Below are 50,138 nucleotides of genomic sequence, written 5' to 3'. Positions count from 1 at the left end.
TTGGAAAATAATTGATTAACCGGAGAGATTTAATTAGTCCACATCTTTGGTTCAAATGACTTCTTTATAAATGGTACTGTCTTATCGAAAAATTAACTTCGGTTAACAAAAGGGAAATATTCTAAGCATATGTTAACGTTTTTTTAAGATATTACAGTTAAAATACGGCGCACGAGAGTGCGGGCGGGGAAAATAGAGTGAAAGTTTTTAAGCGCAATATCGCGGTGATGAGTGCCATGATTTTTATGGCCCTGGGGATATCTCATGTCGTAGCTGCAGAAAGACTTGAAATCCTCTCTGTTCATTATCCGCCATTTATCATAGAAAATTCGCAAGATGGTCGTCTTGGCTATGATGTTGAAGTAACAGAACTTGCTTTGCGTGAAGCTGGGTATGATCCAGTTTTTGTCTTTCAGGATTGGGAAACTATTCAAAATCGGGTGAAAGATGGGAGTGCAACGGCTATTCAAAGCTGTACACATACTCAAAAACGAGAAGAATGGATAGAATTTTCAAATCCGTTGAGTTATTCAACAAGGGGATTCTTTGCCCTGAAAAGAAATATCAGACTAATTGAGCCCGTTATGTTGGATGCGCTTGACAAATACTCGGTAACGGCTGTGAAAGATTATGGGACTGCTTTTGAATTGGAAAATGCAGGATTATCTTTGGGTGAGAAGCCACTTACAGACAAGGATGCATTTTTTCAGCTGGAGGATGGTGGTGTTGATTTATTCTATTCCACGGGTGAATTCGGAAAGTGGTATGCGCAAAAAGAACTAGGTTTTGATGATAGTTTACGGTTTTATAAACGTAAGGGGCGTCCATACTATCTTTGCGTAAGTAAGAACTGGCCTAATTATAAAACTGTTATTAGTAAATTCAACAACGCCTTAGCAAGAATTCGCCAAGATGGGCGATATGATAAAATTCATGCAAGATATGGTAACTAGTTTATAGTGGATGGCTGCTTTCTGCGCCTTTTTTCTGCCGTATTTCGGCAATATTAATTATAGTTTCTTTAAAGATAAAATTAGTGAGGCTATTCGTCTGGTCAAAAGCTTTTCTATATTCTATAGAGCTTAGACGTTAGAACATTCCTTCCCATTAAAGTTTAAGATCGATCTTTTCATGAATATATTCTCTCCTTTACGCCGTCTATATGACTGGACTATGGATTTAGCGGCTCATCCCTATGCGATTTGGTGGTTGGCATTAGTGGCCTTTGCAGAAAGCTCCTTTTTTCCAATCCCACAAGATGTGATGATGATCCCGATGATTTTGGCGGCCAGAGAAAAAGCATTTAAGATTGCTTTGGTTGCAACAATCGCAAGTGTCCTTGGCGGTGGCGCCGGATATATGATTGGCGCGGGGCTATATGATGTGGTTGGTCGTCCAATTATTGATTTTTATGGATATGGCGAAAAGTTTGGCACCTTCCAGGGTTGGTATGAGCAATGGGGCGAATGGATTGTCGCGGCTGGCGCCTTTACGCCTATCCCTTATAAAGTGATTACAATTGCAAGTGGCGTGGCTGAGATGGATCTGGCAAGCTTTATGTCCGTTTCTGTTGTTGGGCGTGGTGCACGTTTCTTTGCGTTAGCGGCCTTGCTTTGGTTCTTTGGAGAGCCGATCCGTCGATTAATTGAAGAAAGATTTGGTCTGATGACAACGCTTTTCTTTGTTCTGGTAATTGGCGGGTTTGTGTCCTTGAAATTTATTGTATAACGAAAAATAGAAATATCTTGCTATGTGACTGGATAGAAGATGCCAAAGATTGAGTTATTTGCAGCGCGCACGGCGGCTTGGGTCCTTTTGATAAGTGCCGTTCTGGTACTAGGGGCAGCCCATATATTTGAATATGGGTTTGGGTATGAGCCGTGTAAACTTTGTTTGTATCAACGCTTGCCATGGTGGTTGGCAATTGGGCTTGGATCATTGGCGGTTAATTTCCGTCGTAAAGTCCATCTGATGGTAATTTTTACCGTTATGGGTGGCTTGGCATTGTTAGTCGGAGCGGGAATTGCCGGATATCACACTGGGGTGGAATATAAGTTTTGGGAAGGGCCAAGCGGCTGTAGCGGTACAGTTGGTTCTGCAGATATGTCACTAGATGAACTAAAAGCGGCTATTATGAGCGCAGCGCCAGTGCGCTGTGATGAGATTCCATGGAGTTTGTTTGGTATTTCTATGGCTGGATATAATTTCCTACTTTCTTTAGGGTTTGGTCTGTTCATTATCTATGCTGCGTGGTTTAATAAGCGCAAATCTGTGATTGGTTAATTTGTACAAGGTCTTGAATGATGACTGAAACAAAAAAGAAACTCGGTCCGAAATATCTTCCTGGCGATTTATCTCCCGATAAAGCATTGGAACGTATTATTCGTGTAGATCAAGCGGGAGAATACGGCGCGAAACGTATTTACCAAGGTCAGATCGATGTATTGGGAGACACAGAAATTGGTCCAACCTTGCGCCATATGCAGGATCAAGAACAAGAACATCTTGATTATTTTAATGATCAATTGGTGAAGCGCCAAATTAGACCCACAGCCTTAACACCATTTTGGCATGTTGCGGGATGGGCCGTTGGTGCCGGCACGGCAATGATGAGCAAGGAAGCTGCAATGGCCTGCACGGTTGCAGTTGAAGAAGCTATTGATGAGCATTATGCCGAACAACGGGATCGTCTGATCGCCGAAGATCGCGAACATGAAATGGTTGAAACAATTGAAAGATTCCGTCAGGAAGAACTAGAACATCGCGATATTGGACTTGATAACGACGCGGAACAAGCTGCGGCTTATCCGTTGCTATATCAAGCCATTAGCAAAGGGTCTAAATTCGCCATCTGGTTGGCTGGGCGTATCTAGTGCAACCATTTAAGGACATATTTTCCAAGTAAGGGGTAAAGATTAATGGAAGATCAATTAACAATTTTGCAAGAGTTTTTACTGATTATTCAAGACTCCGTGGTCGGGTATGGTCCCGATATTCTTGGCGCGATGATCACCTTGATTGTCGGATGGATTCTAGCAGGTTTCTTCAAAGGTTTGGTCACGCGGGCGTTGCATCGCGTTCCTAATATGGATGAAACGCTGGTGCCAATGTTATCCAGCATGGTGAAATATGCTGTTCTGATTGTCACATTCGTTGCTGTATTATCCCAGTTTGGTGTTGAAACCACCAGTATTATTGCTGTTCTTGGTGCTGCTGGTCTTGCAATTGGCCTGGCGTTGCAAGGCACCCTACAGAATATCGCAGCTGGTATTATGTTGTTGATGTTGCGTCCCTTTAGGAAGGGCGATTTCATTGATGCAAGCGGCATTATGGGAACTGTAGAAGCGATTAATCTATTTACGACTGATATGAAAACCGTTGACGGTGTCTATATGGCTGTGCCGAATTCATCTCTTTGGAATTCAAATATCACAAATTATTCCCGTAATCCAACACGTCGTATTCAACAGGTTATGGGCATTTCTTATGGTGATGATGTTGCAAAAGCACGCGGTGTTTTACTTGAGCTTATGGAAAAAGATGAGCGTGTTTTATCCGATCCAGCACCCCAAACAGTGGTTTCAACTTTAAATTCCTCTTCTGTTGATATTACTATGCGTTGTTGGGTAAAGACGGACGATTTCTGGGACGCGCATTTCGATATTTTGGAAAAATCCAAAGCAGTGATCGAAGGTGCCGGTATGTCTATTCCTTTCCCGCAACAAGATGTGCATATGCATCAAGTTGAGGGCAAATAATTAGCAGGTTTGTTATGCCTCGTCCTTCTTCAGAAAAATATCCTTTAGGTGGTCGCAAGCATTTCCGTGTTTGCGACCATCCTGATTGTACTCTGGAGGGAGAGCATCGCGCCCCGAAATCAAGTAACAATTTACAAGATTATTTCTGGTTCTGTCTGGATCATGTGCGGGAATATAATGCCAATTGGAATTTCTGCGAAGGCATGGATCAGTCTGATATTGATACCATGATCAAAACAGATGTTTGTTGGGGACGTCCCACATGGCCATTGGGTAATAATGGGGGGCATGCGCACCCCAAATCTAAAGCACGAGATGCTTCTGGGAAACGACCAAATTTCAAAGGAAAAATATATGACCCATTTGAAATTTATGAAGAAGCGACAGCTCATTCAGCGAAAGCAAAAAAAGCCAAGCAAGATGCATTTAGATCACATCCTGAGATGGAAGCTTATATGATTTTGGGATTTGATTATCCCGCAGATGAATTGGAAGTGAAGGCACGCTACAAAGAATTGGCAAAAGATTTACATCCAGACCTGAACCAAGATAACCCCAAAGCCGTAGAAAGATTGAAATCCGTTAATCAGGCTTATTCGCGATTGAAAAAGTCTTTTTCCTGACATTTCTGTACGATTTAGAGTGCAAAAGTTGATAAGCGGGTTTAAAGGTATTTCAACACGCTAGGTTTAGGGTGAGTCGGTTGACTTAATCTGCCCCATACCTTTCATTAAAAATTAAGGATCAATTGGTGACGCTATGACAAATATGAGCGATGCAAATTCTTTGGATACAGAAATCGTAGATACAGACAGCCTTGTTGCGCCGGATATTGAAGTATCTGTAAGCGAAACATTTGGTATCGATTCTGATATGAAAGTGCCTGCTTTCTCCAAACGTTCAAATCATGTCCCAGAAGTTGATCCAACCTACCAGTTTGATCATGACACAACTATGGCTATTCTTGCTGGATTTGCCTTTGATCGACGTGTGATGGTACAAGGTTATCATGGCACTGGTAAATCCACCCATATTGAACAAGTTGCCGCACGTTTGAACTGGCCTTGTATCCGTATTAACCTTGATAGCCATATCAGCCGTATTGATTTGGTGGGTAAAGATGCAATTGTTTTACGTGATGGAAAACAAGTAACAGAATTCCAGGAAGGTATCCTTCCTTGGGCATTGCAACGTCCTGTGGCTATTTGTTTTGATGAATATGATGCAGGTCGTCCGGACGTGATGTTTGTGATCCAGCGTGTATTGGAAAAAGCTGGTAAGTTGACCTTGCTTGACCAAAGTCGCGTGATTCATCCAAATGCGAACTTCCGTCTATTTGCGACGGCCAACACCATTGGTTTAGGCGATACAAGCGGTTTATATCATGGTACACAACAAATTAACCAAGGTCAGATGGACCGTTGGTCCGTTGTGACAACCTTGAACTATCTGCCACATGATGATGAAGTTGATATTTTGTTGGCGAAATTGCCGGAATATGACAGCGAGGAAGGCCGTGCACGCATCAATGCGATGGTGCAGATGGCTGACCTAACACGTGCCGGCTTTATCAATGGGGATATTTCAACTGTGATGAGCCCACGTACCGTGATTACCTGGGCAGAAAATACAGCTATCTTTAATGATCTGGCTTTTGCCTTCCGTGTGACCTTCTTAAACAAATGTGATGAAACAGAACGTTCAATCGTGTCTGAATATTATCAGCGTTGTTTCGGTGAAGAATTAAAAACAGATACTCGCGTGCAAATCGGTTAAGGCCTGATTTCGATATTCTGTTTGGATTTATTGGTGTTGCATGAGCAAGGATAAGCAAGAAGCGATAGAGGATTTCAAGCAACGAAATGCAGCGGCGTTTCGGGCGATTACAGGTATCTCTGATATCGAAGTGTCATATGGCAGCGAACCTGCACATATGGCGGGTAGCCGTGCGCGTTTACCTTATCCAAATCGTGAAATCAATGACGAGGCAATTGCACGTTCTCGCGGTGAAGCAGATTTACTTGCCATGCGTCTTTCCGGTCATGATGCCGCAAAACATCAACGTAATCGCCCAAAAGGGGATATGGCACCTTTAATCTTTGATATGTTGGAAGAAGCGCGTATCGAAGCATCCGGTAGCCGTTTTATGGAAGGGGCACGTGGCAATATCGCGGAAGCCTTGGAACAACGTTATATGCGTCTTGGCTATCATCGTATGAAGGAAAAGGCTGATACAACTTTGCCAGAAGTTGTACGTCTTTTGGCCCGTGAACATATGACGGGCCAAGAAGTCCCACCATCGGCCAAAGAAATTGTCGATTTATGGCGCCCGGATTTGGAAGAAAAACTGGAAGAAGCGCTGGATGACCTTAAACCATTAATGACTGATCAGTCTGCATATGCGAAGGCTGCCCGTGACCTTATCCGTCAAATGGATGTGGATATGGGGATGGAAGAGCCGCAAGATTCTGAAAGTGACAGTGAGGATACTGAAGAATCTGAAGAGCAAATGCAGGATAATCAAACGCAAGGTCAGGATCAGAACGAAGACGGTGGTGAGCAAGAAGCCGAAGGCGAGGAAATGCAAGCAGAAGCGGGTGAGGGATCCGAAGATGCAGAAGGCATGACCGATGATGAAATCCAAGACATGATGATGGATGATATGCTGCCGTCACCGGGGGACGAACAATCGTCTGATGCATCAAAAGGCTGGCGTCCGGAAAATGATCTGAGCAATCTGCCAAAAGAAGATTTCTATTCGATTTTCACCAAAGGGTTTGATGAAGTTATTCGCGCAGAAGATTTATGTGATCCAGAGGAACTAGATCGTCTGCGCAGTATGCTAGATCAACAATTGGTTCACTTGCAAGGTATCATTGGCAAGCTGGCTAATCGTTTACAACGTCGTTTGATGGCGCAACAAACCCGCAGCTGGGACTTTGATCTGGAAGAAGGTATTCTTGATTCCGGTCGCTTAAGTCGTGTTGTAACCAACCCAACCCATGCGCTTTCCTTTAAATGGGAACAGGATACTGATTTCAAAGACACGGTTGTGACTTTGTTATTGGATAATTCTGGTTCTATGCGTGGCCGTCCGATTACCATTGCCTCTATGTCAGCGGATATTTTGGCGCGTACGTTAGAGCGGTGCGGTGTGAAAGTTGAAATTCTGGGCTTCACGACCAAGGCTTGGAAGGGCGGTCAATCCCGTGAACAATGGATTGAGGATGGCAAACCGGGTAATCCGGGACGATTAAATGATCTGCGCCATATCATTTATAAAGCTGCAGATGAACCTTATCGCCGTGGTAAGAAGAATTTAGGCTTGATGTTACGTGAAGGCTTGTTGAAAGAAAATATCGACGGCGAAGCTTTGCTTTGGGCGCATGACCGTTTACTAGCGCGTCAGGAAGATCGCCGTATTTTGATGGTAATTTCCGACGGAGCCCCTGTGGATGACAGTACCCTATCTGTGAATAGTGGTAATTATTTGGAACGTCATTTACGTGATACAATTGATTTTATTGAAAATAAGTCACCTGTAGAGTTATGTGCTATTGGTATTGGTCATGATGTGACCCGTTACTATGAACGTGCGGTTACGATTGTCGATGTGGAACAATTGGGCGGCACAATGATGGAACAATTGGCTGATTTATTTGATCTAAAAGCTTCTGTTTCCGGTGGAAAATCGCAACGTAAAAGTTACGTTTCTTAAGCGGTAGAGATTTTTATCTAAAATCGCCTTTACTAAATAGTTAATAACTTCAATACTATATCTACCAATTTAGTTGTGAGGTTATCATGTTGTCGTCTCTGTCCAAGATTGCCTATACATTCAGTTTTATTGTTTTAAGTCTGTTTTCGGTTCAGGCTTCTGAAATTACTTGTCCCAAAAATATAGCTGTGATTGAAGGCGATCCATTAGGGGAGCTCGCGGCAAAGACGCTTATATCTACCTATAAAAATTTAGGTTGTGAGGTCACGACGATTGCGAGGCCCGGTTTACGTGGTATCGCAGATTTTAATAAAGGTCTGGTAGACGGGGAGTTGTTTCGTCTTGAATTGGTTGAGAATGCCTATGAACGAGAATTTGTCAGATCAGCAGTGCCGCTACTTTCTTTGAAGAATTCTTTGTGGCTTCATAGAGAGGCCGACGGGTTTGGTTCAAATACTGTGATCGGATATGTGCCAGGGATCAATTGGCATAAAAAAGTCGTTTTAGAAAATGCCTTAGAAGGATATAGCTATGTGCCTTTCCACACGGAAACCGAACTGCATAAAGCGTTTGAATATCGAAAGATTATTGGTTTTTTAAGCGAGAAACAGACAATTGATATTTTGATTGCACAAGAGAGATTTAAGGTTAATCCAGTCGAAGAACATAGCTTCGGTGAGCGCCCACTCTATCATTATCTGGGACTTGAGTTTATAGAATTTATGGATGTGTTTTCAGACTATTTGAAAAAAGAAAAACCCTATCAGCATTTAAACTGATAGGGCGATAAAAACTATCTTTGAATAGCGATTAATCGCTTTCACCGTCATAAACCGCATCATCGCTGTCGCTTAGATCAATGGGTACACCAAAGCTTCGTTTCGATGCGTGGATACCTTGCGCAGAGCGCACATGAGCAACATTTTCTTCTTCAGTGAGTTCTTCGGTAAGGAATTTATTGTAGCTTTCCATGTCACGGGCAACGATCTTTAACAAGAAATCGGTTTCACCTTGTAACATGTGGCATTCGCGTACTAAGGGCCATCCGTTTACTTTATCTTCAAAATTGACAAGGTCTGTTTTTGCCTGACTTTTCAAACCAACAAAAGCGAAAACAGTAACACCATAACCAAGGAATTTTTCGTCAACTTCCGCATGGTATCCTTTGATGTAACCGGATTCCTCAAGGGCGCGAACACGACGCAAACATGGCGGTGCTGAGATACCTGCACGTTGAGCCAGCTCAACATTGGTCATACGACCATTATCTTGCAGATCGCTCAGGATTTGACGATCAATTCTGTCCAATTTAGTACGGCGCATTATTTTACCCTTTCAAATTTTGGGCTTCTTTTAAAACATTCTTACGGTATAGCGCAAGAATATTATTGCGACTACGAACGAAAAAATATGAAAATATTAGTTTAGGAAGGGAAAGTAGGGGTGCAAGATCGGTTGCATTTACTTTCGGTGCTCGGCATAGTCCTTTCTGAACCAGCTTACAAGTGAAAATTAAGGGATAGGCGCGAAATAATGCGAATTTGTTGGGTTGTCAGCGAAGATAAGGCCGGAATGATTGCTCAAGCGCGCGGATTGGCGGAATCCCTGCAGGAAAAACTAGAAGCAGATAATCAAGACTTGGAAATCCAGTATCGTCTTATAAAGGGCAAAGCGCCTTGGAAATACCTTCCTAACAAGTTTTGGCCCACAGGTGTTTTTGGCGTGGATTTGGTCGATGGTCGTCATTTTCATGAACCTTGGCCCGATATTGTGATTTCTTGTGCGAGAAAGGCGGCATGTCCTAATGCGGAAATCCGTCGAAGAGCTAAGAAAGCAGGTAAGGATATTTTCACAATCCATATTCAAAATCCCGGGATTGATCCGCAGAAATTTGATTTGGTCACCACCCCGATCCATGATGGGTTAACGGGCAAGAACCTTGTTGAAACCTATGGGTCACTTGGTCGGGTAAACCGGAAGATGTTAGATGACGCCGCGAATATATGGCGGGAGAAATTGGAACATTTACCCAAGCCCCTAATTGCGGTGTCTGTTGGTGGGGATAATAAAGTATACAAATATGGCGCTTCTGACATGAAGGAATTGGCGCGAGGGCTGACGAAAATTGTGGGTCAAACTGGTGGTGGATTGATGGTTACATCGTCTCGTCGCACCAGTCCTGAAAATACAAACCTTTTGAAATCTGCACTTAAAGATTTGCCGCATGTCTATTGGGATGGAACGGGTGAGAACCCCTATTTCGGCTATTTAGGTTTGGCCGATTATGTAGTGGTCACCTGTGACTCTGCCAATATGGTGTCTGAGGCTTGTGCGACAGGTAAGCCTGTTTTTGTTTTTCATGTGAACCCTATGCGTAAGACAAAGTTTGAAATCTTCCACGATCATTTTGAGACGCAAGGGATGACACGTTCATTCATGGGCCAAATTTCGAACTGGTCTTATCCCGCATTGAATGAAACCGCAGAAATTGCGGATTTGGTACTGGACAAATTGGACTGGTTGACTAAATAAGGCCTTCCTTTCAATCATCAAACGGTCGTTTTGATGAATAGACATCCAATAAAATCGCCCCTATAAGTAATATCACAGACATTTAATGTATCTGCATGGTCTGTATATGCGGGGGCAAAAATTTATAAAAACCATCGGGAGAGCAGAAATGCCAATGGATTGGGATAAATTGCGTATTTTTCACGCAGTTGCAGAAGCAGGCAGCTTCACCCATGCCGCAGAGAAATTGAACTTGTCGCAATCTGCGATCAGTCGTCAGGTTAGTGCGCTGGAAGAAAGTGTGAAAACACCTCTTTTCCATCGTCATGCGCGCGGTCTTATTCTGACTGAACAAGGGGATATGTTATATAAAACTGTTCAGGAAGTTTTTCACAAACTGACAATGGCGCAAAATCGCCTGACAGATTCTAAAGAATTACCAAGTGGTCCATTGAGAGTCACTGCAACATTGGGCTTGGGAAATACTTGGTTAACTCCGCTTATTAAAGAATTTATCGAACTTTATCCAGAAGTTGAACTGCATCTTATCTTATCAGATACGGAAGTAGACTTATCTATGCGTCAGGCGGATGTGGCCATTCGTATGTCTGCACCTCGTCAGCCGGATTTGATTCAACGTCCACTGATGACCGTACGTCATAAAGTCTACGCAGCGGATGAATATATTGAGAAATATGGTGAGCCGAAAGATGGTAAAGATTTGGATAATCACCGTATTATTACTTTTGGTGATGATACACCGCAGCCTGTTTCCACCATTAACTGGTTGATCCATACAGATGAAAGTCTTGATAATCCCCGTGTGCCGATCGTGATGGTAAATAATATCTATGGTATTTATCGGGCGGCTAGAAGCGGTCTTGGGATTGCATCAATCCCAGAATATATGATACCGGAAGAAAGTAACTTACAACATATTTTGCCTGAACTTGAAGGGCCACCTATTCCGGCATATTTCGTTTACCCAGAAGAGATGCGCCACTCTAAACGCATCACTGTTTTCCGCGACTTCTTGTTGCGTAAAGTGGCTGAGGCAGATTTCTAACTTTATCCATAAGAGGATTACATAATGGCAAAATGGCAATGGTTGAAAGCGGCTTCAATAGCGGCTGTATTGGTCATGGGAAGTCAGGTGAGTATAGCGCAAGCGCAACAGGCACCAAAGGTTATTGCCACTGTGGCTGGGCAGGAAATTACAGATCGTGATTTTGAACAAGCTTATGACAGTTTACCAGCTCAGCTACGCCAAAGTCGTAGCAAGGAAGAACTTTATCCTCATGTCTTAGAGTTATTAGTTCAACAAATTGCTGTGGTTAGTTCTGGACGTGCTGCAGGTATCGCTGATAGTCCTTATGTGCAACAGCAACTAAAGGCGCTTGAGAACCGTTTAGTACATGATATATACGTGCGTGAAGCTGTCCGTCGTCTTATTACTGACGAAATGCTTCGTGAGGAATATAATCGCTACATTACCACGGCACAATTTGGCGAAGAAGTTAAAGCGAGACATATTCTGTTAAATACAAAAGCAGAAGCAGAAAATATAATTACATTAATGGGACAGGGGAATGATTTTGCGTCATTAGCCCAACAGTATTCTGTGGGCAGTTCCGCGCCGTCAGGTGGTGATTTAGGTTATTTCCCACGTGGTCAGATGGTGAAAGAGTTTGAGGATGTGGCTTTTGGAATGCAGCCCAATACCTATACATCAAACCCGATACAAACCAAATTCGGCTGGCATGTGATTTTGGTTGAAGATAAACGCCAAGGACAACCACCTAGTTTTGAACAAATGTTACCGCGACTTCAACAAGTTGTCGGTGAGGCTTTAGCGTTTCAGGTTGTACAAGATGCCATCAAAAAAAATCAGGTGCAACGTTATGATTTACAAGGAAATCCAATTGATGCGCCGGCATCTGATATTCCTGAGTTGAGAAGCCTTTTATCCCAGTAGAAATTCTGTATATACTTATATTTCAAGTATGAGATCCTAAGAACACCAAGATTATTTGAGGGTATGCCATGTCTGATATTTCTCCTTTAGCGCCAGAACATTTTCCAAAAATCCCGGTTATCAAAGGGGTCAAATTAGGCGCAGCGGAAGCCGGTGTAAAATATGAAGGCCGTACGGACCTTTTCTTGGCTGAACTGGCAGAAGGGTCTACCGTTGCAGGTGTATTAACTCAATCTTTGACCCGTTCTGCACCTGTTGACTGGTGCCGGAAGGTTTTACCGAATGGCGAAGCTCGTGCCATTGTTGTGAATTCTGGCAATGCGAATGCATTTACTGGTAAATCTGGTGTTGTGACAACGGAAGCAATGGTTAGCGCTACTGCAAGGACTATTGGTTGCGAGCCTGAAGAAGTCTTGGTGGCATCTACAGGCGTAATTGGGGAACGCTTACCTGTAGAAAAAATCGAAGCAGCTTTACCGGGGTTGAAAAAAAGTTTGAAAGCCGGGAATTGGGAAACCGCCGCTGAAGCCATTATGACCACGGATACTTTTCCAAAAGCGTCCTATCGCTCCGCAAAAATTGGGGGTGTTGAAGTTCAAATCGGTGGTATCGCAAAAGGGTCTGGTATGATTGCTCCTGATATGGCCACCATGCTTTCGTTTGTTTTTACCGATGCAAATATTCCAGCCTCTGTTTTGCGGCTGATTTTAAAAAGAGCAGCGGATAAATCCTTTAACTGTATGACTGTAGATGGCGATACCTCAACAAGTGATACATTGATTATGGCTGCAACAGCCAAAGCAGATCATCCAATCCCGTCCACAGCAGATGATTTGATTTTAGAAGAATTTACTAAAGCAGTAGATGAAGTGATGATCGATCTTGCGCAACAAATTGCAAAAGATGGTGAAGGCGCAAGCAAATTTATCACCATTGATGTAACAGGCGCTGATAGTGATCGGGCTGCGAAAACTGTGGCGCTTTCTATTGCTAACTCCCCATTGGTGAAAACTGCGATTGCCGGCGAAGATGCCAATTGGGGTCGGGTTGTGATGGCTGTTGGTAAGGCGGGCGAACGCGCCGATCGTGATACGTTAACAGTATCAATGGGTGGTGTTGTCATTGCTGAAAAAGGCGAAGGTGTTGATGGGTATGATGAGGCACCTGTTGCAAACCATTTGCAAGGCGATCATGTAAATATTGCTGTTGATTTAGGAATAGGGGATGGTCAGGCACGGGTTTGGACATGTGATCTGACACATGGTTATATTTCTATCAATGCGGATTATCGCTCTTAAGTTAAAGTCTGGAAAAAGTTATGGAAAGTGGATGCTGGCAAGCGGGGGAGCGTGCTGAACAAGCAGCGAATCCAAAGAAGATCATATTGGTCGTCGCGGTTGCGATGGTTGACCCTGATGGGCGTGTGTTGATTGCGAAACGTCCAGAAGGAAAATCCATGGCGGGTCTTTGGGAATTTCCGGGGGGTAAGGTGGATGAAGGTGAAACCCCTGAAGCTGCTTTGATACGTGAACTTCAAGAAGAGCTTGGTATTGATACCCGTGAAAGCTGTTTAGCTCCTGTTACTTTTGCATCTCATGAATATGATGATTTCCACCTACTTATGCCTCTCTATGTATGTCGTATGTGGGAAGGAGAACCCCAATCCAAGGAGGGGCAAGAACTGGCATGGGTTCGCCCTGTAAAACTACGTGATTATCCGATGCCACCCGCTGATATTCCGCTGATTGCGATGCTGCGAGACTTACTTTAACAAGCGGCATTTAAATCAAATGCAAGATGATGTTTCTTGCTAGATACAGGTCTGTTCGATAATTAAATTATACATTCGTAAAAAATAATGAAAGCGGATGGGCGGGTATTAGTGGATTAAATTGTTTTGTTTAAGATTTTATATTGCCTGAAATGTTCTGCGGAACTTAAGGAAGGCTGGAAAGTTTGTGGAAAATGTGGTGAGCCGATTCCAGATGGATTGGAAATGAATGGTGATGCCCAATCGAAAAAATTTAAAATCAGAGATCCGCGAAGCTTAGATCGTTCCAAAACGCCTGGTAAGACAAAAGTAGCAGTTGTTTTATTCGTGTTTTTGCCTATTGCAGCCCTACTTTATTTTGCTAATAATTTTTATCAAACGTCACTTGAACAAGATGATCAGACACGAATTTTGATGTTGAAACAGCATCTTTCAAAGTTGAATGAAAATGAACATCGTGCGCGCCTAGAAGTATACAGACGATTGATGAATCTTGATGGTGAAAATAAGGACTACATGATCAAGTTTGATTATCACAGGTCCCAAATCAAGAAGGTTGAAGCGAGAAATACTAAGAAAAAAAAGGAAAAGTTTCGCCCAAGTCTGCGAGGCTTTGGCACTCTGGCGCAAGAGATTGATGGCGCAAAAAATATTTTTGGATGTAAGCAGACTAAGGATCAGTATCTAAAGGTAGGGCCTGAAGAAGAAAAGCGGACCCGATTTAGCTGCCCTTATGAAGATAATCATTTGGTTGTTTGGTATGTGAATGAGGCCAAGAAAAACGGCAAAACTGAAAGCAGCCAATTGGTGTGGTCTGGTCAGGAAGTGAATCAAGACACAATTAAAGGCGTCATTCAGCCAAAAGATGAGGTGGAAGAAGCTTTAAAAGCTTTTGTGGATCATTATGCGCCTGAAAATATATTAACCTTGGAACAGGCCTTTAGAGAAACCAATAAAGGCCGGGTTGTTAGTCGCCATTATATCTTCGATTACGAATTCAAACTCTCAGAAGAAAAAGAGTTTGAACGCACAATTACAGTGATTCCAAGACAATAAATTATTCAGGGCTTTGGATCCTAAACTTTTGATAGGCCATGGATAGGGCTGAAACCCCTATTGCGATACCAAAATAGTTAAAACTATGTTGGATCAAATGTAGGAAAAGTTGCACGACTAAGCTCTCAGTTGGAATATTGATGGCAACGAGAATTGTAAATAAAACCATCTGAATAATGATTTGAATAAAGGCCAGGGGGATTGGTGGTAAGATAGCCAAAATACCCAAGCGCCAGCCATTACCATTTGTTAAATTCCAACAGTCTTTTAGATCTAAGCTATCATCCACGGCAGCTGCTGGAAAAAGCAAACTTAAGCGTGCGAATGTCAGGGTAAGAACTGCAAAGGCGAGAATTGTACCAAAGGGGCTAATCATAAAACCGCCAGTTCCCGGAAGTAACGAGATAAGTAAATTCAAACCAATCATAATACCAAAGGAAATGCCCGCAATTTGAATGAGGCGAACAAGAAACTTTGTCTTTCGTGTGTCCCATTTTAAGGCGGAATAGATGGTGATATCCGCTTCGCCGACCAGCCATTTACGATGCCACGCAACAGCGAACATTACATACAATAATGTGTTTACAATCAAAATCGGAATGAAAGACATATTTACGCTTGGCACTTGTGTCTCTGGATCAATAACTAGCAAAGGCTCCGGGTATAGATGAGTTAAGACTGTCCCAAGTATACTTAATCCAATGATAGGCAACGCCGCCATTGCGATGAAGTTTTTCCGCTCGCCAGTCACATAAAAGAAGGCGTCTTTAAGCATACCAATAGCTGGAAGATAATATTTGTCACTCATTTGATGCTTATCCTTCTTGAGTATCAGTCAGGAAATCTGCCAAGCTCGTTTGGCCACTTCCCGGTTTTGCAGGTTGTTGTTGGCTTGGGTCTGGTGCCCAACCATGCATATAGATGATGACAAAACTAGCCGGAATACGGCCTTCATCATTTGTGTGTTTTTCAGCATAAATTTCTGCGGCACGCATAAATAACTGGCGAGATGAAAAACTCTTTACCCGTTCATGAACCGCATTGGTTTCACCCATATTGCGTAAATCCTGTGCCAGTTTAAATAAGTTTTCATAGGTAACATCAATGACTTCGCTATCCAGAACTGGAAGGTTGAAACCCGCCCGCTGCATCAAGCTACCTGCATCACGGATATCCGCAAATGGTGAAACCCGTGGGCTAATGCCACCTGAAAGCTCAATCTCTGCTTCCATAATGGCAGAGCGCATTTCAAATAAACTTTCACCACCCATCATACTGCCCATAAACAAACCGTCTGGTTTTAAGCTTTGGCGGATTTGGGCAAAAGCACCGGGCAGGTCATTCACCCAATGAAGAGATAGATTGCTGATCACCAGATCAAGGCTTTCCGGCTTAACGGGTAAGAGGTCTTCATTGGCGACGAAGCTAGCCGCGCGTGCATTGGCTGTTTTTGCATAGGCCTCTGCCATATCGCATTGGATAAGATGTTTTACCTTCTCAGGGCAGTTTTGAAGCCAATGATGAACTTCGCCGCTATGACATCCGATATCTAATGCCAAATCAAAATTTCGACTAACATCCAGTAAGCGATCTACCAGACGATCTGCAACTTCCATAAACAGGAAATTAGCATCACCAAATTCCTTCTCGGCGGTGATTTTTGCTGCACGTGTGCGACGCATACGTACGACATTACGGTCAAAAATATTCACCGCATCGGAAGAGGGTGTGAAAGATGTATCAGTCATAAGCCGCACTATGTCTATCTAGGCGAAAAAGGCAAGCCTGAAAACGCGGCTATAAATGGGACTTGGGTGTTATCTGTCAGTGATGATGGTCTTAGTAAGATATTATTTAAGAATTTTGTTTAATTTCTTTATTACGGTATCTCGGATATTTCGCTTTTTAAATGAGGTGGGGATATGTAGTAGGAAAAAAGTCCAATTATATGCGTAGATGTCTCTATCATGCGAAGCGATGTAATCTCTTAGTTCGATTGTTGAATCCCGATTATAGGCCCATAGTATTTTATCTTTGACTTGAATGGAATAAAAGGCATCCGCAGGCCAATTTAAAAAATGGCGCCGCCTTGTGCAGCAATTGCTACAAGAAACGGCACCAAATTGACTGCTTTTGTTTGAAAGATAAGATGATTCATGATTCCAGTCTTCTGGTGTGTATCCATCAGGCAACTCATGAATTGCCTGAGTAGAGTTACCATGTAAGTTGGCACAATAAATTGCGCCATGCCATGAATGGCCCGAATCATTTTTGAATAAACGATATTCAAAAAGATCATTTTGTTTAAAAAAAGAAATGTCTTTCTTAAGTAAGATTTTCACTATCGCACCATGTTCGAATAAAGCACGTTTACCGCATGAGGGGCATTTGATATCCAGTTTGTTTGGAATCTGGTGAAAATCGTATAAGTATGACATCTTGATTTTAATTTAGCAGCTTAACTTTTCCAAAAAGTTTATCGTTACTTCGATAGAGAGGCAAGAAGCTAAATGAATGTTATCAATCCGTTAAATAGAAGGTGATGGTGGTGACAATGCGTATATCTTTCTCAATTTTTGCTGTGTCGCCATATTCTTCACCCGCATCGCGAACGATAAAGCCACCTTGTCGTGCATTTCGAATGCGCCCCACATTTGCACCGGCATTTGACGCAAATTCATTTGCGGCGATACGTGCGTTTTGTGTCGCTTCTTTTAGCATCTCTGGCTTAATTTCATTTAATTTGGTGAAATAATATCTTGGGGCATAATTCTCGATATCAATGCCTTGCGTGATCAGTTTGTTGATGCTGGATCTTACAGTTGAAACCAAGTCTACTTTATCAGTCTCAACATCAATAGAGCCTGTCAGTTGATGTCTTTCATCTACTAAGTTTTGATTGTCATCCCGATATTCCATATAGGAATAATCAATCACACCGAGTTTGATTTCACTTTCATCAAAGCCATTTTGTTTAAGCAGGTTGATGATTGTTTTTTGGTTTTCTTCGGATTTTTTATAAAGCGCAGGAATATCTTCGCTTTTATATCCCGCATTCCTAAAAATTATGGTCCAGTTGGCACGATCCGCTTTCACGCGTTTTTCTGCTAAACCTTTTGCCTCTGCCGTGTTGAGGGCAACTTTGGCGTTATACATGGTTTGCCCGATGAAATAGCCACCAAGGGTTATTCCTAAAGCTAGAAATAAACCTAAAAATATAAACCCTGTCTGATTTGGTTTTGACATATCCTCTCCTGACTATCGTGATTATCACGATAAAGATTAATTTCCTGAAAGGTAGACTCTCAGGTATTAATCAGGCGGAAATATGTCAGGAATTTAACGATCTATAGACAGGGTTTTTAGTAATCCTCAGTTTTTACTTCTTCCAGACATTGTTCAAGTGCTTGTTTGAAATAGGAGGCTTCTTGCGCGCCGGAAATCAAATATTTATTATCTAAAACAACAGCAGGAACACCCTGAATGCCTAGGGAAAGCCATCGACGCTGATTTTCGCGAACGGCTTCCACGTAACGACCATCTTCCAACACAGATTTTGCGTCGTTTTTATCTAGGCCGATGGCGCCCACGACATCTAAAAGTGTTTCACTCTCAGAAATGTTTTTCTGGTGGGTGAAATAAGCATCAAATAAGGCAAGTTTGAGGTCCGTTTGTTTACCTTGTTTCAATGCCCAATGTAAAAGTTGATGTGCCGTGAAGGTATTATAGATACGCATGTCATCAAAAAAGTTGAACTGGAACCCTAAATCCAAACCATATTGTATAAGTGTTTCACGAATATTAGCGCTTTGTTCAGGGGAAGAGTTATATTTTCTGATGATATGATCGCGAAGGTTCTCACCTTCCATCTCCATATCAGGATTAAGTTCAAACGGGTGCCACTGAATTTGATAATCTATCCGACCCTGCATTTCTTCAAGCGCAGAAAGTAAGCGTTTATAGCCAACAACACACCACGGACAAACCACGTCTGAAATGATATCTATGTGAATAAAAGGTTTCATGATCTGTCCTCTTAAATCTTTTGCACAAATTTATGCTGACATTCCCCGTCAGGATGCATTATGTAGGAACTATCTTTTCTTATTAAACCCTATATAGACTAAGAACAAATAAATAGCTGTATGTGTGATATATAGGGTGCGGGGTGTGATTATGGCTGTCGGTTTGCAAGTAGATGCAACAACACGTGAAACGAATAATCTAATAGCAATTGTCTATCTTATGATTGGTATGGCTTTGTTAAGTGCTATGGATGCCGTTGCAAAGACAATGGTCGAGGCTCAATATCCGGTGGCACAAACACTGGCTGTCCGAAGCTGGATTATCGTACCTATTTTGCTTATATGGGCCTTGGGACAGCGTAATAATCTCAAGAATATCAAAACTCAGAGATGGAAAGCTCATATCTTCCGTGCTGCGATTGGATTTTGTGCGCCATTCTTTTTCTTTACGGCTTTAGGTGAGATGCCGCTGGCAGATGTCACAGTCCTGTTTTTTGCCTCACCATTTATTATGACAGCTTTATCCGTGCCGCTTTTTAAAGAGAAAGTAGGTTTTCAGCGCTGGATTTCTATTATTGTGGGCTTTGTTGGTGTGATCATTATCGTACAGCCCGGTAGCACAACATTCCAATCAGCGGCAATTTGGGCTTTGGTGGGTTGTTCGGCTTATTCTATTATCGGACTGATGGTGCGTTGGATGAGTGACACGGAATCTTCTTTCTGTCTGGTTTTCTATTTTAATTTGGGCATTTTAGTTATTGCGTCAGCCTTTATGCCATTTCAATGGGTGCCTATCCCGTTAGAGGATTTATGGATGTTTGTTGCGATGGCCTTATTGGCGATGGTGGGGCATATATTTTTAACCAAAGCTTTTGCAATAGGTGAAATGGCGACGGTAACGCCATTTGAATATTCCACATTGATATGGGCTGTCCTTTTTGGTTTTGTTTTCTGGGGGGATTTACCAGAAATGCATGTTTGGTGGGGCGCTGCCATTATTGTTTCTTGTGGCATGTATATTTTGTATCGTGAAAAGAAAAAGGCTAAGACAATTACGCCACCTGTGACAGATTTGCCTTAATTAAGTGAAATATGAAAAATCTTTCACTTTAAAGGCTTTTTTACCGCTATTTCTGCTTTCTTGCGCATTGTTTTCCATGAAGGCTTGGTGTAATAGGAGGGTAGAAATATATGAAAAAGTCGGAGCAGTATCTTGAGCGAAGATAATCTTACCCACCGGAATAGCTTTTCCTATGACGATTTAATCGATTGTGGTCATGGCAAATTGTTTGGTCCTGGTAACGCATTGTTGCCTTTGCCAAATATGTTAATGATGGACCGTATCACAAGCATCACCAAAGATGGTGGTGAACATGGAAAAGGCCATATTTTGGCTGAATTGGATATTAAACCTGATCTTTGGTTCTTTGATTGCCATTTCCGTGGTGACCCCGTCATGCCAGGTTGTTTAGGCTTAGATGCAATGTGGCAATTGACTGGCTTCTTCCTTGGCTGGATGGGTGGCAAAGGTAAAGGTCGCGCATTAGGTGTCGGTGAAGTTAAATTGTCTGATATGGTGCTACCCACAGCCAAAAAAGTAACTTATGAAATCACCATGAAGCGCGTGATTATGCGTAAATTAATCATGGGCGTCGCTGATGGCATCATGAAAGTTGATGGTAAAACAGCTTGTGAAGTTACTGATATGAAGGTTGGCCTCTTTATTCCTCAAGAAGCTTAACTATATAAAGAATTATGAAAGCTTGTCTGTTATATTCATGGGCAAGCTTTCACTTTATAATCTGATCGAGAATGTTAAATTTTCATTGATCATTGTGAAATAAAATAAATGTAGCAAATTTCCTCTATATTTATGAATGCAATTTGGTACATTTTGTTAAATATACAATTAGCATAGAAAAGGGGCTTCCCCATGCGTCGCGTCGTTGTTACCGGTATCGGTATCGTTTCCAGCATCGGAAATAATCAAGAAGAAGTTCTGGCATCTTTGAAAGAAGGTAAGTCAGGTATTGTTCATTGTGAAGATTATGCAGAACGTGGTTTCCGTAGTCATGTCCATGGTGCCGTTAATCTTGACCCGACAGAGCATATTGATAAGAAATTGATGCGTTTCATGGGCGATGGTGCAGCTTGGAACTATATTGCCATGGAACAGGCAATCGACGATGCGGGCCTCGAAGAAAATGACGTGTCGAATGAGCGTACGGGTTTGATCATGGGCTCTGGTGGTCCATCTACTAAAAATATGCTTTGGTCATGGGATACAGCGCGTGAGAAATCTGCGAAACGTGTGGGTCCATTCATGGTGCCACGTATTATGTCTTCCACAAACTCTGCGACATTGGCGACCCCGTTTAAGATTAAAGGTGTGAACTATTCGATCAGTTCTGCTTGCTCTACATCTGCACATTGCATTGGTAGCGGTATGGAGCAAATCCAATGGGGCAAACAAGATATTGTCTTTGCTGGTGGTGGCGAAGAATTAGACTGGACATTGACCGTTGTGTTTGATGCGATGGGCGCCCTAAGTTCTAAATACAACGATAACCCATCTAAAGCGTCTCGCGCTTATGATGCGGCACGTGATGGTTTTGTTATCGCCGGTGGTGCGGCGGTTCTGGTTCTTGAAGAATTGGAACATGCGAAAGCACGTGGTGCGAAAATCTACGCTGAATTAGTTGGTTATGGCGCAACATCTGATGGTTACGATATGGTGGCACCATCTGGTGAAGGTGCGGTTCGTTGTATGAACCAAGCCCTTTCCACAGTGAATGGCACAGTTTCCTATATCAATGCACATGGTACATCCACACCAGTTGGTGATACCAAAGAATTAGGCGCGGTTCGCGAAGTATTCGGGGACGCTGAAACAATGCCAGTGATTGGATCTACCAAATCCTTAACAGGCCATTCTTTGGGCGCGACAGGTGCACAAGAAGCAATCTATTCCTTATTGATGATGAAAGAACGTTTCATTGCTGAATCTATTAACATTGAAAATCTTGATCCGGAAGCAGAAGGCATGAACATTGCCACATCCCGTATCGATGATGTTGATATCGACGTTGCGCTTTCCAACAGCTTCGGCTTTGGCGGGACAAATTGCACATTAGCAATGCAACGTTACACAGACTAAGCTTTTAAGGGGAAAAGAATATGTCTGAAAATAAAGGTGTTATGAGCGGTAAACGCGGCGTGATTATGGGGGTGGCGAATGACCATTCCATCGCTTGGGGTATCGCAAAACTCTGTGCTGAACATGGCGCAGAACTCGCATTCACATATCAGGGCGATAGCATGGAAAAACGTGTGCGCCCATTGGCAGAATCTGTTGGTTCTGATTTCTGTATTCCATGTGATGTGGAAAATGATGACGATATCCAGCGTGCCTTCACTTCCATTGGTGAAAAATGGGACAGCATTGATTTTGTTGTTCATGCGATTGCTTATTCTGACAAGAATGAGTTGAAAGGCCGTTATGTGGAAACAACACGTGCCAATTTTGCGCAAACAATGGATATTTCTTGCTACAGCTTCACGGCAGTTGCCGCTGCAGCTGAACCATTGATGAAAAATGGTGGTAGCTTGGTGACCTTGTCTTATTCCGGTGCGGAACGTGTGATGCCTTCTTATAACGTGATGGGTGTGGCGAAAGCAGCGCTTGAAGCATCTGTTCGCTACTTGGCACAAGATTTAGGTCAAAATGGTATCCGTGTGAATGCGATTTCCGCAGGGCCAATGCGTACCTTGGCTGGATCTGCGATTTCCGGCGCACGTTTTGTTTATAACTGGCAAGCAGATAACGCACCAATGCGTCGCAACATTACATTGGAAGATGTTGGTGGTGCTGCAGTTTATCTGATGTCTGACCTAGGTGCCGGTGTCACAGGTGAGGTTCACCATGTGGATAGCGGTTACCACGTAATCGGTATGGCTGTGCCACAGTAAACCAATACTCTATATTGATTCATTAAGCAGCCGTTTAAGAATTTAGACGGCTGTTTTTTTATGCAGTCGAAGACATGATGCGTAGATATGTGGAGCCTCTATGACAACAGGATTCAAGACCACTCCTAAAAGGAGTTGTATTTGTGCTGCAAATTTTAATTTTAGGGCGGTATTACCCATAGGATCCCGGCTTTAGCCGAGGGTATCTATTGGTAAACGTGCATTTATCTGGAAATCTGTCGTTTTCATGCTTGACCAAAAGCCACAGAAACAGGCAAAAGGAAGGCTATTTTAAAGAATAAAAACGCCTTTTGGATAAGGACGGGATCCATGCATCTTTTAGCAGCCACACCAGGTGCCGTAGACGACGGTTCAGAAGCAATCGACCTAGGTCAAACGCCGAGTGATATCGTTATTTTGACTGCCGCTGATACGGAAGTATCCTGCTTTGCTAAAGCACAAGCTATTCGTCTTCAAGAAGATGAAAATACGCCTTCCGTTCGCGTTGCCAATCTGCTTCATCTTGGCCATAACTATTCCGTTGATCTTTATGCTGAAGAAATCATTTCGAATGCGAAATTGGTTGTTGGGCGTTTGCTTGGCGGGCGAGGTTATTGGGAATATGGGGTTGAACAATTAACCGCCATTTGTCGTGCCAAAAATATCCCCCTTGCATGGTTACCAGGGGATGATAATCCCGATGCAGAATTGGCTGGTTTATCGTCCTTAGGGAAAGAAGAAAGTCATCGTTTATGGCAATATTGTGTGCAAGGTGGCGTGGAAAACGCAACTAACTTCTTGCGCTACGCTTCTAGTTTATTGGGAAATGAAGCTGAATGGATCGAGCCTGCGCCGTTATTACGTGCTGGTATTTATTGGCCTGAATTAACACAACCAAACATTTCCGATCTTCCGTGGAAAGAGGGGCGTCCTGTTGCGGCGATCACTTTCTATCGCGCACTTTATCAGGCGGCTAATACACGTATGCTGGATCAGTTGATTGCGTCTTTGGATGCTGCTGGTGTGAATGCATTACCCCTTTATGCCGCGAGCTTAAAAGATCCAGTATGTGCAGCTCTGTTAACGGAATTAATGGAAGAAGCCAATACGGGTATTGTGTTAAACGCCACATCCTTTGCACTAAGTTCCCCGGGGGCGGCACGAACAGCAACACCTTTTGATAGCTTGGATTGTCCCGTTTTGCAGGTGATTTTCTCTGGCGGGAATGAGGAAATTTGGCGAGAAAATACGAATGGTTTATCGGCACGTGATATCGCCATGAATGTGGCTTTGCCAGAAGTTGATGGTCGTTTGCTAAGTCGTGCGGTTTCTTTCAAAGGGCTTGCGCAACGTGATGAAATTATTCAGGCGGATCTAGTTGAATATCAACCTGTGAAAGATCGTTGCGATTTCGTTGCAAATTTGGCGTCGAATTGGTTATCTCTTCGTCATACAGAGGCAAAAGATAGAAATATTGCTTTAATTTTCGCCAATTATCCAAACCGTGATGGGCGTTTGGGAAATGGTGTTGGTCTGGATACCCCAAATGGCGCGATGGAAGTTTTGAAATCCTTAGAAGGCGAAGGTTATGATATATCTGTGCCTTTTGTTGACGGGAATGCGCTTTTAAGCCATCTGTCCGCTGGGCCGACAAATGCAGGTAATGATGGTCGTGAAATTCGCGAAACACTGGGTTTAAATGCGTATAATCGATTTTTTGATACGCTACCGAAATCAATAAAAGAAGCTGTTTTAGAACGCTGGGGTGCGCCAGAAACGGATCCTTTCTATCTGTCTGCTGGGGATCATGCAGGTGAATTTGCGCTTTCCATCTTTAAACTTGGTAAAATCGTCGTAGGTCTACAACCTGCCCGTGGGTATAACATCAATCCTGTTGAAACGTATCACAGCCCTGATCTTGTACCGCCTCATGGCTATATCGCTTTTTATGCTTGGTTGCGCGAAAGTTATAAGGCCCATGCGGTGATCCATATGGGGAAACATGGAAATATGGAATGGTTGCCGGGCAAGTCTGTGGCACTAAGTGAAGAATGTTACCCTGAAGCTGTTTTCGGTCCATTGCCACATCTTTATCCATTTATTGTCAATGATCCGGGTGAAGGCACCCAAGCAAAACGTCGTGCCCAAGGCGTTATCATTGATCATCTTACGCCACCGCTGACCCGTGCGGAAAGTTATGGTCCATTAAAGGATCTGGAGCTGTTGGTGGATGAGTATTTTGAGGCTGCAGGTGTTGATCCACGTCGCTTGAAAGTATTGAAACGTGAGATTTTAGAACTGACCCGTGTTACAGGCCTGGATAAAGATGCCGGCATTGAAAAATCTGATAATGAAGATGATGCTTTGGCCCAGTTAGATAACTATTTATGCGAATTGAAAGAAATGCAAATTCGTGACGGTTTACATATCTTTGGCCTGTCACCAACTGGCGATCAATTGACCGATTTATTGGTGGCCTTGGTACGTGTTCAGCGTAATCAAGGGGAAGGGGGCGATGCCTCTTTATTACGGGCATTGGCAAAAGATTGGGATTTCCCAATTGAGTTTGATGCGCTTGATTGTGATATGCGCGCTGACTGGACGGGACCAAAACCTGAAGTCTTGACTGATATTATCGACGATAATTGGCGCAGTAATGGTGATACTATTGAACGTATGGAAGAATTCAGTCGCAAGCTGGTTCTGGGCGAAGTAGAAGCTGCGGGTGAACATAGTGAGGCTGTGATTTCTGAAATTCGTGATGTGTTGCGTCCGATGTTGGAATCCTGTGGTGAGGCGGAAATTCAAGGTTTGCTAGACGGGCTTGATGGTCGTTTCGTACAGCCGGGCAGCAGTGGTGCGCCAACACGTGGTCGTCCCGATGTGTTACCAACTGGTCGTAATTTTTATTCTGTTGATACGCGTACCGTTCCAACACCGGCAGCTTGGACCTTGGGTTGGAAATCTGCACAAATGTTGGTGGAGTGTTATGCCCAGGATCATGGGTCTTATCCAAAACGATTGGCATTATCGGCTTGGGGCACATCCAATATGCGTACAGGTGGTGATGATATTGCTCAAGCCTTGGCGTTAATGGGTGTGCGTCCGACATGGGACAGTGCTTCGCGTCGTGTAACTGGTTTTGAAATCATGCCATTGGATTTGTTGGATCGTCCACGTGTGGATGTGACTTTACGAATTTCCGGTTTCTTCCGGGATGCATTCCCAGGATTAATAGATTTGGTGGATAGTGCATCCCGTGCTGTGGCAAAGCTTGATGAATCTGAAATTGATAATCCGCTAGCTGCAAATCTCATTCGAGAGAAAGCTGAATTGTCAGCTCAAGGTATGGATGAAACTCTTGCAGAGAAACAGGCAGGTGCGCGGGTATTTGGTTCGAAGCCGGGTGCTTATGGTGCTGGTCTTCAAGCGCTGATTGATGAAAAAGGCTGGGAAAGTGAAGATGATCTGGCCCGGGCTTATGTGGCATGGGGTGGATATGCTTATGGGGCAGGGGCGGAAGGTCGCGCAGCTCATAATTTGTTTGAGCGTCGATTAAGTCAAGTGGAAGCTGTTCTTCATAATCAGGATAATCGTGAACATGATTTGTTGGATTCTGATGATTATTATCAATTTGAAGGCGGGATGACGGCAGCTGTGCGTATGTTGTCAGGTGACCAACCAACTGTTTATCATAATGATCATAGCCGCCCGGAAAGTCCGAAAATACGTACGCTTCAAGACGAAATTGGTCGTGTAGTGCGGGCACGTGTTGTGAATCCGAAATGGATTGAAGGCGTTATGCGTCATGGATATAAAGGTGCCTTTGAAATGGCAGCAACAGTGGACTATATGTTTGCGTTTGCAGCGACTGCCAAATGTGTAGAAAATCATCATTTTGATGCAGTTGTGGATGCATATCTTAAAGATGAAAAGGTTTTGGATTTCTTGAAGAAGCATAATCCACAAGCGCTAAAGGAAATGTTGGAGCGTCTTCAAGAAGCGCTCGACAGAGGTTTATGGCAAACACGTCGTAATGATGTATTTGGTTTGTTAGAAGAATTGATCGTAAAAGAAACAACTGTTTCGTAAAAAACTTCTATCCGGGGTATAGCCGATCTAATAATCTTGTTATAGTATTTCTATGCAGAGAGTTTACTAGGCGTGACGGAGTTGGCATATGAACAATGTAGTGGTGATGGATGATACAAGTATCATTGCTCGCCTTGTGTCTGAATTCCTGAAAGAAGTAGAAGGTGTTAATCCGATCATCTTCACCAATCCTTTAGAAGGATTGGATTATTGTATTAATGAACCTAGTGTCGATATGGTCTTAGTTGATTATCAAATGCCAGAGCTTGATGGTCTTGATGTTATCGAAAAACTTCGCGAACACAAAACTTCTGATGATTTACCAGTTATTATGGTAACCAGTAGCGAGGAAAAGCATTTCTTGCGCGATGCATTTGAGGTAGGGGCTAATGATTTCTTACGAAAACCTGTGGACCCCACAGAGTTGATGGTCCGGGTTAAGAACCTGCTTGCCATGAAAGAAATGACAGCGAAACTTCATGCACTTGCTAATACGGATGTTTTGACCAATGTGATGACACGTCGGGCCTTTTTAGAGGCGTCTGAAAGTGAAGTACATCGGTCACAACGTTACGATCACCCTATGTCTGTTATCATGTTAGACGCAGATCATTTTAAAAATGTAAACGATACTTATGGTCATGCGGGTGGCGATGATGTTTTACGTTTTCTATCAGCACAATGTATGGAAATTGTCCGTGATGAAGATCATGTAGGGCGCTTGGGCGGCGAAGAATTTTGTATTTCTTTACCTGAAACCGATTTAGATGGGGCGGCGCTTGTTGCAGATCGATTACGTCAATCTATAGCAGATAGTGATATAAAATTGTCGGACGGGCAGGTTATTAATGTAACAGTTTCGGTTGGTGTTGCTGCATTACAGAAAAATGAAAATTTGGACGATGTTATGCGCCGCTCTGATGAAGCGTTATATGAGGCCAAAGAAAATGGCCGCAATCGGGTGATGAAAGCGGCCTGATTTTTTTGTCATATCTGAGTTAAGAGCTTAGAGACTCCAAAGCTTTTTGGAAACGACCAGCGTGATTTTTTTCAGCTTTTGCTAAAGACTCAAACAGATCGGCAATCTCATTAAAGCCTTCCTTACGAGCAGCTTCTGCCATCTTGGGATACATTTCTGTATATTCGTATGTTTCCCCAGTGATAGAGGATTTCAAATTGTCCTCAGTTGTGCCAATTGGTTCATTGGTTACAGGGTCGCCATTCTTCTCGAGCGCTTCTAAGATTGTGTGAGCATGGGCTGTTTCAACTTCTGCTGTAGAACGGAATACAGCGGCAATATCATTATAGCCTTCGATATCTGCCTTTTGAGCGAAGTATAAATAACGGCGGTTTGCCTGTGCTTCGATGGAAAATGATTTTATAAGATTTTCTAGTGTTTTAGAACCTTTAAGCGACATGAATGTCTCCTGATCCTTAGGTAGTAAATAACGCGTGATAAGATGGATATGTAAAATCCGTGCAGGGGACTATATCAGTTTAAACCGATAGGGCTAGCCCTGAAATGACAGGAACAGGATTCTTGTCATTTATTCAATCTAAACGAACAATATATCAGATTGGAAAAGTATATTTATCTGGTTTTGTTTAGGCGTTTTGATTCACGCGAATAACCACATCAACTGATGCAATGGAAAGATCATCTGGCAAATTAGGGAGTTTGCTAACTTCGATTTGATCAACTGGAATATCGGTAATCTCGCCAGTTGCTTCATTATACATGTGATGATGTGGTGATGGATTTGTACAAAAATAAGAATGACTTGATTCCAGAACCACTTCACGTACAAGTCCTGCGTCACTAAATTGATTCAGTGTATTATAGACAGTTGCCAAAGAAATTTTCAGACGCGCATCATGTGCATCCTTGTGCAACTGCTCTGCAGTTACATGATCAAAAGGACGTTCAAATAAAAGACGTGCTAAACCCAACCGCTGCTTGGTTGGGCGAAGACCCACCGCGTTAAGTTTTTCTAGGCATTTTGAATATGTACGTTGTTTTTGCATGGGTTTTTTATAGGGCGAAGTAATCTGATTGGGAAGCCCATTAGTTCGTTGATTAGCAACTATTGATCTATATCAAGGAAGAGCATTTAACTTTAGTCAATTTCTAAACAATACCAAGGCTTGGCGATGTGGCCGACTCTGCGTATATCTATGCTATGGCAAATACACAAAACCCCAAAAATAAAAAAATAAAATCAAAAAAAGCAACGAAGAAAGTTGCAGCCAAAAAAGCTGCAAAATCAGATGCTAAAGATAAGTTTCGTTCTAGGGAAAGTAGCTTAGTTCAGACGAAAACGTCACGTCCTTTGTGGAAATGGTTAAAATGGATTTTAACATTCGGGATTTGGGGTGGTGTGGCTTTTGCAGGAATTTTACTGTGGTTTGCTTGGGATCTTCCCAATCCGGAAACGGCAACAAAAGCTATCACTCGTAATCCTTCTATGACAGTTTTAGCCGCAGATGGTTCTGTATTAGCACGGCAAGGTGGGACGCATGGTCGGCCAATCACATTGGATGAATTACCCCCTTCTGTAATTCAGGCCTTTATCGCCACAGAAGACCGCAGATTCTATGATCATTTTGGTATCGATATATTTGGTCTTGGGCGTGCAATATTTGTGAATTTAACCAGTGGTGGTTATCGTCAAGGTGGGTCAAGTTTGACGCAGCAATTGGCGAAAAACCTGTTTCTGACGCGAGAAAAAACAATTCGTAGAAAAGTACAAGAGTTGCTTCTTGCCTTCTGGTTGGAAAAATCGTTTAGCAAAGATGAGATTTTAACGATTTATTTAAATCGTGTATATTTGGGGTCTGGTGTTTACGGGGTGGATGCCGCTGCACGTAAATATTTTGGTAAATCTGCTTCTAATTTATCTCTATATGAGAGTGCTGTCTTAGCAGGCCTACCTAAGGCACCAAGTGCATATAATCCTCGTGCAAATGCAGAAAGAAGTGCCAAACGGGCAAATTTGGTTCTTGATCTCATGGTAAATGCTGAGTTCTTACAACAAGCCACGGCCGATACTCATAAACGTAAGAAAGTTAAGATCGTTGGCGCGCGCGCAGGACAGAATAACCGGTACTTTGCTGACTGGGTAATGGGACGTGTATCACATCTTATTGGTCCCATAGATGATGATTTAATAATTCAGACAACGTTTGAACCAAGTCATCAAAGAGCTTTGGAAAGTCAAATTTGGAAAATTTTAAATCAAGCAGTTAAAGCAAATGCTGAACAGATCGCTGCAGTGATCATGCGAGAGGATGGCGCAGTAACAGCGATGTTAGGTGGGAAGAACTGGTCAATCTCACCTTTTAATCGTGCCGTTCATGCAAAACGTCAAACCGGGTCTGTATTTAAACCAATCGCATATTTAGCAGGCCTTGAAAGTGGTTTGGAGCCTGACGATCAGATTGATATTTCTAATATTGTGATTGATGGTTGGAGTCCGAGGGATCAATCTTTGTTGAATAATCCTGATAATGGCTATCAAGAAAAAGTTTCCTTAGAGAATGGGTTGCGTCTCTCACTTAATAAAGCCGCTGTAGCCATAGCTGAAAAAGTAGGAAGAGGTGAGGTAATACAAATGGCACGGCGATTGGGAATTACGGCACCCATGCAAGAACATCCATCCCTTCCTTTAGGGGTGCAAGAGATATCTTTAATGGAAATGACAGGTGCATATGCGGTGATTGCAAATAATGGCCTTGCGGCGATACCGCATGGGATCAAGGAGATCAGGGCCGGAAATGGCGAAGTGCTCTTTACTCATTTTGAAGATGATAGTGAAATACTGGACGAAGACATTGCAGAAAATATGACTGAGATGCTGCATAGTGTTGTGTTGGATGGGACTGGCAAGCGAGCGCAATTGGAAAAAAGTTATGTTTCCGGTAAGACTGGAACAACACAGTTAAACAAAGATGCATGGTTTATTGGTTTTGCAAAAGACAATTTAACGGCAAGAAAAGCTCTGGCCATGGGGGTTTGGATTGGAAATGATAAAGCCACCCCGATGGATAACATATCCGGAGGTGGCTATCCTGCTATTTATTGGCAGCGGGTGATGTCGCGTCTTGAAGATGAAATCAGATAAGTAAGTGACCGGCTGTTTATTGATAGCCTAGATTTATCAATTCACTTTCCATGCGCGTATTTCGGCTATTACGCGCATAATCTAAGACGCCGCGGCCTGTGTAATCCTTTAGGGAGGGGTCTGCACCGTAGTCGATCAGAATTTGGAATATTTCAATATCACCGGTACGCGCAGCCCAATGTAGTGGAGTTTCCCCCTGTGTATTCCTCATATTTGGGTCCGCTTGGTTATTTAATATAATTTCCATGCTGTCGTAATCTTGACGTTCAGCCGCGTAAAAAATGGCTGAATTTCCAAGACTATCAGGATGGTTGGCAAAGGCACCAAATTCAAAAGTCAACTCAACGATGTCTGGGTAACCTCTTTGGGCGGCTGCAATAAGCGCAGTAATATTACGACTGCCTGTCATATTAGCATCAACCCCCTTAAGAAGCTGAGAACGAACAGCCGTATAGTCACCATTTAAAGCTCCTTTGATCATTGGGTGATCGACAAAGAGCTCGGTTTGCGCAGCACTGATATTAATAAAGCTAAATATAGCCAGAAAAGAGATTGCAGCAGATTTGAAAAATGATTTAATCATAATGTAAATTCTTCTTTCAGGCGGATAATCATTCGATCTAATGATGCGATCACTGGTCCGGGTTGAACCGTTGGTCGATTAATCATTAAAACTTGAATTCCAAGGTTACGACAGGCTTCTAGTTTCGCTTTTGTCGCCTGTGCGCCACTATTCTTCGTGACCAATATGTCTATTTTTTGGCTAGAAAACAATGCCTCTTCATCATTTAGATGAAAGGGAGGGCGCGCATAAATGATATTGCAATCTTTTGGGAGATTTTCTTCAGGTGCTTTTTCAATCATACGTGCGGTTAGTTTCAACCCTGTCACCTCCCTAAACGAAGCTAAATCACGTGATCCCAAAGCAAGGAAAGCATGTGTCCCTAACTGAGTTAATAACATGGCTGCGTGATCTAGATTATCAGCGTATATCCATTGATCTCCTGTTTTCTCAGACCATTCTGGTCGCAGATATCTAACCAGTTTACATTGAGTGATCTTTGCAGCTTCATATGCATGTTTGGGCATAGCTTTGGCGAAGGGGTGGGTTGCATCGATAATAAGTGCAACATTATGGGCGGTTATATAGTTGCATAAACCTTCAACCCCACCAAATCCACCGATACGTATTTGACCAGCTTCTATCTTTGGGGATTTCGTTATGCCTGAGAAGCTTGTTACGATATCGTATTTACTTGCAATGGCATCGGGTATCGCAGGGGGAAGTAAGCGGGCTTCTGTTGTGCCCCCAAGAATTAAAATCTGCGACTTCATTCTAAAATACTCGTTTCCGCGCCTTCATGAGCAAGGATTGTTCCAACACGATCAACTACAACAATATCAACTTTGGTTTGGCCGGATAAGGTAGCAAGAGCAGTTTCTCGTGCTTGTTTTGCAACGGTTTTTGCCAATGGTAAGTCAGGGCAGGCGTCCAAGACTTGTTTGGCTGTATTGGCCGATCGGGTGAGATCAATTTGAGCTTGATCTCCCCCCAATTTCGAAACCATATCTGCGAGTTTTTCGAAATTCACTTGGGATCGGGATGAATGTAAGTCCATATTACCTTGCGCCAGTTTTAACATCTTGGCAAAGCCACCAGAGATGGTGACGCGTTCAACTGGATGTCGACGAATATATTTAAGCATGCCGCCAGCGAAATCACCCATATCCAGATAAGCCTCATCCGGAAGGTCAATATTTTCACGCAAAGCGTTTTCGGACATATTACCCGTGGTGCCTGCCACATGATTGAATCCATTTGCACGGGCAACATCGACGCCTCGATGAATGGAATGTATCCAAGCGGAACATGAAAAAGGTGTCACAATGCCCGTTGTTCCAAGAACAGAAAGCCCACCGACAATACCAAGGCGAGGATTCCATGTTTTTTGTGCGAGTTCTTCACCATTTTCGATTGATATTGTAACATTTAATCGAAGAGACTCATCATGTTGGTCGGCAACTTCTTGCAGATTGCTTTCTATTATTTCTCTTGGTTTTGGATTGATGGCAGGTTCACCGACCGGAAGCGGAAGGCCGGGTAGGGTCACTGTGCCAACGCCTTTTCCGGCGTGAAACCTAAGGCCGTTATTTTCGGCCTTGGTGATTGTGGCGCTAATAATGGCTTCATGTGTGATATCGGGATCGTCGCCCGCATCTTTCTGGATGGATACGGTGATAGAATCACTGGATTTAACGGGGTTGAGTGTTTTAAAGCGTGGTAACTCTCCACGTGGAAGACGAATTTCAACTTCATCAGGCACTATACCTGTAAGCAGTCCAATATAAGCCGCTTTTGAGGCTGCGGCGGCACAACTGCCCGTTGTCCAACCTTTACGTAAAGGTTGGTCAGGTTTGCGACCAGCTTTGGTTTGTATATTTTTATTCGACTCATTCATGAAGATGCAGTTTAATCTGAACTGTGGAAAACGACCATCGCAAAAGAGGCCAACTTTTCTATTTTTTGCGCAAAGTTGTTAGTTCTAGTCGCTAGGATTTGTTGCAAAACTTTCTGATTTGAGTATGGTGCCCGCCATGAGTTTGACAATGAATATTACCCCGCCAGCTGACCTGCCAGAATTTCTGCCCGGTTGGGTCTGGCTCGTTGGTGCAGGTCCGGGCGATCCGGGGCTGTTAACCCTTCATGGTGTGAATGCGTTGGCCCAAGCGGATGTCATTGTTTATGACGCCTTGGTTGATGAACGTATTTTGTCTATGGCAAAACCAGAAGCAGAACGTATTTATGCGGGGAAACGTGGTGGTAAGCCAAGCCCAAAGCAACAAGATATTTCTGATCGTCTGGTGGAACTAGCGAATGACGGAAAACGTGTGTTGCGTCTAAAGGGTGGTGATCCTTTTGTATTTGGACGTGGTGGGGAAGAAGCGTTAACCCTTGTTAATGCCGAAATTCCATTTCGTATCGTTCCCGGAATAACAGCGGGTATCGGCGGTATGGCCTATGCTGGCATTCCTGCCACGCATCGTGATTGTAATTCTGCGGTGACTTTCGTGACAGGTCATTCCATGACGGGTGAAGTGCCTGATAATATGGATTGGAAAGCATTAGCCAATGGTGCACCGGTCTTGATTTTCTATATGGCGATTAAGCATATCGGACGAATTGTCGAAAAATTAATGGAGGCAGGACGCCCGGCAGATGAACCGGTTGGCTTTATTATGGCAGCAACCACCGAAAACCAAAAAGTCGTCACCTGTACCCTAGAAACAGCTGTTGAAACAGCGGAGCAAATTAAACCACCTGCAATTGTATGTGTGGGTCCTGTTGTTGATTTGCGTGAACAGCTGAACTGGATGAGCAAGGTTGCAGAATTATCTGCTTCTGAAGCTGCGGAATAATGACTGAATTTTCCAATAGTCGTGGATTGATTATTGCCGCCCCTAAATCGGGTAGTGGTAAGACCTTAATTACTCTTGCTTTGCTACGTGCAATAAGAAACCGTGATATTAAGGTGGCGTCTGCCAAGATCGGTCCGGACTATATTGATCCTGCTTTTCACCGGGCAGCGAGTGGTCATAACTGTTTGAATATTGACCCTTGGGCGATGCGTCCAGAAACGCGTCAGAATATCTTGGATCAATTAGCTGAAAATAATCCGCAAATTATTATCACCGAAGGGGTGATGGGATTATTTGATGGTGCAAAAGACGGTACTGGTTCAACAGCGGATTTTGCAGCCGAAATCGGCCTGCCTGTTTTACTGGTCGTGGATGTAAAGGGCCAATCTGCCTCTGCAATTGCGACTATTAAAGGATTTATAGACCTCAGAGATGATGTGCAGATTGGTGGGGTGTTGTTCAACAACCTCGGTAGTTTATCCCATAAAGATTTGATCCAGCAAGCCATGGATAAATATTTACCGGATTTACCGATACTAGGATATTTACCACGCCATCCGGATTTGGAAATGCCGGAACGTCATTTGGGATTGGTGCAGGCTGGCGAACATTCTGATCTGGAAGGTTTCCTGCAAATAGCAGCCAACTGGATATCTGAGTATTGTGATATCGATAAATTAATATCGATTTCTTCATCATTGCAAAGTCGTAATGAAAAAGGCGCGACGGATTATATCCCACCCATTGGTAGGCATATAGCAGTTGCACGTGATCTTGCTTATGCCTTTTGCTATGAAGGTATGTTAACTCATTGGCGTAAAATGGGGGCGGAAATTTCTTTCTTTTCACCCCTATTGAATGAGGCTCCAGATGAGGAGGCGGATGCCATTTATCTACCTGGTGGCTATCCTGAATTACATGCAGCCAAAATTGCCGCAAATGAGAATTTTTTGAACGGCCTCCGTAAAGCGGCAGAACAAGAAAAATTTATCTTTGGTGAATGCGGTGGCTATATGACACTGGGTCGTCAAATTGTTGATAAAGAAGGTGTTGCCCATGACATGTTAGGTCTTCTTCCAGTGATTACCAATTTCCAGAAACGCAAACTTCATTTGGGTTATCGCAAAGCTGAATTACAGCATGATTGTCCGTTGGGTAAAGCAGGTGATGTGTATTTGGCACATGAATTTCACTATGCATCTACCGATGAAATTGATATGAGTGCAGAGGCTCTCTTTGCAACCAAGGATGCAACCAATACGCCGATGGGCACCGTTGGTTTGCGTGTTGGGTCTGTAATGGGGTCTTTTATTCACTTGATTGATCGGATGAAACCGTGAGCCAATCAGAACCACTTCCTTTTTGGGAAACCAAGTCTCTTTATGAGATGACCCAGACAGAATGGGAATCACTTTGTGATGGTTGTGGCCAATGTTGTCTTCATAAAATGGAAGATATTGATACGGGTGAGATTGCGGTTACCAATGTGGCGTGTAAGTTATTGGATTTGAATAGTTGCCAATGTAAACATTACCCCAACCGTTTGGATCATGTGCCAGATTGTGTGCAACTGACCCCCAAAGATGCTGAAACATTAACTTGGTTACCGAAAACTTGTGCTTACAAACTTATTGCGGATGGGGACGATTTACCCACCTGGCATCCTTTGATTTCCGGTGATCCTAATACAGTCCATGAAGCAGGCATTTCCGTGCAAGATGAAGTGGTTGGTGAAGAAGAAGTCGAAGATTTGGAAGAGCATGTGATGCATTGGTTAGAAGCAGGTAATATGCCATTTAATTTTCAAGATCGTGATCCGGATTTCGAAGATTAAGACTTATTGTTTCTTTCGCGGCATTTTACTTCGCCAAAAAGAAGACTTCAGAATTTCATCAAAGCAGCCTACACTCCCTCAATGCTTGAATTATTACGCTCTTCATCCAAGAAATCTATGGAAACAGATCGGCTTGCCCTGAAAAACGGGCAGGAAGTCATAATACGTTTCAAGGTAAATGCGCGCGCGAAACGCTTGATCTTAAAATATGACACAGCAAAGCGGGAAATTGTGGTGACTTTACCAAAAGGGGTTTCACAACGTCAGGCTTGGCGATTTGTTGATCAGCATCATGATTGGATTGAGGCGCAAATTTCTAAACAAGAAATATTGATTGAAGTTCAAAATGGCGTTTTGCTTCATGTTGAAGGGATCGAATATAAGATTACGCATGATCCGAAACTAGGGAGATCTTGTCGATTAACCGAAGAAAGTTTGCTGATGGTCGGAGGTCCCGAAGAACATATGCCCCGCCGTGTCATGGATTTCCTTAAGAAGAAAGCAAAAGAAAGATTTAAGGAAAGAGTTGATTATTATACGGATCAACTTGGTGTCCAACATCGACGTATTAGTATTCGCGATACAAAAAGCCGTTGGGGAAGTTGTGCGTCAGATGGAAGTTTAAACTTTTCTTGGCGTCTCATTATGGCGCCAAGATATGTTTTGGATTATGTGGCCGCACATGAAGTTGCGCATATCCGTGAACATAATCATTCAAGTGCCTTTTGGGCGATTGTTGAAGAATTAGACCCGGAATGGAGAAAATCCCGGGATTGGCTGCATCAACATGGCGGAAAATTACACGCTGTGACGTTCAACTGAGATAATTATGAATATTTCGAAACAGGATTATATCAAAGCTGATCCCGATCATACGCCATCGGTTTGGTATAGTATCCTATTGACTGCCTTAACATCTATGGGTGTTTTGTCAGTGACTTTATATGTGCCAGCTATGCTGGGCATTGCGGATGACTTTCAGGTGGATAAGGTCTCTGTGCAGGTTACTTTATCTTTATTTTTATTTGGGTTCGCTTTTGGTCAGCTTGTTTACGGGCCATTAAGTGATCAGTTTGGCCGCCGTCCTGTTCTCTTGTCAGGTATAGCTTTTTATGTAGCTTCCAGTTTTATCTGTGCTTTGGCGCAAGATATTGAAGCTTTGCAATTTGCCCGTCTTTTTCAAGGGATTGGCGCCTGTTGTGGGGCTGTGATTTCGCGTGCTGTCGTTCGGGATTTATACCATCAAGATCAAGCGATCCGGGTTTTTGCTTTTGTGGCGACGGCTTTGTCTTTAACACCTGCAATTGCCCCCATTATTGGCGGGCAATTAACCGTATGGTTCAACTGGCAGGCTTGCTTTTACTTCTTGGCCGTTGTTGGAAGTGTAATGTTTATCTGGTCTTTCTTTCATTTAAAGGAAAGTAATACGGAGAAATTATCAGGGGCGATTAACCCAATTCGCTTGGCAAAAATCTATTGGCAAGTGATCAGCAATTTAAGATTTGTGGCGCTGGTGATGATTAGTAGCCTGCTATTTGGCGGCTTGATGAGTTATACCACATTAAGCCCATTTTTGATGTTGGAAGAATTGCAACTTACACCGGATCAATATGGATTGCTTATCATGTTTACGGCGGCAGCTTATGGTTTTGGTAGTTATATGTCAGGCCGCTTGGTAAAAGTGATTGGGCATCAAGCGATTATGATCGGTGGGCCGATTATATCTATTGGCGGGGCTTTATTAATGTTGGCATTAAGTTTTGAACTGTCGATTATCTATCTGGTTCTGCCGGCCTCAATTTATCTAATCGGCAATGGATTTGTAGCCCCCACCACGATGGCAGCAGCCATGCAACCTTTCCCTAGAATTGCAGGGAGTGCATCGGCCATGATGGGGGGCTTTCAAATGGGCGTTGCCGGAATTGTGAGTGTTCTGGTGAATAAAGTATATGATGCAACAGCCTTACCTTTGTCCCAAGTTATGCTGGGTTTGGCTTTTGCTTCGCTTGCATGTGCATTTTACGTCATATTTACAGATCGACAGATTGCGGCTAAACAGCCTGTCTGATTATTACACTAATGGAGCTATAGAATGGGGTTGAAGCCGACACATATCGTGGTCACAATTCTGATTACGATGTTGACAGCATTGGGGCCGTTAAGCACAGATTTGTATTTGCCTGCCTTGCCGAATATTCAAAATAGTTTTGATACAGATGTGCCAACAGTGCAGTTGACGCTTAGTGTTTATATGGTTGCTTTTGCCGTTTGCCAGCTCTTTGTGGGTGCAATGAGTGATCAGTTTGGGCGCCGTAAGGTACTTCTAGGAAGCACTTTTATCTATTTCCTAGCGTCAATCTTATGTTATTTCGCAGGCAGTATTGAAGAATTGATTGCTGGACGGCTTTTACAAGCAATTGGTGCTTGTGGGGGCATTGTGATTGCTCGTGCTGTTATACGCGATGTGTATCAACCCGTTGATGCGGCAAAGTTAATGTCACATATGGGCACTGTTATGGCGATTGCCCCAGCTGCAGGTCCGATCTTGGGTGGGGTTGTGACGGTTTATTTTGGCTGGCAAGGTAACTTCGTGATGCTTTCAGCCTTCGGAGGGTTATGTTTACTGGGAATTTATGGACTTCTTGAAGAGACCAATACGAATCCTGATCCGCATGCCATTAAACCACGCCGAATGATGCGAAACTTTAGGTTTATGTTATCTCATCGCGCATTTGTGGGATTTATGTTGGCATGTCTGTTTACTTATTCTGGGCTATTTGCCTGGATATCAGGTTCCGCTTTCGTATTTATCGAAGTTATTGGGTTGCGGCCCGATCAATATGGTTATGTATTCGCGGGTATGGTCGTTGGGTATATGATTGGTACGCAATTTGGTGGGCGTACTGTTAAAACACTGGGGATGCGTAACTTAATTTTGTTTGGTGCTTGTCTTGAGATATTCGGTGGGGGCGTGATGCTCATGATGGTCTTAAGCGAATATGTGACTGTCTATAGTATTTTATTGCCGATGGTTTTTTATGCGGCTGGTATGGGTATGGTCTTGCCAAATTCTATGGCATCTGCGGTTGGGGCGTTTCCAAAAATGGCTGGCGCCGCAAGTAGCCTAATGGGCTGTATGCAATATTCGGGTGCTGCTTTTGTTGGGCTGGCGGTTGGTCATAGTTTTAATATGACGGCTTTCCCGATGGCGTTTGCGATTGCTGTCATGGGCGGTTTGACTATAGCTTCATATGCCTTTGTTATTCGCGGGTCAGCAGAGTTAAAAGATGCTGGTACTCCGGATGAACCTGCAAGTAAGATTATTGAGGACGCAGTGTAAATCAACAATCAGTGATCATTATCACAGGGCTTGAAATTTAATTCTGTTATCTTATATGTCCATCTAGATAGTTTAGTTTGAATTACCCCTCCCCCTGTTTAACTGTGAAAACTGGCTATTGGATAAGACGTTTATAAGAAAAGGGCTGGAAAATATTCCAGCCCTTTTTGTATGTCTTTCACGAATTTGAAATTTATTACGGTCTCAAAACATGTGTGTGATCGATGTGATAAAGATGACTATCATCAAAATCTTCATTTTCAAAAACACGGCCGACCAAAATTAAGGCAGTACGTGTCAACTTTGCTTCTTTTACCTTTTTACGAATATCAGATAGATTTCCGCGGATGATTTCCTGGTCTGGCCATGTGGCACGATAGACTACAACAACGGGACAATCCTCGCCATATAAAGGTGTAAGGTCACGCACAACTTTTGCCAAATTGGTGATGGACAGATGGACCGCCAATGTGGCGCCACTTTTACCCAAAGTTACCAAATCTTCACCTTCAGGCATCTCTGACGAGCGTGTAGATGTCCGTGTCAGAATGATTGTTTGGCTGACACCCGCAAGGGTCAATTCAGACTCAACCAAAGCTGCACTTGCCGCAAAGGCAGGAACACCCGGGCAAATATCATACGGGATGCCTAATGTCTTTAAACGACGGATTTGTTCACCAATCGCACCATAGATAGATGGATCTCCAGAATGGACACGGGCAACATCTTCGCCGCGTTCATGGGCTTTTACGATCTCATCAATGATTTGATCCAGATGCATAGGGGCTGTATCCATGACCAATGCGCCCTCTGGTGCTTCAGATACGATGGCTTCTGGAACCAGTGACCCCGCAAAAAGGCAGGTTTTACATTTTTGGATAAGTTTCAGGCCACGAACGGTGATCAGGTCTTCTGCACCCGGTCCGGCACCAATGAAATGTACAGTCATTTGTCTTATCCTTCTTCGTCAGTCATTTTCTTTGCATAGCCGCGCGGCGTATAGACAAATACCTTGCCACCACGTTCTACAAAGCGGGTTTCGGAATTACCAATCATAACCAAAGTCAACATATCTACTTCTTCTGGATTAAACTCTGAAAGTGTAACCACACGTACGGTTTCATCTGGACGACCCAAGTTGCGTGCAATGACTACGGGTGTTGTGTCTGGACGATGCTTTAACAAAATTTCTTTTGCTTCTGGCAGTAATGTACGGCGACGTAGGCTTTGCGGGTTATAGAAGGAAATCACAAAATCGCCTTCACCTGCCGCATTCAAACGTTTTAAGATATGTTCACGTGGTGTCAGAAGATCGGATAAGCTGATGGTGCAGAAATCATGGTTGATCGGTGCGCCAATGCGTGCAGCCGCAGCTTGGAATGCAGAAATACCGGGTGCAACTGTAACATCGACACCATTCCACGCACGATCATCTGCGCGATCGATTAATTCAAATACCAAAGTTGCCAGAGCATAGATGCCGGGGTCACCAGAACAAACCAATGCAATCTTTTTACCTTCTGCGGCTAATTCCAATGCACGGCGGGCACGGGCTTCTTCTTCACCCAATTCGGAATTATGAGTTGGTTTGCCTGCGATCAAGTCATCACATAAATCCAGATAAAGCTGGTAACCAACGATTTCTTCGGCATCTTGCAATAAATGAACGGCTTCAGCCGTACGCCAGTTTTCTGTACCCGGGCCGATGCCGACGACATATAGTTTTCCAGCCTCGCGACCTTTATCCATGAAATTAATTCCTTTGTTATTTCTGGCAATTGCCATTGTGTGTTTTGGATCTTTTTGTTTGGGAAGGATCAATTCACCACCATCCCCTGCAAGGGAAAGGGCCGAACCTTCCGCAACGCCATAACATCCTGTTTCTTTGAACACGATTTCAGACGGGTTTTGGAGTTGATCCTTATATTTGTTGAGGGCCGATGCCTCAAAAACGCGAAAGGGAATATCTAATTCTTTTGCTAAGCCAATCATGGCCGCTTCATCAACTTTAATATCAATGCTGCCCATAGCAGCAATACTTTGTGCAGATAAATTTTCGTCATCCAACTGTTTTTTTACATGGGAGATTAATCCTGATGCTGGCGCATTTCTCTCACAGCCAACACCAAGAGTGAGAACAGGTGGATGAATGACTAAATTTGTATCACTCGCACGATCAGATTTATCTGTTACATAAACGCAATATTCACCAGATGAGGAAAAGGCAGTTGAAGGCGGCCAGCTTTCATCCCCGGCTTCATGCACAAGTTGTACTTTCTCACCCGCTAAAAGAGCTGCGGTGATCGGTTTCATCATTTCGGGGTTTTCAAGCTTATATCCGATAGGCGGTTCATCCAAAGAAAAGCCTAGTTTTAAATCACCCGCAGTTGTAACGGCAGCGTGAATGTTAAGATGGCTCGCTAGATCCCGTGCCATTTGGTTGGCACCATGATGACCGCCAAGTAGGGGAACAATAAATCGTCCGTCTTCAGACAAAGAGAGAAGTGCAGGTTCCTCACGCTTATCGCTCAAAGTTGGCGCCACAGCACGAATTAAAATCCCAGACGCACATATCCCAATAATGGATTGGCCCGATTTATATAGTTTTTGAATATGAGAAATGGTTTCTGTAAAATAGGTATCACAGCCTTCTTGAATTCTCTTCTTAAAACCATGAATTTCCGCCTGTCCAAGCGCAGATTTCACCTTTTCTGCCAAAGGCAGGGCGCTATCTGTCAAAATCAGGATGGCAGTTGGTTTCAGAGGCATAAGATTATTCTTCTTTCCAAGCTTCACCGCGTTTATGAATTAAAATCATGGAGAAATATGGGGCTGTTTCCAGCTCAACCTCCGCTAATGGGGCTACAATTTGCTTGTCCATTGTCGCATGACTGATATAGCGGGCTTGGTCTGTAAGGCCTAATTCTTCGATAACGCGGCGGATTTTGGGAAGATGGCGCCCAACTTTCATAATGGCTGCTGCTTCGGCACGATCCAGTCGACGTTTCATAATATCTTCTTCAACAGGTCCGGGAATGACTGTCATTACATCATTACGGCTTGCGAGTGGCGCGCCGACCGCTGCTGCGGTTGCCATCAAAGAGGAGACACCCGGAATGACTTGGATAGGAAATTCATCCGCCAAGCGACCAAACAGATACATAAAAGAGCCATAGAAAAAAGGATCACCTTCACATAAAACAGCGACATCTTTACCTGCGTTTAACTGTTCTGCAATTTCAATTGCTGCTTTGTCATAAACATTTTGCGCAGGAAAACGAGCCACTTCCATCGGCATACGAATAGGGATTTCGTGATGATGTCCATCTAGATGAGGTTCAGCAATTGTGCGTGCCAAGCTGTCCCCTTCTAACAGGGCTGGCCAAGCCAAAACATCAACCTCACGGATCACGCGTAATGCCTTAAGGGTGATGAGTTCAGGGTCACCTGGACCAACGCCCACGCCGAAAAGTGTACCCGTATTTTTAATCACTTCTGTCATATTCTTATTCTTCTTAACTTTAAGACTTGGTTACAGCATATTGTGTAACTTGCATGAAAGGTTTCCAGCCATGATGTGGGCCTACTTTGGTTAAGCGGGATACAGATTGACGCGACATTTCACCGCCCCAGTTTTCCCACATTTCCATAAGTTTTGTTTCCCCTTGTAAAGTCACGGCATTGGCTACCAGACGTCCACCTTTGGGCAATGCATCCCAACAGGCTTCAACCAAACCTTCAGATGTTAACCCGCCACCAATGAAGATCGCATCTGGGGTTGCAAGACCATCAAGTCTCTCTGGCGCACGGCCTTGGATGATTTTCAAAGTTGGTGTGCCAAGGCTCAGGGCATTATCTGCCATTAAGCCAAGACGTTTGTCGTTGTCTTCAATGGCAATGGCTTTGCCATCTGCACGCATCCACTCAATTGCGATGGAACCGCAACCTGCACCGACATCCCAAAGTAACTCACCCGGTTTGGGTGCAAGTAAAGCCAAGGTCGCTGCCCGTACTTCGCGTTTAGTCATTTTGCCATCATGAGAGAAGGCATCGTCAGGTAAGCCTGCGATACGCGATAAGGATGCCGCTTGATCATCAGCTACGCATTCGATGCAAATGACGTTGAGATCAGCTGTTTTTTCGTCACTCCACTCTTTTGCAATATTAGATATACGGGCTTCATCTCTTCCACCCATATGGGATAAAACTGTGATCTGGCTTTCCGAAAACCCTTTGAGACATAGGAGTTCCGCTGCTTGCGCAGGGGTTTCTCCATTTGCGGAAAGTGCAATTAGTTTGACGCCATTTCGAAGGTGTAATGATAAATTTTCAAGCGGTCTACCATGTAGAGTTAAGCATTCAGTGAAGGGATCTGTTAAAGCCCATCCCATTTTCGCGGAAGCAAGCGCAAATGCGCCAACAGCTGGAACAATATCCAGTTGGTCATACCCAAAATGCTTACCTAAAGTCACGCCAATCCCATAAGACATAGGATCACCTGTCGCAAGCACAACCACTTGTTTGCCCTTTAGTTTCTCTATATCAGCCAGAGTATCTTTTAAAGGGGAGCGCCATGTCATTTGGTCGGCGTTGGTCGCGCCTATCATAGTCAGATGACGATCGCCGCCGATGACCACATCGGCTTGATCAATCAAAATACGGCTGCTGGCGGAAAGGCCATTCATGCCATCTTCGCCAATGCCGATAACTTTGATCCATCTTTGGCTCATTCTTCATTCTCCGCACAAAGCGCATTTACGGCTGCTGCAGCCATTGCACTGCCGCCTAAACGACCACGTAAAGTGACGAAGGGAATGTCACCAGCATGGGTGATCAAAGCTTCTTTGGATTCTGCCGCGCCAATGAAACCCACAGGAAAACCTAAAATCGCAGCGGGTTTCGGTCCACCAGCTGCAATTTTCTCCAAAAGATAGAATAGGGTGGTTGGCGCGTTTCCAATAGCAACGACAGCTCCTTCCAGCCAAGGCTCCCAAAGTTCCACGGCCGCCGCAGATCGTGTATTTCCAATCTGCTTGGCAAGGTTGGGAGTGCTATCCATATTTAATGTACAGATCACATCGTTTTCTGCAGGCAATCGGCGGCGGATGATACCATGTGATACCATTTCAGCATCACACAGAATGGGCGCACCTTGTTTTAAGGCGTCGGTTGCTTTGGCAATATCTCCACCCCATGCGATATTCTCGACAACATCCGGGTTTCCTGCTGCATGGACCACACGTAAGGTAATCGCATGTAGAGAGGTTGGGATATTTGTTAGGTCAGTTTCTTCGCGGATAGCTTTAAAACTGGCCGCATAGATTGCCATGGGATCACGAATGTAATCAAACATTACTTTAGCCTTTATAACCGTTTTCTAGCGTCTTAGGACCCAGAGGATGGTCGGCTTGTGGATATGGATGGTGATGGTGATCATGGTCGCCATGATCATGAGAATGACCGTGAGAGTGCCCATGCCCATGATGATGATGTCCGTGGTCATGTGAGTGATCATGACTATGATCATGGGAATGATCGTGGCTAAGTGCATCACCAGTACCAATACCTTCCACATGGTGGTGATGACTTTCCTGTGCCATGCCTACTTCATCTTCAAAACCTAGAACTTGTGCGCGATATTTACACATTTGACAGTTCATTACATTGGTGCCTTCAAGAATTTCCCAAACACGTTCTGCAAAGGTATCCATTACTTTGGGATGGTCGTTTAGATATCCAACTTTTACGAATTCTACATCTGGATGGCGTGCAGCGACAGTGTCAACGGCGTCATAGATACGGTTAATCAGGATGCCAGTGAATAAGAAATAAGGAAAAACAAGGATGCGTTTATAGCCGAGCTTAACAAAATGTTCTAAGCCTGGCTCTACAAGAGGAAATGTTACGCCAGAATAACATGTTTCGGCCCAGCCAAAACCCATGCCTTCCCATAGCATGCGCATCACTTTCGTTGCATTTGAATTTGCATCTGGATCAGACGAACCGCGCCCAACGACAACAAGCATGCTTTCATGCTTGCTTTTATTGTCATCGAGACCAGACCAGGCTTCTTCAACACGTGCACCCGCAGCTTGCAGCATTTTAAGATCGATGCCCAACTCGCGACCATATTTAATTTCTACACCTTCATTTTGTGCCTGATAGGTGTTTAAGACAGATGGGATGTCGTTTTTCGCATGTCCCGCAGCGAATAACATGCCCGGGATTGCCAAAATCAACTCGCAGCCGGCCTCACGTAAATTATCCAAGCCTGTGCGGATGATTGGTGTTGCGAATTCCAAGAAACCATAATCAACAGGCAAGTGACTCCAACGTTCTTTTAGTTGTTCGGACACTTGTTTGAATTGTGTAACTGCGTTTACATCACGACTGCCATGACCACATACCATAATGCCGATTTTGCGTCCGTCAGCTGTATGTGTCGGAATTTGAATATTTGAAATGTCTACGCTAGAAGAAGCAGCGATCTGATCAGACATATTTGCCCCGTCCTTTCTGGGTTCTCATGGTTATGATTATATTATGTGATGGATGAATTTGCCCCGATCCACCTAGGGTCCGCATGAATGCGCTATAACATGCTCATTTCTATTTTGCCAGCGTTAAAGCCGCCATTCCTTGCTCTGTTCGCGACAGAGTTTCTATTTGCCTATAGAAACTGAATAGTAGTATGATTACCAAAGTTTAGCATTAGATGAGTTAACGAGATATTGAATTTCAACATTGCACAAAAATTCGGATTTTTTATGGGGGCCTGTATATTTTTATATATGGGCTTTGTTGTGTCCGCAACTGCAGAAAGTATGAAAATCAAACTGGCAACTGGGACCGATTACGCACCTTATACGGATCCCGGCTTACCTGGTGGTGGCGTCGTGTCACAAATTGTGAGGCGTGTTTTTGAAGAAATGAATTATGAAGTGGAGATAGGTTTTTATCCTTGGAAGCGTACGTATCAACGCACATTAGAATTACAGAATGATGCAACATTTCCCTTTGCAAAAAACGCCGAACGTGAAGCTGATTTTCTTTTTTCTCGCCCCATCAATCAAATCAATGTCCGTTTTTACGAATTCCGTGAAGCGGCTAAAAATATTCAAACAGTTGATGATATTATTGGGATGACCTATTGCCAACCGCTGGGTTATTTAACGGAACCGGAATTGACTGATCTCATCGCTAAAGGACAGCTATCGCGATTTGAAGCCACTGATATGCCAGCTTGTTTTAAGGTTTTAGGTTTGGGGCGTGTGGATTTTGTTCTAGCTAATGATTTTGTTGCTTGGGAATCAGCGCAGGCTGCCTTTGGGATCGAAGGGTTTGACCGTATTAAGCCAGCGGAAGAACCTATTCGGCGCGCTTATGAATATTTAATGATTTCACGTCAACACCCAAAAGGACGCATGCTCATTGATCAATTCAATGAAACTTATGGAAAACTATTAGATAATGGCACCTTACAGCAAATCTGGACCGATGCTATTGGAAAGAATGCACAACCTGCGTCTTGAGCGTTAATCTGATGCTTTTCTATGTTCCATCTGGCGCGTGCTTTCTGACATAAATTGCATCACCTTTGAGTGAGGCATGGCATCTCGGCTATAGTCAAATGTTCCGAAGGTCTTAATTTCTTTTGCAGCATTATACAATGCGCCAAGAGCAGCACGGGCAAAAGAGCCCCCAACGCTTACGCGTTTAACACCTGCATTTTGTAACTCATCAAGCGTGAAAGTTGGGCCAGATAAACCCATAACAACATTCACAGGCTTATTTACGGAATTACAAACAATACGGATAGCTTCAAGACTTGGAAGACCCGGGGCAAATAGGACATCGGCTCCTGCTTTCTCAAAGGCCTGTAAGCGTCTGATTGTGTTGTCTAAATCAGGACGCCCATGTAGATGGTTTTCTGCCCGAGCCGTCAGAACGAAACCACGTTTTCTTGCCATTTCTGCTGCCGCTGCGACACGTTCTACGGCAAGACTAAATTCAAAAATCGGGCGTTCAGGATTACCAGATGCATCTTCAATTGAACCACCAACCAAGCCAATATTAACAGCCCGGTCAATTGTGAGTTCGCAATCTTGTGGGATAGGACCAAATCCGTCTTCCAAATCTGCAGAGACCGGCAAGGAAACGGAATTGACTATTTCTGCAGCATTTTCAAGGACATCATCACGCTCTAAACCTGCAATGCCGTCCTGCAAGCCTTGCGAGAAAGCATATCCCGCACTTGTTGTAGCAAGAGATTCAAAACCAACAGTCTCCAGAATCTTGGCTGATCCGGCATCCCAAGGATTTGGCATTACAAATATGCCAGGCTTTTCATGTAAGAAGCGGAAGGTTTCTAATTTTGAGTCACGTGTAGTATTAGCCATTTCTTAATGCCCTTTTCTGTTCCCCGCCAATAAGAGGAAAGCATACTAACATAGAATAATATTTTATAGCATCCTGAATCTTTATTATTTTCATATCTTGCTTTTCTCTATTCGCTTGATGCGTCTTTAGGTGCGTGTTTTGCCAAAATACGTTGTAAGCTGCGGCGGTGCATTTGTAAGCGTCGCGCGGTTTCAGAAACATTACGGTCGCATTGTTCATAAACGCGTTGAATATGCTCCCAGCGAGCACGATCTGCAGTCATCGGATTTTCTGGTGGCGAGGGTAGACTGTTATCTTCTTCCAGTAAAGCGGCTGTGATCTGGTCTGCATCAGCTGGTTTGGAAAGGTAATCAACAGCCCCGGCTTTCACGGCGCTTACCGCCGTTGCAATATTACCATATCCTGTAAGCATGATGATGCGCGCATCAGGGCGTGCTTCAGATAAAGCTTCTACAGCCTCCAAACCGCTACCATCATCCAAACGCAAATCCATAACCGCATAGGCAGGCGGATTTTGTTGAATAATGGTGAGGCAGTCAGAGATTGAGGCGGCCGTTGAAACGTCAAAACCACGTTTTTCCATAGCACGTGCCAAACGCGATAAAAGAACATTATCATCATCCATTAACAGTAAACTGCGCTCTCTAAGAGAGGAAGTTGGATTATCTTGTGCTTCAGACATTTGTTATATCTTCATCGTTTTTATTATTGACGGGAAACAAGATCTCGACGCGCGCGCCATTTGGTAATTTATTTTGGATACGAACATGTGCTTGAACACGTTCTAGCAGAGTAATGGCAATAAATAAACCAAGTCCCATATGCCCATCTTCACCAGTTCGGGTGGAAATATAAGGTTGGCCAATTTTTTCTATAACAGTGGCCGGAAAACCGGGGCCATCATCTTCAATAATGAGGCGATAGCCATTTTCGTCCCAACTGAAATGGGTCTCAATTATATTCTGAGCAAATTGTCCTGCATTGCTATAGAAATTTCCAAGTCCTTGAAGAAGCTCTGGGGAAGGATAAACAATAGGTTCTGCACCAATAGAATTTTCATCAAAGATGAACTTGCTTGTAATATGCGGTGGCACATGATCTTGCATGGCTTGCTCAACCATATGGGAAAGTGTGAGTTCTTCAAAACTTTCACCACCTATATGTTCCGGTTGCACGGATAATTTTGCCAAGATATCCCGGCATCTGAGTGATTGGCTCACAAGAAGCTCTACATCTTCGAAATAGGGACTATCATCGGGCAAATCATTCATTAATTCCTTGGCAATCAAGCTGATTGTGGAAAGCGGTGTTCCCAGTTCATGGGCGGCAGAGGCCGCTAAGCCGCCAAGTGCGGAGATTTTTTGTTCGCGTGCCAAGGCAGATTCAGTTTGTTGTAAGGCTTCAGAGGTTTTACGTGCTTCTTCTGTGAGGGACCAAAGATAAAGTGCCATTAGGAGAATGGCCAATGCCAAGGCAACCCAAAGCCCAACAATATATAGAATAGAAACTCGTCCCGTATGAATATCCAGTAGACTTCCTTGCCAAGGAAGGGGTTCGTGATAAAAGGCCATAAATGTCGCGCAGAAAAGTGCTAATACAGTCAGCATCACTGTGGCACCCCGGGAAAGCAAGGTGGCAGCGATTGTAACTGGGACTAAAATAGTGAGTGAGAATGGATTTTCTAAACCGCCTGTATAATAAAATAATGCGGTTAGCTGGATCATATCAAAAGCCAACAGACGTGCGGTATGGTAATTTGACATACGATTTGTTTGGCTAGTGGAAATACCCATCCATAAGTTGGATATGGCCAAAATGCTAATCAGGATAAGGCATGGATATAGCTCAATTGGGAAGTTTAAGCCAAAGGTGACTACACCTATCGCTATCAGCTGTCCAAAAACGGCAAACCAGCGAAGCAAAATTAAGCTATGCGTACGGATTTCCCCTTCCCGTCTTAGGGTAGGAGATTCAATATTACTAAACCATTCCAAAGGACTACGCATGCGCTAAATGAGCATTATTACAGCCAATTTGGCAAGTCAAAAGCTTGGTTGATTGTTGGAGATAAGGAACAATGCGCAAAAATTTATAGATAAGGTTGTTTTCGTTAGAATATGCTTTATTAAGAAATATAGATAAAAATTTGTA

Annotated in this window: 49 protein-coding genes; 29 read left to right on the top strand and 20 right to left on the bottom strand. The window is 43.5% G+C overall.

Going from position 1 to position 50,138, the window contains the following annotated elements; all coding sequences use genetic code 11:
* The first annotated feature begins 197 nt into the window (after positions 1-197).
* The 9 genes from E1160_RS14185 (at position 198) to E1160_RS14145 (ending at position 8,255) form a co-directional block, all read left to right on the top strand.
* Positions 198-953 carry a substrate-binding periplasmic protein gene (locus E1160_RS14185; RefSeq protein WP_155156307.1) on the top strand — a complete coding sequence of 252 codons (756 nt, stop codon included), beginning with the start codon at positions 198-200 and terminating at the stop codon, positions 951-953.
* Between the two features lie 178 nt (positions 954-1,131).
* A complete protein-coding gene (locus E1160_RS14180) occupies positions 1,132-1,728 on the top strand; it encodes a YqaA family protein (RefSeq protein WP_155156305.1) in 597 nt (198 codons plus the stop codon).
* A gap of 39 nt (positions 1,729-1,767) precedes the next feature.
* Positions 1,768-2,283: a disulfide bond formation protein B gene (locus E1160_RS14175; protein WP_155156303.1), complete on the top strand. Its 516-nt coding sequence runs from the start codon at positions 1,768-1,770 to the stop codon at positions 2,281-2,283.
* A gap of 20 nt (positions 2,284-2,303) precedes the next feature.
* Entirely contained in the window at positions 2,304-2,873 is a 570-nt protein-coding gene (locus E1160_RS14170; RefSeq protein WP_407923902.1) for a demethoxyubiquinone hydroxylase family protein, read from the top strand.
* Between the two features lie 45 nt (positions 2,874-2,918).
* Positions 2,919-3,758, top strand: coding sequence for a mechanosensitive ion channel family protein (locus tag E1160_RS14165; RefSeq protein WP_155156299.1), 840 nt, complete (start codon positions 2,919-2,921; stop codon positions 3,756-3,758).
* A 14-nt stretch (positions 3,759-3,772) separates the two neighbouring features.
* Complete coding sequence (locus tag E1160_RS14160; protein WP_155156297.1) at positions 3,773-4,381, top strand: J domain-containing protein; 609 nt, start codon at positions 3,773-3,775, stop codon at positions 4,379-4,381.
* 145 nt (positions 4,382-4,526) lie between these two features.
* Positions 4,527-5,534, top strand: a complete 1,008-nt coding sequence (cobS, locus tag E1160_RS14155) for a cobaltochelatase subunit CobS (protein ID WP_155156313.1) — start codon at positions 4,527-4,529, stop codon at positions 5,532-5,534.
* Between the two features lie 40 nt (positions 5,535-5,574).
* Positions 5,575-7,476, top strand: coding sequence for a cobaltochelatase subunit CobT (gene cobT, locus E1160_RS14150; protein WP_155156295.1), 1,902 nt, complete (start codon positions 5,575-5,577; stop codon positions 7,474-7,476).
* An 86-nt stretch (positions 7,477-7,562) separates the two neighbouring features.
* Positions 7,563-8,255 carry a hypothetical protein gene (locus E1160_RS14145; RefSeq protein ID WP_155156293.1) on the top strand — a complete coding sequence of 231 codons (693 nt, stop codon included), beginning with the start codon at positions 7,563-7,565 and terminating at the stop codon, positions 8,253-8,255.
* 31 nt (positions 8,256-8,286) lie between these two features.
* On the opposite strand, the gene E1160_RS14140 is transcribed toward E1160_RS14145, so the two are convergent.
* Positions 8,287-8,799, bottom strand: a complete 513-nt coding sequence (locus tag E1160_RS14140; RefSeq protein ID WP_155156291.1) for an Lrp/AsnC family transcriptional regulator — start codon at positions 8,797-8,799, stop codon at positions 8,287-8,289.
* Positions 8,800-9,009: 210 nt separating this feature from the next.
* Here E1160_RS14140 and E1160_RS14135 point away from each other — a divergent pair, with 210 nt between their 5' ends.
* The 6 genes from E1160_RS14135 to E1160_RS14110 all read left to right on the top strand — a co-directional run bounded on the left by E1160_RS14135 (position 9,010) and on the right by E1160_RS14110 (position 14,789).
* Positions 9,010-10,008, top strand: a complete 999-nt coding sequence (locus E1160_RS14135; protein WP_155156289.1) for a mitochondrial fission ELM1 family protein — start codon at positions 9,010-9,012, stop codon at positions 10,006-10,008.
* Positions 10,009-10,162: 154 nt separating this feature from the next.
* Entirely contained in the window at positions 10,163-11,053 is an 891-nt protein-coding gene (locus E1160_RS14130) for a LysR family transcriptional regulator (RefSeq protein ID WP_155156311.1), read from the top strand.
* 24 nt (positions 11,054-11,077) lie between these two features.
* The gene (locus tag E1160_RS14125; RefSeq protein ID WP_155156287.1) at positions 11,078-11,962 is read left to right on the top strand and encodes a peptidylprolyl isomerase; all 885 of its coding nucleotides are present in this window, start codon (positions 11,078-11,080) and stop codon (positions 11,960-11,962) included.
* 68 nt (positions 11,963-12,030) lie between these two features.
* Complete coding sequence (gene argJ / locus E1160_RS14120) at positions 12,031-13,260, top strand: bifunctional glutamate N-acetyltransferase/amino-acid acetyltransferase ArgJ (RefSeq protein ID WP_155156285.1); 1,230 nt, start codon at positions 12,031-12,033, stop codon at positions 13,258-13,260.
* Positions 13,261-13,280: 20 nt separating this feature from the next.
* Positions 13,281-13,733, top strand: coding sequence for an 8-oxo-dGTP diphosphatase MutT (gene mutT, locus E1160_RS14115; RefSeq protein WP_155156283.1), 453 nt, complete (start codon positions 13,281-13,283; stop codon positions 13,731-13,733).
* 126 nt (positions 13,734-13,859) lie between these two features.
* Positions 13,860-14,789, top strand: coding sequence for a zinc ribbon domain-containing protein (locus tag E1160_RS14110; RefSeq protein ID WP_155156281.1), 930 nt, complete (start codon positions 13,860-13,862; stop codon positions 14,787-14,789).
* A gap of 1 nt (position 14,790) precedes the next feature.
* Here E1160_RS14110 and E1160_RS14105 read toward each other — a convergent pair whose 3' ends face one another.
* From E1160_RS14105 to E1160_RS14085, 5 genes are all read right to left on the bottom strand, one after another.
* Positions 14,791-15,597 carry a hypothetical protein gene (locus E1160_RS14105; protein WP_155156279.1) on the bottom strand — a complete coding sequence of 269 codons (807 nt, stop codon included), beginning with the start codon at positions 15,595-15,597 and terminating at the stop codon, positions 14,791-14,793.
* A gap of 7 nt (positions 15,598-15,604) precedes the next feature.
* Positions 15,605-16,537: a methyltransferase domain-containing protein gene (locus E1160_RS14100; protein ID WP_155156277.1), complete on the bottom strand. Its 933-nt coding sequence runs from the start codon at positions 16,535-16,537 to the stop codon at positions 15,605-15,607.
* 102 nt (positions 16,538-16,639) lie between these two features.
* Positions 16,640-17,131, bottom strand: a complete 492-nt coding sequence (locus E1160_RS14095) for a hypothetical protein (protein ID WP_155156275.1) — start codon at positions 17,129-17,131, stop codon at positions 16,640-16,642.
* Between the two features lie 178 nt (positions 17,132-17,309).
* Entirely contained in the window at positions 17,310-18,035 is a 726-nt protein-coding gene (locus E1160_RS14090; RefSeq protein WP_155156273.1) for an SIMPL domain-containing protein, read from the bottom strand.
* A 116-nt stretch (positions 18,036-18,151) separates the two neighbouring features.
* Positions 18,152-18,814 carry a DsbA family oxidoreductase gene (locus E1160_RS14085; RefSeq protein ID WP_155156271.1) on the bottom strand — a complete coding sequence of 221 codons (663 nt, stop codon included), beginning with the start codon at positions 18,812-18,814 and terminating at the stop codon, positions 18,152-18,154.
* A gap of 151 nt (positions 18,815-18,965) precedes the next feature.
* Between E1160_RS14085 and E1160_RS14080 the strand changes: the two genes are divergently transcribed.
* From E1160_RS14080 to E1160_RS14055, 6 genes are all read left to right on the top strand, one after another.
* On the top strand, positions 18,966-19,895 hold the full coding sequence (locus E1160_RS14080; protein ID WP_155156269.1) for a DMT family transporter: 930 nt from the start codon (positions 18,966-18,968) through the stop codon (positions 19,893-19,895).
* A 132-nt stretch (positions 19,896-20,027) separates the two neighbouring features.
* Positions 20,028-20,555: a bifunctional 3-hydroxydecanoyl-ACP dehydratase/trans-2-decenoyl-ACP isomerase gene (gene fabA / locus E1160_RS14075; protein WP_155156267.1), complete on the top strand. Its 528-nt coding sequence runs from the start codon at positions 20,028-20,030 to the stop codon at positions 20,553-20,555.
* 192 nt (positions 20,556-20,747) lie between these two features.
* Positions 20,748-21,971 carry a beta-ketoacyl-ACP synthase I gene (fabB, locus tag E1160_RS14070; RefSeq protein ID WP_155156265.1) on the top strand — a complete coding sequence of 408 codons (1,224 nt, stop codon included), beginning with the start codon at positions 20,748-20,750 and terminating at the stop codon, positions 21,969-21,971.
* A 20-nt stretch (positions 21,972-21,991) separates the two neighbouring features.
* Complete coding sequence (locus E1160_RS14065) at positions 21,992-22,783, top strand: enoyl-ACP reductase FabI (protein ID WP_155156263.1); 792 nt, start codon at positions 21,992-21,994, stop codon at positions 22,781-22,783.
* A gap of 330 nt (positions 22,784-23,113) precedes the next feature.
* Positions 23,114-26,875, top strand: a complete 3,762-nt coding sequence (cobN, locus tag E1160_RS14060) for a cobaltochelatase subunit CobN (protein ID WP_155156261.1) — start codon at positions 23,114-23,116, stop codon at positions 26,873-26,875.
* 88 nt (positions 26,876-26,963) lie between these two features.
* Positions 26,964-27,854: a GGDEF domain-containing response regulator gene (locus tag E1160_RS14055; RefSeq protein ID WP_155156259.1), complete on the top strand. Its 891-nt coding sequence runs from the start codon at positions 26,964-26,966 to the stop codon at positions 27,852-27,854.
* Between the two features lie 19 nt (positions 27,855-27,873).
* Here E1160_RS14055 and E1160_RS14050 read toward each other — a convergent pair whose 3' ends face one another.
* Together E1160_RS14050 and irrA are read right to left on the bottom strand one after the other, a co-directional pair.
* Positions 27,874-28,293, bottom strand: coding sequence for a rubrerythrin family protein (locus E1160_RS14050; RefSeq protein ID WP_155156257.1), 420 nt, complete (start codon positions 28,291-28,293; stop codon positions 27,874-27,876).
* 187 nt (positions 28,294-28,480) lie between these two features.
* Positions 28,481-28,900, bottom strand: a complete 420-nt coding sequence (gene irrA / locus E1160_RS14045) for an iron response transcriptional regulator IrrA (protein ID WP_155156255.1) — start codon at positions 28,898-28,900, stop codon at positions 28,481-28,483.
* Positions 28,901-29,028: 128 nt separating this feature from the next.
* On the opposite strand from irrA, the gene E1160_RS14040 reads away from it, so the two are divergent.
* Positions 29,029-30,996 (top strand): transglycosylase domain-containing protein, encoded by a 1,968-nt coding sequence (locus E1160_RS14040; RefSeq protein WP_155156253.1) that lies wholly within the window; start codon positions 29,029-29,031, stop codon positions 30,994-30,996.
* 16 nt (positions 30,997-31,012) lie between these two features.
* On the opposite strand, the gene E1160_RS14035 is transcribed toward E1160_RS14040, so the two are convergent.
* From E1160_RS14035 to E1160_RS14025, 3 genes are read right to left on the bottom strand one after another with little or no spacing between them, the layout of a single operon-like run.
* Complete coding sequence (locus E1160_RS14035) at positions 31,013-31,579, bottom strand: ankyrin repeat domain-containing protein (protein WP_155156251.1); 567 nt, start codon at positions 31,577-31,579, stop codon at positions 31,013-31,015.
* Positions 31,576-32,331 (bottom strand): cobalt-precorrin-6A reductase, encoded by a 756-nt coding sequence (locus tag E1160_RS14030; RefSeq protein ID WP_155156249.1) that lies wholly within the window; start codon positions 32,329-32,331, stop codon positions 31,576-31,578. Before E1160_RS14030 ends, E1160_RS14035 begins: the two co-directional genes overlap by 4 nt.
* Positions 32,328-33,455 (bottom strand): cobalt-precorrin-5B (C(1))-methyltransferase, encoded by a 1,128-nt coding sequence (locus E1160_RS14025; RefSeq protein ID WP_155156247.1) that lies wholly within the window; start codon positions 33,453-33,455, stop codon positions 32,328-32,330. Before E1160_RS14025 ends, E1160_RS14030 begins: the two co-directional genes overlap by 4 nt.
* Positions 33,456-33,591: 136 nt before the next feature.
* Here E1160_RS14025 and cobA point away from each other — a divergent pair, with 136 nt between their 5' ends.
* The 6 genes from cobA (at position 33,592) to E1160_RS13995 (ending at position 39,587) form a co-directional block, all read left to right on the top strand.
* A complete protein-coding gene (gene cobA / locus E1160_RS14020) occupies positions 33,592-34,413 on the top strand; it encodes a uroporphyrinogen-III C-methyltransferase (RefSeq protein WP_155156245.1) in 822 nt (273 codons plus the stop codon).
* Positions 34,413-35,753 (top strand): cobyrinate a,c-diamide synthase, encoded by a 1,341-nt coding sequence (locus E1160_RS14015; protein WP_155156243.1) that lies wholly within the window; start codon positions 34,413-34,415, stop codon positions 35,751-35,753. The genes cobA and E1160_RS14015 overlap by 1 nt, the downstream gene beginning before the upstream one ends.
* Positions 35,750-36,247, top strand: coding sequence for a YcgN family cysteine cluster protein (locus E1160_RS14010; protein ID WP_328597162.1), 498 nt, complete (start codon positions 35,750-35,752; stop codon positions 36,245-36,247). The genes E1160_RS14015 and E1160_RS14010 overlap by 4 nt, the downstream gene beginning before the upstream one ends.
* A gap of 81 nt (positions 36,248-36,328) precedes the next feature.
* Positions 36,329-37,069, top strand: a complete 741-nt coding sequence (locus tag E1160_RS14005) for a M48 family metallopeptidase (RefSeq protein WP_155156241.1) — start codon at positions 36,329-36,331, stop codon at positions 37,067-37,069.
* A 7-nt stretch (positions 37,070-37,076) separates the two neighbouring features.
* Complete coding sequence (locus E1160_RS14000) at positions 37,077-38,315, top strand: multidrug effflux MFS transporter (protein WP_155156239.1); 1,239 nt, start codon at positions 37,077-37,079, stop codon at positions 38,313-38,315.
* A 24-nt stretch (positions 38,316-38,339) separates the two neighbouring features.
* Complete coding sequence (locus E1160_RS13995; protein ID WP_155156237.1) at positions 38,340-39,587, top strand: multidrug effflux MFS transporter; 1,248 nt, start codon at positions 38,340-38,342, stop codon at positions 39,585-39,587.
* 196 nt (positions 39,588-39,783) lie between these two features.
* Here E1160_RS13995 and cobM read toward each other — a convergent pair whose 3' ends face one another.
* Genes cobM through E1160_RS13965 form a run of 6 tightly spaced genes read right to left on the bottom strand, consistent with a single transcriptional unit; the run spans position 39,784 to position 46,087 of the window.
* Positions 39,784-40,536: a precorrin-4 C(11)-methyltransferase gene (gene cobM, locus E1160_RS13990; protein ID WP_155156235.1), complete on the bottom strand. Its 753-nt coding sequence runs from the start codon at positions 40,534-40,536 to the stop codon at positions 39,784-39,786.
* A 5-nt stretch (positions 40,537-40,541) separates the two neighbouring features.
* A complete protein-coding gene (gene cobJ, locus E1160_RS13985) occupies positions 40,542-42,356 on the bottom strand; it encodes a precorrin-3B C(17)-methyltransferase (protein ID WP_155156233.1) in 1,815 nt (604 codons plus the stop codon).
* A gap of 4 nt (positions 42,357-42,360) precedes the next feature.
* Complete coding sequence (gene cobI / locus E1160_RS13980) at positions 42,361-43,089, bottom strand: precorrin-2 C(20)-methyltransferase (RefSeq protein ID WP_155156231.1); 729 nt, start codon at positions 43,087-43,089, stop codon at positions 42,361-42,363.
* 19 nt (positions 43,090-43,108) lie between these two features.
* Complete coding sequence (gene cbiE, locus E1160_RS13975; RefSeq protein ID WP_155156229.1) at positions 43,109-44,317, bottom strand: precorrin-6y C5,15-methyltransferase (decarboxylating) subunit CbiE; 1,209 nt, start codon at positions 44,315-44,317, stop codon at positions 43,109-43,111.
* Positions 44,314-44,940 (bottom strand): precorrin-8X methylmutase, encoded by a 627-nt coding sequence (locus E1160_RS13970; protein ID WP_155156227.1) that lies wholly within the window; start codon positions 44,938-44,940, stop codon positions 44,314-44,316. Before E1160_RS13970 ends, cbiE begins: the two co-directional genes overlap by 4 nt.
* Positions 44,941-44,944: 4 nt before the next feature.
* Positions 44,945-46,087 carry a sirohydrochlorin chelatase gene (locus tag E1160_RS13965; RefSeq protein WP_155156225.1) on the bottom strand — a complete coding sequence of 381 codons (1,143 nt, stop codon included), beginning with the start codon at positions 46,085-46,087 and terminating at the stop codon, positions 44,945-44,947.
* A 303-nt stretch (positions 46,088-46,390) separates the two neighbouring features.
* Here E1160_RS13965 and E1160_RS13960 point away from each other — a divergent pair, with 303 nt between their 5' ends.
* On the top strand, positions 46,391-47,119 hold the full coding sequence (locus tag E1160_RS13960) for a substrate-binding periplasmic protein (RefSeq protein WP_218048912.1): 729 nt from the start codon (positions 46,391-46,393) through the stop codon (positions 47,117-47,119).
* Positions 47,120-47,122: 3 nt separating this feature from the next.
* On the opposite strand, the gene E1160_RS13955 is transcribed toward E1160_RS13960, so the two are convergent.
* The 3 genes from E1160_RS13955 to E1160_RS13945 form a co-directional block, all read right to left on the bottom strand.
* The gene (locus tag E1160_RS13955) at positions 47,123-47,986 is read right to left on the bottom strand and encodes an isocitrate lyase/PEP mutase family protein (protein ID WP_155156221.1); all 864 of its coding nucleotides are present in this window, start codon (positions 47,984-47,986) and stop codon (positions 47,123-47,125) included.
* Between the two features lie 107 nt (positions 47,987-48,093).
* Positions 48,094-48,669 (bottom strand): ActR/PrrA/RegA family redox response regulator transcription factor, encoded by a 576-nt coding sequence (locus E1160_RS13950; RefSeq protein ID WP_155156219.1) that lies wholly within the window; start codon positions 48,667-48,669, stop codon positions 48,094-48,096.
* Positions 48,662-49,993: an ActS/PrrB/RegB family redox-sensitive histidine kinase gene (locus tag E1160_RS13945; RefSeq protein ID WP_155156217.1), complete on the bottom strand. Its 1,332-nt coding sequence runs from the start codon at positions 49,991-49,993 to the stop codon at positions 48,662-48,664. The genes E1160_RS13950 and E1160_RS13945 overlap by 8 nt, the downstream gene beginning before the upstream one ends.
* Positions 49,994-50,138: the final 145 nt, after the last annotated feature.

Source organism: Curvivirga aplysinae (assembly GCF_009711445.1).
Classification (GTDB): domain Bacteria; phylum Pseudomonadota; class Alphaproteobacteria; order UBA8366; family Aestuariispiraceae; genus Curvivirga; species Curvivirga aplysinae.
This window is presented reverse-complemented; position numbering and strand designations above follow the sequence as displayed.

What these genes read in the sequence shown, in the direction of transcription:
- E1160_RS14085 (WP_155156271.1), bottom strand. Translation starts at nt 18,814, where the DNA reads ATGAAACCTTTTATTCACATAGATATCATTTCAGACGTGGTTTGTCCG.
- E1160_RS13945 (WP_155156217.1), bottom strand. Translation starts at nt 49,993, where the DNA reads ATGCGTAGTCCTTTGGAATGGTTTAGTAATATTGAATCTCCTACCCTA.
- E1160_RS13950 (WP_155156219.1), bottom strand. Translation starts at nt 48,669, where the DNA reads ATGTCTGAAGCACAAGATAATCCAACTTCCTCTCTTAGAGAGCGCAGT.
- irrA (WP_155156255.1), bottom strand. Translation starts at nt 28,900, where the DNA reads ATGCAAAAACAACGTACATATTCAAAATGCCTAGAAAAACTTAACGCG.
- cobS (WP_155156313.1), top strand. Translation starts at nt 4,527, where the DNA reads ATGAGCGATGCAAATTCTTTGGATACAGAAATCGTAGATACAGACAGC.
- cobM (WP_155156235.1), bottom strand. Translation starts at nt 40,536, where the DNA reads ATGACTGTACATTTCATTGGTGCCGGACCGGGTGCAGAAGACCTGATC.
- E1160_RS14025 (WP_155156247.1), bottom strand. Translation starts at nt 33,455, where the DNA reads ATGAATGAGTCGAATAAAAATATACAAACCAAAGCTGGTCGCAAACCT.
- cobT (WP_155156295.1), top strand. Translation starts at nt 5,575, where the DNA reads ATGAGCAAGGATAAGCAAGAAGCGATAGAGGATTTCAAGCAACGAAAT.
- cbiE (WP_155156229.1), bottom strand. Translation starts at nt 44,317, where the DNA reads ATGAGCCAAAGATGGATCAAAGTTATCGGCATTGGCGAAGATGGCATG.
- E1160_RS13965 (WP_155156225.1), bottom strand. Translation starts at nt 46,087, where the DNA reads ATGTCTGATCAGATCGCTGCTTCTTCTAGCGTAGACATTTCAAATATT.
- argJ (WP_155156285.1), top strand. Translation starts at nt 12,031, where the DNA reads ATGTCTGATATTTCTCCTTTAGCGCCAGAACATTTTCCAAAAATCCCG.
- E1160_RS14160 (WP_155156297.1), top strand. Translation starts at nt 3,773, where the DNA reads ATGCCTCGTCCTTCTTCAGAAAAATATCCTTTAGGTGGTCGCAAGCAT.
- E1160_RS14180 (WP_155156305.1), top strand. Translation starts at nt 1,132, where the DNA reads ATGAATATATTCTCTCCTTTACGCCGTCTATATGACTGGACTATGGAT.
- E1160_RS13955 (WP_155156221.1), bottom strand. Translation starts at nt 47,986, where the DNA reads ATGGCTAATACTACACGTGACTCAAAATTAGAAACCTTCCGCTTCTTA.
- E1160_RS14165 (WP_155156299.1), top strand. Translation starts at nt 2,919, where the DNA reads ATGGAAGATCAATTAACAATTTTGCAAGAGTTTTTACTGATTATTCAA.
- E1160_RS14100 (WP_155156277.1), bottom strand. Translation starts at nt 16,537, where the DNA reads ATGACTGATACATCTTTCACACCCTCTTCCGATGCGGTGAATATTTTT.
- E1160_RS14140 (WP_155156291.1), bottom strand. Translation starts at nt 8,799, where the DNA reads ATGCGCCGTACTAAATTGGACAGAATTGATCGTCAAATCCTGAGCGAT.
- cobI (WP_155156231.1), bottom strand. Translation starts at nt 43,089, where the DNA reads ATGACAGAAGTGATTAAAAATACGGGTACACTTTTCGGCGTGGGCGTT.
- E1160_RS14065 (WP_155156263.1), top strand. Translation starts at nt 21,992, where the DNA reads ATGTCTGAAAATAAAGGTGTTATGAGCGGTAAACGCGGCGTGATTATG.
- E1160_RS14125 (WP_155156287.1), top strand. Translation starts at nt 11,078, where the DNA reads ATGGCAAAATGGCAATGGTTGAAAGCGGCTTCAATAGCGGCTGTATTG.
- E1160_RS14000 (WP_155156239.1), top strand. Translation starts at nt 37,077, where the DNA reads ATGAATATTTCGAAACAGGATTATATCAAAGCTGATCCCGATCATACG.
- E1160_RS14015 (WP_155156243.1), top strand. Translation starts at nt 34,413, where the DNA reads ATGACTGAATTTTCCAATAGTCGTGGATTGATTATTGCCGCCCCTAAA.
- E1160_RS14135 (WP_155156289.1), top strand. Translation starts at nt 9,010, where the DNA reads ATGCGAATTTGTTGGGTTGTCAGCGAAGATAAGGCCGGAATGATTGCT.
- E1160_RS14130 (WP_155156311.1), top strand. Translation starts at nt 10,163, where the DNA reads ATGGATTGGGATAAATTGCGTATTTTTCACGCAGTTGCAGAAGCAGGC.
- fabB (WP_155156265.1), top strand. Translation starts at nt 20,748, where the DNA reads ATGCGTCGCGTCGTTGTTACCGGTATCGGTATCGTTTCCAGCATCGGA.
- E1160_RS14145 (WP_155156293.1), top strand. Translation starts at nt 7,563, where the DNA reads ATGTTGTCGTCTCTGTCCAAGATTGCCTATACATTCAGTTTTATTGTT.
- E1160_RS14175 (WP_155156303.1), top strand. Translation starts at nt 1,768, where the DNA reads ATGCCAAAGATTGAGTTATTTGCAGCGCGCACGGCGGCTTGGGTCCTT.
- E1160_RS13970 (WP_155156227.1), bottom strand. Translation starts at nt 44,940, where the DNA reads ATGTTTGATTACATTCGTGATCCCATGGCAATCTATGCGGCCAGTTTT.
- E1160_RS14090 (WP_155156273.1), bottom strand. Translation starts at nt 18,035, where the DNA reads ATGTCAAAACCAAATCAGACAGGGTTTATATTTTTAGGTTTATTTCTA.
- E1160_RS14055 (WP_155156259.1), top strand. Translation starts at nt 26,964, where the DNA reads ATGAACAATGTAGTGGTGATGGATGATACAAGTATCATTGCTCGCCTT.
- E1160_RS14035 (WP_155156251.1), bottom strand. Translation starts at nt 31,579, where the DNA reads ATGATTAAATCATTTTTCAAATCTGCTGCAATCTCTTTTCTGGCTATA.
- cobA (WP_155156245.1), top strand. Translation starts at nt 33,592, where the DNA reads ATGAGTTTGACAATGAATATTACCCCGCCAGCTGACCTGCCAGAATTT.
- E1160_RS14030 (WP_155156249.1), bottom strand. Translation starts at nt 32,331, where the DNA reads ATGAAGTCGCAGATTTTAATTCTTGGGGGCACAACAGAAGCCCGCTTA.
- cobJ (WP_155156233.1), bottom strand. Translation starts at nt 42,356, where the DNA reads ATGCCTCTGAAACCAACTGCCATCCTGATTTTGACAGATAGCGCCCTG.
- E1160_RS13995 (WP_155156237.1), top strand. Translation starts at nt 38,340, where the DNA reads ATGGGGTTGAAGCCGACACATATCGTGGTCACAATTCTGATTACGATG.
- cobN (WP_155156261.1), top strand. Translation starts at nt 23,114, where the DNA reads ATGCATCTTTTAGCAGCCACACCAGGTGCCGTAGACGACGGTTCAGAA.
- E1160_RS14050 (WP_155156257.1), bottom strand. Translation starts at nt 28,293, where the DNA reads ATGTCGCTTAAAGGTTCTAAAACACTAGAAAATCTTATAAAATCATTT.
- E1160_RS14170 (WP_407923902.1), top strand. Translation starts at nt 2,304, where the DNA reads ATGACTGAAACAAAAAAGAAACTCGGTCCGAAATATCTTCCTGGCGAT.
- mutT (WP_155156283.1), top strand. Translation starts at nt 13,281, where the DNA reads ATGGAAAGTGGATGCTGGCAAGCGGGGGAGCGTGCTGAACAAGCAGCG.
- E1160_RS14105 (WP_155156279.1), bottom strand. Translation starts at nt 15,597, where the DNA reads ATGAGTGACAAATATTATCTTCCAGCTATTGGTATGCTTAAAGACGCC.
- E1160_RS14080 (WP_155156269.1), top strand. Translation starts at nt 18,966, where the DNA reads ATGGCTGTCGGTTTGCAAGTAGATGCAACAACACGTGAAACGAATAAT.
- E1160_RS14005 (WP_155156241.1), top strand. Translation starts at nt 36,329, where the DNA reads ATGCTTGAATTATTACGCTCTTCATCCAAGAAATCTATGGAAACAGAT.